This window comes from Pseudomonas sp. FW305-20 (assembly GCF_058788075.1).
Genome location: NZ_JBYTAJ010000003.1, coordinates 227,287 through 274,191 on the forward strand (window position 1 = coordinate 227,287; position 46,905 = coordinate 274,191).

A 46,905-nucleotide genomic window follows, 5' to 3' on the forward strand; every position below is an offset into this window, starting at 1 on the left:
CCGCTCGTGCAGGCGGATGTAGCGCGGCGAGTCGGAATGTTCAATCAACTGCATGACGCCGCTCCTCAGGAATGCGCTTCAGATAATTTGTTGCTGGTTTCAGGACCGCTGACGGGCGGTTCTTTCAACACCACACGTTTGATTGGACCAACGATCACCAGGTAACTGAACACCGCGACCAGGGCGTTGCAACCGACAAACACCAGCGCCCATTTGAACGAACCGGTGGAGCTGATGATGTAGCCGATGACGATCGGGGTGGTGATCGACGCGATGTTGCCGAAGGTGTTGAACAAGCCACCGCTGAGACCGGCGATCTGTTTTGGCGAGGTGTCGGAGACCACGGCCCAACCCAGCGCGCCCACGCCTTTGCCGAAGAACGCCAGGGCCATGAAGCCGACGACCATCCATTCCACGTCAACGTAGTTACAGGCCACGATGCTGCTGGAGACCAGCAAGCCAGCAATGATCGGCGCCTTGCGGGCAAACGTCAGCGAGTGACCTTTGCGCAGCAGGTAATCGGAAATCACCCCGCCAAGCACACCACCGATGAAGCCGCAGATCGCCGGCAACGAGGCAATGAAACCAGCCTTGAGGATGGTCATGCCGCGTTCCTGCACCAGGTACACCGGGAACCAGGTCAGGAAGAAGTAGGTGATGCCGTTGATGCAGTACTGGCCCAGATAGACGCCGAGCATCATGCGGTTGGTCAGCAACTGGCGGATATAGTCCCACTTCGGACCGTCGCCTTTTTTGCCTTTGCCTTTGTCCTGGTCCATGTCAACCATGCCGCCGTTGTCGGCGATGTGCTTGAATTCGGCGTCGTTGATCATCGGGTGCTGACGCGGGCTGTAGATCACCTTCAGCCAGATCCCCGAGAAGATGATGCCGATCACGCCCATGACGATGAACACGTGCTGCCAGCCGAAGCTGTAGACGATCCAGCCCATCAGCGGCGCAAACAACACGGTGGCGAAGTATTGCGCCGAGTTGAAAATCGCCGACGCCGTACCGCGTTCAGCGGTTGGAAACCAGGCCGCCACGATGCGTGCGTTACCGGGGAAGGATGGCGCTTCGGCCAGGCCCACCAGGAAGCGCAGCATGAACAGCGCAACCACCGCGGTGGACATGCCGAACTCACCGACATAACCCTGCAGCACAGTGAACAGCGACCAGGTGAAGATGCTGAGCGCGTAGATTTTTTTCGAGCCGAAACGGTCCAGCAGCCAGCCACCGGGAATTTGCCCGGCCACGTAGGCCCAACCGAATGCGGAGAAGATGTAACCGAGAGTGACCGCGTCGATGCCGAGGTCTTTTTGCAGGCTGGAGCCTGCGATGGCGATGGTAGCCCGGTCGGCGTAGTTGATCGTGGTCACCAGAAACAGCATGAGCAGGATCAAATAGCGGACGTGAGTCGGCTTGGTCGATTGCATTGTAGATGTACTCCCACTGATTATTTTTATGCGCGGGTGAAACTGTTGATCCCTGTAGCAGCTGTGGAGTGAAACGAGGCTGCGATCTTTGCTTTTAAAGATCAAAAGCTCGCAGCCTCGTTTCACTCGACAGCTGCTACAGGGAGTTGCGGTGTTCGGTTGAGCCGGACACCGCGGTGTATCAGGAACCGATATAAGAGGTCTTCACCACGGTGTAGAACTCTTGCGCATAGCGACCTTGCTCACGTGATCCATAGGATGAACCTTTACGCCCACCGAATGGAACGTGGTAATCCACGCCCGCGGTCGGCAGGTTGACCATCACCATCCCGGCCTGGGAGTGGCGCTTGAAGTGGTTGGCGTACTTCAACGACGTGGTGGCGATGCCCGCCGACAGACCGAACTCGGTGTCGTTGGCCATGGCCAGCGCGGCCTCGTAATCCGCTACGCGAACCACGTTGGCCACCGGGCCGAAGATCTCTTCGCGGCTGATACGCATCGCCGCTGTGCTGTCGGCAAACAGGGTTGGCGCAAGGTAGTAGCCTTCGGTGTCGCAGGTCACCAGACCACCGCCGCTGACCAGACGCGCACCCTCGGACTGGCCGATGTCGATGTACTTCATGTCTTGTTCAAGCTGCGCTTGCGAGACCACCGGACCAATGTCGGTGCCGGACTTCAACGCGTGACCGACCTTGATCGACTTCATACGCTCGGCCACAGCTTCAACGAACTTGTCGTGAATCCCGGCGGTGACGATGAAGCGGCTCGAAGCAGTGCAACGCTGGCCGGTGGAGTAGAACGCGCTCTGGACCGACAGCTCGACCGCTTGCTTGAGATCGGCGTCGTCGAGAATGATCTGCGGGTTCTTGCCGCCCATTTCCAACTGAACCTTGGCCTGGCGCGACACGCAGCTGACCGCGATCTGACGACCGACGCCCACGGAACCGGTGAAGCTGATGCCGTCGACTTTCGGGCTCTGCACCAGCGCATCGCCCACCACACGACCGCTGCCCATCACCAGGTTGAACACGCCGGCCGGGAAGCCTGCGCGGGAGATGATTTCGGCCAGCGCCCAAGCGCAACCCGGCACCAGATCCGCCGGTTTCAGCACGACGCAGTTGCCGTAGGCCAGGGCCGGGGCGATTTTCCACGCAGGGATCGCGATCGGGAAGTTCCATGGCGTGATCAGACCGACCACGCCCAGCGCTTCGCGAGTCACTTCAACGTTCACGCCCGGACGCACCGATGGCAGATAGTCGCCGGACAGGCGCAGGCATTCGCCGGCGAAGAACTTGAAGATGTTGCCGGCGCGAGTCACTTCGCCGATGGCTTCGGGCAGGGTTTTGCCCTCTTCCCGAGCCAGCAAGGTGCCGAGCTCTTCGCGGCGGGCGAGGATTTCGCTGCCGACTTTATCCAGGGAATCGTGACGTGCCTGAATCCCGGAAGTCGACCACGCCGGGAACGCGGCGCGAGCGGCGTCGATGGCAGCGTGAACCTGAGCCAGATCAGCCTTGGCGTATTCGCCGATGGTGTCGGTCAATTCGGACGGGTTGATGTTGTTGCAGTATTCGCTACCCGCAACCCATTCACCGTTGATGTAGTTATCAAAACGCTTTGAATCAGCCACAGAGAATCTCCTCACGCAAAAGGCCGCTGATCACTCAGCGGCCTTGTTTAATCGGATGTGTTACTGCGCACCTTGCTTGTCGATCAGCGCAGCCAGAGCTTCGTACTCGTCTGGCAGCAGATCGGTCAGCGGCGCACGCACAGGACCTGCGTCATAGCCGGCAATTTTTGCCCCGGCCTTGACGATGCTCACCGCGTAGCCAGCTTTGCGGTTACGGATGTCCAGGTAAGGCAGGAAGAAGTCGTCGATGATCTTGCCGACGGTGGCGTGATCTTCGCGGGCGATGGCGTGGTAGAAATCCATCGCGGTTTTCGGGATGAAGTTGAACACCGCCGAGGAGTAAACCGGTACGCCCAATGCCTTGTAGGCGGCGGCGTAGACTTCGGCGGTCGGCAAACCGCCCAGGTAGCTGAAGCGATCACCGAGGCGACGACGGATCGACACCATCAACTCGATATCGCCCAGGCCATCCTTGTAGCCGATCAGGTTCGGGCAGCGCTCGGCCAGACGTTCCAGCAACGGAGCGGTCAGGCGGCAGACGTTGCGGTTGTAAACCACCACACCGATTTTCACCGACTTGCACACGGCTTCAACGTGAGCGGCAACGCCGTCCTGGCTGGCTTCGGTCAGGTAGTGCGGCAGCAGCAACAGGCCTTTGGCGCCCAGACGCTCGGCTTCCTGTGCGTATTCGATGGCTTGACGAGTCGAACCGCCAACGCCGGCCAGAATCGGCACGCTGGTTTCGCAGGTGTCGACGGCAGTCTTGATGATTTCCGAATACTCGCTGGCCGCCAGAGAGAAGAACTCACCGGTGCCGCCCGCGGCGAACAATGCCGAGGCGCCGTATGGGGCCAGCCATTCGAGACGTTTGATGTAGCCCGCGCGATGGAAGTCGCCCTGAGCATTGAAATCGGTAACCGGGAAAGACAGCAGACCGGAAGAGAGGATGGACTTCAGTTCTTGTGGATTCATTATTCGAACACCCTGGATAGCGACGTATGTGTGAGAAAACCGTTCAGCCTTCGCCGAAGTTGTAGGTCATCGTACAACTTAAATAATTACCGTCAACTGCATTTCATCGCCAACCACAAAATTTGAGTCGGAAAGGTATTTTCTTGACGTGGGAAATTTCTCACCTATGATCCAGATGACTGTATATGCATACAGTCATTTTTTGATCGTACCGACGACATATCAAGGAGATAGAAATGTCAGGTCTACACGCACAACAGAAAGAAAAACCGAAACAGGTCATTGCCGAACTGGATGATCTTTTTACCGAGCATGGCATCTCTCTCATCGGGGATAACCAGCACCTGGTCTTGCAGATTGCTGATCATCAAAACTCTGCGCCTGCCCTTCCCGCACCTCTGCCCACAGCCTCCGGCAATGCCCTGAAAGGCAGGCCACAGCTGAGGTTCGAGGGTGGCGAACACACCGCCATCGGCGACAGTACGCTGCTGCGTTTCATCAAGGACGCACCGGCGATTCCCGCTTCGCAGGTGGAGCTGCATCTACCCAATGGGCTGGCGCTGACCTATGGCCAGGTCATTGCGCTGGGGGGTGATTTCTATGGCATTCCCAATCAACCGATCAGCGAAGGCGCGACGGCCGCCGACCGAATCCAGCGATTTACCAACGCCTTTGAGTCGCTGGCAGTGCTGCCTGCTTCTAACGCCGAGGCCAAACTGATCCTCGGCATGATGCAAAAGGAAATCGCCGCGATCAAGCAAGCGATCAAGGACGGAAAACAACCCCACGAGGCCTATGACGCCCTCGGTGATACGTTGTCGGAAGAGTGGAACAAGATCACCGGCGGCGGCAGTTTTGTCTCGGCGCTGTTCCCGTTGGGGCGTTATCTGAAACTGGCCGCCAACAATGCCGATCACTTCGCCGAATGGGCGTTGCTGGCCTACATCGCCGGGCACACCGCAGCGGTGCAACAAGCGGTGCGGGCCCACGCCAGCGGCGATGAAAAGCAGCTGGAACTGGCCTATGCGATGAACGCTTTTGCCGATCACTACCTGACCGACCTGTTTTCCGCCGGCCACCTGCGCGTGCCGCGCAAACAATTGGCGGCGGTGGTCACACCGAGCGATCTGGGTTCGTTGATCACGCGATTCATGCACGACGAAGACAGCAAATTCGGCCTCAACGTGCGCAATGGCAACGGCGATCAATGGCACGCGTATGGGGACAAGCGCTACTTCGACGCGATCGACAGCGTCAATCGCGTCCAGGTGAATCAGGCAGTTCAGGTGTCTGCGGATGAAGTGTTCGCGGCGTATATCAGTGGAATCGCTCCGTCGGCCGCCAATTTCGGCGTCTTGAAAAAGCTGCCTGATCTGCAAGCCGTCCTGAACCTGGCGTCCAACTTTTCGCCGCTGTTCAGGGTCGAGGGCAACAAGGTGCTGCGACGCAAGGACGTCAACAACCTGAACGACACCGCCACCGTGGATGACTGGTGGGGCTGGAGCACTTACTTGCTGCTCAAGGATTACCAACCCACTGGCAACGTTGCCTGATAAGGAGATCGATGATGACTATCAAATTGAAACTGGAACTGGCTTCGGGGCAATCGCTGAAGGGGGCGCCGTTGGAGTTGTTGGCAATGGGAGTGCCGATTGCTCGGGCGGTGGTGGATGAGCATGGCCATGTGGCGTTCGATGCCAAGGCTGGGGTTTCTGAGTGGGCCGTGAGGGTGGATCGCTCAATTCTCAGGACCGACTGATTCCCCGTACCTGATTGTTCCCACGCTCTGCGTGGGAACGATCTATAACTTCCTACCCGCGCTGAGCTTCTGCCTCTTCATGCGCATGACGCAGCCGCTCGCGACTATTCGTCAGGTGCAACCGCATCGCCGCCCGCGCCGCATCCGAATCCTGACGGGCGATCGCGTCGTAAATCTCTTCATGCTCACGGCTCAGACGATTCATGTAGTGCTGCTGGTCGTCATGGGCCAGGCGCGCCGAGTTCAGGCGTGTTCGCGGAATGATGCTGGTGCCCAGGTGGGTCATGATGTCGGTGAAGTAGCGGTTGCCAGTCGCCAGGGCGATTTGCAGGTGGAACTGGAAGTCGGACGCCACGGCATCGCTGGCATGGGAAACACTTTCATTCAAAGCGTCCAGCGCAGCACGCATCAAGGCCAACTGCTCGGGGCTGCGGCGTTGTGCGGCGAGGCCAGCGGATTCCACTTCAAGGCTGATGCGCAGTTCCAGAATCGCCAGTACATCCCGTAGCGTGACCACGGTCGCCGGGTCGATACGGAAACCGCTCGGGCTTGGGGTGTCGAGCACGAAAGTGCCGATGCCGTGGCGGGTTTCAACCTGGCCGGCCGCCTGCAAACGGGAAATCGCCTCGCGCACCACGGTGCGGCTGACGCCATGGGCATCCATGATCGCCGACTCGGTGGGCAACTTGTCGCCACGCTTGAGGTGACCGTCGCGGATCTGCTCGGACAGCACCGTCACCAGCTCCTGAGCGAGGCTGCGGCGCTTGCGAGGGAGGCGGGGGGCGTCGATCGGGTTTTCCATGGTGAACGTCTTTCTCGAAGTTGCGGCTGAAACCGCATCATAGCTCAACGCGGTTGTACGATCACCGTCGGCAAACACTATCCCTGTGGGAGTGGGCTTTCTGTGGCGAGGGGGCTTGCCCCCGTTCCAGTGCGCAGCACTGGCAAAATCTTGTAAGCATGCGAGATTTTGGGGCTGCTTCGCGACCCAACGGGGGCAAGCCCCCTCGCCACAAAGGCTCCATCCAAAAGGAAGGCGGTGGTTTATGCGGTCACGGTCTGGTCCACCAGATGGCCATTCTCGATACGCACATGACGTGGATGGAACCGCTTCAGGCTGCTGCGGTGCCCGACGCTGACGATGCTCAATCCCGGAATCTCATCGATCAAGGTCTGATACAGCGACGCTTCGTCCTCCTCGTCCATCGCCGAGGTCGCTTCGTCCATGTACAGCCATTGCGGCGCGTAAAGCAGCGCACGAGCGAAGGCCAGACGTTGCTGCTCACCCGGCGACAACATGCGCTGCCAGTGATTGGCTTCGTCCAGACGGGCAACGAGGTGCGGCAAACGGCAGGCCTCCAGCACATGAACGTAGCGTTCCTGCGGATACGTATCGCCAGCCTGTGGATAACTCAACGCCTCGCGCAGCGTGCCAATCGGCAGATACGGTTTTTGCGGCAGGAACAGATAACGCCCCGTCGGCAGACGAATGCTGCCATGGCCAGCCGGCCACAGATGCCCCATCGCCCGCAGCAAGGTCGACTTGCCGCTGCCGGAACGGCCACTGAGCATGACCCGCTCGCCCTCCTCCACGGTCATCTCGGCGTTGGTCAGCAGGTGACGACCATCCGCCAGATCGAGGCCGAGGTTGTGCACCTTCAAAGCCGAGCCCGAATTCTGCACATCAATCGTCGGTGCACGATTTTCGTTGTCAGTCATGGCCTGGCGGAAACTCAGCAGACGATCACAGGTAGCCCGCCATTCGGCGAGGTCCTGGTACGCCGTAATGAACCAGCTGAAGTTGTCCTGGACGTTAGCGAACGCCGAGTTGATTTGCATCAGCTCACCCAGCTCGATCTTGCCAGCGAAGTATCGCGGCGAGGCGACCATGAACGGGAAGATGACGGCGATCTGCTCATAACCGGATGTAAAGAAGGTCAGGCGCTTGGACACCTTCATGATGTCCCAGTAGTTGTGCCAGACCATTCCAAAACGGCTGCTCAAGCGACGATTTTCATTCGGCTCGCCGTTGTACAGCGCAATGCTTTCGGCATTCTCGCGAACCCGCACCATGGAGAAACGCAGGTCGGCTTCGAAGCGTTGCTGGTTGTTGTTGAGGCCGATCAGGCGACGGCCAATCAAATGCGTCAGCCAACTGGCGACGGCGGCGTAGACCAGCGCGCACCAGAACATGTAACCGGGAATCGTGAAACCAAATACTTCGATACTGCCGGACACGCCCCACAAAATGATCGAGAACGAGACGAGGCTGACAATGTTGCGGATCAAACCAAGGCCCAGGAGCAAGGTGTTGGTGGTGAATTTATTGAGGTCTTCGGAAATGCGCTGGTCCGGGTTATCGGTGTAACCACCCTGCTCCAGCTGGTAGTAATTCTTGTTGTCGAGCCAGCGGGTGAAGTGCTTCTCGGTGAGCCAGGCCCGCCAGCGGATGGTCAGCATCTGGGTCAGGTAGAGCCGATACACCGCGCCGAGAATCGCCACCGCCGCAATGCCGCAGAAATACAGGATCAACTGCCAGAACGCGGCCTCATCCTTCCTTTGCAGGGCATTGTAAAAATCCTTGTACCAACTGTTGACCCACACCGAAATCGCCACGCTGAACAACGACAGCGCGATCACCGCGATCAGCAACGTCCAGGCCTTGCCCTTCTCTTCGCTGCGCCAGTAAGGCGTAGTCATTGCCCAGACTTTGCGAAAAAACTGCCCGCGCACAGCATCATTGACCGCGGAATATTCAGCGTTCTGATTCATGGATAAGGCTCGATAAAGAAAAGAACACACACGAACCGATCATAGAGGATCGGTTCGGTTTGTCGCGAGGTGCGGCCCGCATTCGTTCAGCGCAGGTTCAGCGACGAACGGGACGCTTCTGCAGTTTGCGCTGCAGCGTGCGGCGGTGCATGCCCAGGGCCCGGGCAGTGGCGGAGATGTTGCCTTCGTGTTCGGTCAGCACGCGCTGGATGTGTTCCCACTGCAGGCGATCCACCGACATCGGGTTTTCCGGTACCAGCGTGTCGAGGTCGGCGTGCTCGGAGAGCAACGCGGCCAGCACGTCATCGGCGTCCGCCGGTTTGCACAGGTAATTGCAGGCGCCGCGCTTGATCGCCTCGACGGCGGTGGCGATGCTCGAGTAACCGGTGAGGATCACCACGCGCATTTCCGGGTCCAGCTCAAGCAGCTTGGGCAACAGCACCAGGCCAGAATCGCCGTCCATTTTCAGGTCCAGCGCGGCGTAGTCCGGCAGGTCGGCCTGAGCGATGGTCAGGCCTTCTTCGGCGGAACCGGCGGTGCTGACGCGAAAGCCGCGGCGGGCCATGGCACGGGCCATCACCCGGGTAAAAGTTGCGTCGTCGTCTACCAGCAGCAAATGCGGCAGTTCTTCGCCTTCGCCTTCGACTTGGATCTCGTCACTCATGTTCGTCTCCTCGGGCGACACGGGGCAGGCGCAGCTCGGTGAGCGTGCCGCCTTCCTCATGACTGTAGAGTTTCACTGAGCCGCCGGCGCGTGTCACGCTGGCCTTGCTCAAAAACAGGCCCAGGCCGAAACCTTTGCCCTTGGTGGTAAAAAACGGCTTGCCGATCTGCTCGGCGATAGCCAGCGGCACACCGGCACCGTGGTCGCGGATGCTGATGGTCAGGTCTTCGGCATTCCAGTCCAGCGTCACTTGCAGCCCTTCGGGGCAAGCGTCGGCGGCATTGTTGAGCAAATTCAGCAGCGCCTGGGTCAGGTCCGGCGGCGGCGCCATGCGCGGCACGGGGCCTTGGCCCAGGCGCTGGAAGCGATAACTGGCTTCCGGGCGCATCAGGTGCCAGCGGTTCAGGGCTTCGTCGAGCCAATCGGTGACGTCCTGCATCTCCACGGCCAATCGACGATTGGCTTCGGCGGCGCGCACCAATTGCTGCAAGGTTTCCTTGCAGAGTTTGACCTGATCCTGGAGCACGCTCAGGTCCTCCTGCAACATCGGGTCGTGATGGTCCTGGCGCATTTCCTTGAGCAATACACTCATGGTCGCCAACGGCGTGCCCAATTCATGGGCGGCACCCGCAGCCTGGGTCGCGACGGCCAGCAATTGCTGATCGCGCAGGCCTTCCTCGCGACGAATGGCGCGCAATTCTTCCTGACGGCGCAGCTCTTCGGCCATGCGTGCGGCGAAGAAAGTGATGACCGCCGCCGCCAGGGCAAAGCTCAGCCACATCCCGTAAACCTGCAGGTTTTCCCGAGCGATCGGGAAGGTTTGCAGCGGATAGAAGCGCGCCAGCAGCAGGGTGTACATCGTCAACGCGATGCCGGACAGAATCACCGAATAACGCCACGGCAACGTCACCGCGGCAATGGTCAGCGGCACCAGGTAATAAGAGACGAAGGGGTTGGTCGAGCCGCCGGAGAAGTACAGCAAGGCACTGTGGATAAACAGGTCGCAGGCCAGTTGCACGGCGTATTCGAGTTCGGTAACCGGCCATGAGGTGCGCAGGCGAATGGCCGTGAATGCACACAGCAGCATCGAACAGCCGAGGGTCGCAGCCAGTTGGAACCAGGGCAGCGGCAGCAAGTCGAGCCAGTAGGCCAGGCCCACGGAACCGGCCTGAGCGGCCAATACCAATGTGCGGATGAACGTCAGCCGCCAAAGGTTCTGGCGAGTTGCGGAAGTGATTTGAACGGGGGCGAGCATGAGCTCTCCTGATGAGCGCTCCAGGCGGATCGCACGGAGTATAACCAAGCACGGGGGCTGGCAGGCAAAAGTGCGGCAAACGGCCACATGGCAGAAAGAGTTGTGGCGTCTATAAGACCGCTATCGCGAGCAGGCTCGCCCACATTGAAATGCGTCCCCTTGTGGGAGCGAGCCTGCTCGCGATTGACTGTGAAGCAGTCCCCTGCGATCGATCTGTATAGAAGTTGTAACTGTGCGAACCGGATCATAAAAGCTAGAGTCTGATGGTTTCACGCAGGCCCGGACATTACCCCTGCGCATCGCCCAAGGAGCTTTCATGCACACATTCCGCCGCAGCGCCGCCCTTCTTGCCCTTAGCGCTGGCACTCTCGCCAGCCTGCCGGCCCTCGCCGCCGACGAGCTGCACTACAACCAGATCGCCCTGCGCGCCGAAGTCAGCCAGGAAGTGGCCCGCGACCTGATGATCGTGACGCTCTACACCGAAGAACAAAACACCGACCCGGCCAAACTCGCCGCCGACGTCAGCACCACCATGAACAAAGCACTGGCCCAGGCCAAGCAGGTCAAAGACATCACCCTGCGCCAGGGCAGCCGCAACAGCTACCCGATCTACGATACCAAGGGCCAGAAAATCACCGGTTGGCGCGAACGCGCCGAACTGCGCCTGGAAAGCTCCGACTTCGCTGCGCTGTCGAAACTGACCGGCGAATTGCTCACCGACCTGAAAATGGGTGGCATGGACTTCGCCATCGCCACCCCAACCCGCAAAGCCAGCGAAGATGCGCTGCTTAAAGAAGCCGTGACAGCCTTCAAGGCCCGCGCTCAATTGGCGACCGACGCGTTGGGCGGCAGCGGTTACAAAATCGTCAACCTGAACCTGAACAGCAACGGTTATCCACAACCGTACATGCGTGGGCCGATGATGATGAAGGCGGCGAGCATGGATTCGGCACCAGTGACGCCTGAGGTTGAGGCGGGCACCAGCCAGGTCAGCATGACGGCGGATGGTTCGATTGAAGTGTTGATGCCTTGATCAGCTAAACCCCGCACACAAAAACGGCGATCACCGAAGTGATCGCCTTTTTTTATGCAGGACCAAAAAGCCAGGGCACCACCCACAGATGTCCACTGGCAAACAGTAACGGAACAATCTGCCCCCACAGACACAACACTCCTTTAAACAACAAACACTTGGCCACCAAACAAGAACTCAATCCCATTCGCGTCATTCGCACCCGTCGTAATGGGTATAAATAAGTAACACCGCGCTCCAATCGAGTGCGCAAGACAGCCACGGCGCCCCGCCCAGGTGCGCCATATGCACCGTAAAAAACCTGCGCAAACGGTCAAATGCGCGTGAATTTATACAAATGCGACATTAAGGTACGTTCGTGCCACTGTTTAAGGCCCGTGGCCGCTCTGGATCTTGCATTGGGTATGGCCCCTGCATAAGTATCCGCAGGCACGACTCACGAGGTCGTCCTCTAATTCCAAAAATGACAACAAATCATGAGGCCACCATGCTTAAACACGCGGTCATTCCGTTTTTAGTCGGCGCAAGCTTATTAGCCAGCGCACCTTTCGCCCAAGCGGCGACTAACCTGGTGTTTTGCTCCGAAGGGAGCCCGGCCGGTTTTGATCCTGGTCAGTACACCACCGGAACCGACTTCGACGCCTCTGCAGAAACCATGTTCAACCGTCTGACTCAGTTCGAGCGCGGCGGCACCGCCGTTATTCCTGGTCTGGCGACCAAATGGGACATCTCCGATGATGGCCTGACTTACACCTTCCACCTGCGTGAAGGCGTCAAGTTCCACACCACCCCGTATTTCAAGCCGACTCGTGAGTTCAACGCCGACGACGTGCTGTTCACCTTTAATCGCATGATTAACAAGGATGATCCGTTCCGTAAGGCGTACCCAACCGAATTCCCGTACTTCACCGACATGGGGATGGACACCAACATCGCCAAGATCGATAAAGTCGACGACAAAACTGTCAAGTTCACCCTGAAGGAAGTCGACGCCGCGTTCATCCAGAACATGGCCATGAGTTTCGCGTCCGTCCAGTCCGCCGAATATGCCGCCCAACTGCTGAAAGAAGGCAAAGCCGCGGACATCAACCAGAAACCGGTCGGCACGGGTCCGTTCGTGTTCAAGAGCTACCAGAAAGACTCCAACATCCGCTACACCGGGAACAAGGACTACTGGCTGCCTGACGACGTCAAGATTGACAACCTGATCTTCGCCATCACTACCGACCCGTCGGTACGCATCCAGAAGCTGAAAAAGAACGAGTGCCAGATCACTCTGTTCCCACGTCCGGCCGACCTGAAGGCTCTTCAGGAAGACAAGACTCTGAAAGTGCCTAACCAGGCTGGTTTCAACCTGGGTTACATCGCCTACAACGTGATGCCAGTGCTCAAGGGCCGCACCGACGCCAACCCGCTGGCCGAGCTGAAGGTTCGTCAGGCGCTGGACATGGCAGTGAACAAGCAGCAGATCATCGACTCGGTTTACCAGGGTGCAGGTCAACTGGCGGTCAACGCCATGCCACCGACCCAGTGGTCCTACGACACCACCATCAAGGACGCCAAGTACGATCCTGAGAAAGCCAAGGAGCTGCTCAAGGAAGCGGGCGTCAAGGAAGGTACCCAGATCACTCTGTGGGCCATGCCGGTTCAGCGTCCATACAACCCGAACGCTAAATTGATGGCTGAAATGCTGCAATCCGACTGGGCGAAGATCGGCCTCAAGGTCAACATCGTCAGCTACGAATGGGGCGAGTACATCAAGCGTTCCAAGGGCGGTGAGAACCAGGCGATGCTGATCGGCTGGAGCGGTGACAATGGTGATCCGGACAACTGGCTGAACGTGCTGTTCGGCTGCGATTCGCTGCAAGGCAACAACTTCTCCAAGTGGTGCGACAAGAAGTTCGACGGCATCGTTAAAGAAGCCAAGCGCACGACCGATCAGTCCAAGCGCACCGAACTGTACAAACAGGCGCAACACGTCCTCAAAGATGCTGTTCCAATGACACCTATCGCTCACTCGACGGTGTTCCAACCCATGCGCGACAACGTGCAGGACTTCAAGATCAGCCCGTTTGGCTTGAACTCCTTCTACGGCGTCAGCATCAGCAAATAAGGATTTGCAACGGCGACGTTTTTGACGTCGCCGTTGTTTTATCTGCCGAGAAAGTAGGAAACAACCTACATCCAATTCCGCTGAGTATTACAGCAGCGGAGTCGGACGCGTCGCCATTTCCTACGAGTCTTTAGGACTCTACGCATTTACTGCCAGACCCGCGGCTCATACCGTCGGGCTCTGACCAGTTCATGCGTGGCCTCTCGGTTATTGCTGGATGTCATGGCTTGAGATCAGTGATACCTCCACCTCCCTGGACGAGGCGGCGGACCATTGAAAACACTTAGCGAAAGAGAAAAGGGAGCGTCATGCGCCATACCTTGGTTTTATCCGCATTGCTGGGCACCGGCCTGCTGGCCGTCACTTCCATCAGCCAGGCCGCCAATAACAGCCTGGTGTTCTGCTCCGAAGGCAGCCCCGCTGGCTTCGACACTGCGCAGTACACGACCGCGACCGATAACGACGCCGCCGAACCGTTGTACAACCGACTGGCAGAGTTCGAAAAAGGCGCCACCAACGTCGTACCTGGCCTGGCCACCCGCTGGGATATTTCCGAGGACGGCCTCAAGTACACTTTTCACCTGCGCGAAGGGGTGAAGTTTCATACAACCAAATACTTCACGCCGACCCGTGATTTCAACGCCGACGACGTGCTGTTCACGTTCAATCGCATGCTCGATCCGCAGCAACCTTTCCGTAAGGCTTATCCGACCGAGTTCCCGTATTTCAACGGAATGAGCCTGAACAAGAACATCGCCAAGGTCGAGAAGACCGGGCCGCTGACCGTGGTCATGACGCTCAACAGCGTGGACGCCGCGTTCATCCAGAACATCGCCATGAGCTTCGCCGCCATCCTGTCCGCCGAATACGCCGACAAACTGCTGGCCGACGGCAAGCCGAGCGACATCAACCAGAAGCCGATCGGCACCGGGCCGTTCGTGTTCAAGAGCTACCAGAAAGATTCCAACATCCGTTACACCGGCAACAAGCAGTACTGGGACCCGAGTCGGGTCAAACTCGAGAACCTGATTTTCGCCATCAACACCGACGCCTCGGTGCGGGTGCAGAAGCTCAAGGCCAACGAGTGCCAGATCACCCTGCACCCGCGCCCTGCCGACGTGACCGCGCTGAAGAACGACCCGGCACTCAAGCTCATCGAGAAGCCCGGCTTCAACCTCGGTTACATCGCCTACAACGTGCGCCACAAGCCTTTCGACCAGCTCGAAGTGCGCCAGGCGCTGGACATGGCGGTGAACAAGCAAGGGATTCTCAACGCCGTCTATCAAGGTGCCGGTCAACTGGCGGTCAACGCCATGCCACCGACCCAATGGTCCTACGACGAGACCATTAAAGACGCCGCCTACAACCCGGAAAAAGCCAAGGAACTGCTCAAGGCTGCCGGCGTGAAGGAAGGCACGGAAATCACTTTATGGGCGATGCCCGTTCAGCGCCCTTACAACCCGAACGCCAAATTGATGGCCGAAATGCTCCAGGCTGACTGGGCGAAGATCGGACTCAAAGTGAAGATCGTCAGCTACGAATGGGGCGAGTACATCAAGCGCACCAAGAATGGCGAGCACGACGTCAGCCTGATCGGCTGGACCGGTGACAACGGGGACCCGGACAACTGGCTCGGCACGCTTTACAGCTGCGACGCCATTGGCGGCAACAACTACTCCATGTGGTGTGATCCGGCTTACGACAAGCTGATCAAGCAGGCCAAGGTCGTCACCGACCGCGACCAGCGCACCGTGCTCTACAAACAAGCGCAGCAGTACCTCAAGCAGCAGGTGCCGATTACGCCAGTCGCCCACTCGACGGTCAACCAGCCGTTGAGCGCCAAAATCGAAGGATTCAAGGTGAGTCCGTTCGGTCGTAACGTGTTCTCGGGCGTCAGCATAGAAAAGTAACCGATTAGCCAGAAACGCTGGGGGCGGATTCCGCCCTCACGCAAGCGCATTGCCGTAATTCGTCAATTCGGCCTACAGCAAACGTTTGCGATGCCTTGAATGAGTTCCAAACCAAATAGCCGCATCACCAAAAAAAGATCGGCATCAAAAAAAGAAAAGGAGCTTCACCCATGAAACTGAGCAGCACCGCGTTACTGGCCTTGGCCATCAGCAGCGTAACCGCCACGGCGTACGCAGAAACCCAAAGCCAGGCGTTCACCCCGGTTACCGTGAAAGAGAAAAGTGCCCAGAGTGAAGCCACTGGCTTCGTTGAAGGGCAATCGATCACCGGGAGCACGCGTAACTGGTATGCGAACGAGCAACTGAAGCGTGGTAGCAAGTTCAGCTACAACAAAAACGGTGCATTGGTCGACACCGACCGCCGCATCAACTGGGTCCAGGGCACAATCGTCAAGTACAACTCGGGCTTTACACAAGGCACTGTCGGTTTCAACACCGAAGTCGCGGCTTACAATGCCATCGCCCTGGATCGTGATCGCGAAGACTTGGCCTCGCGTTTCGGTGGTGTACCGGGTGACCGTGCAAAGCCTGGCTATAACCGTACTCTGACTAAAGAAGGTGGCGACGCCGTTGGCCAGTGGAGCAAACTGGGCCTGGCCAACGTCAAGGCCCGTTTCTCCAACACCACCCTGACCGCCGGTCGTCAGAACTTCAGCAGCCCGCAAGTGGACGTCATCGGTAACCGTCCACTGCCTTCGAGCTTCCAGGGTGTGTCCCTGCACAGCGAAGAGCTGGAAAACCTGACTTTTGACTTGGCCACCTTCGACCGCAACTCTCCACGAACTGAACAAAGCCAGCGTAAATTTCGCTCCGAATACGCTGACGAAATCATTGAAATCGATCACGTGAACACCGCTGGTATCACTTACCAGCCATTCGCCAGTCTGACCACCAGCCTGTGGGGCACCCAGGCCGAAGACATGTGGAACCAGTACTACTTCGGCGCCAGCCATGTACTGGGCGACAGCTCGGTTCTGAGCCTGACCACTGGCCTGAACTACTACAAGACCGTCGACGAAGGCAAAGCCGTACTGGGCGAGATCGACAACGACACCTACTCCCTGTCGCTCGGCCTGACTCACCAGGCCCACAGCCTGACCTTCTCCTACCAGGAAGTGAACGGTAACGAGTACTTCGACTACCTGCACGAAACCAACGGCATCTACCTGGCCAACTCCCTGCTGTCGGACTTCAACGGCCCGAACGAGAAGTCCTTCCAGATCGCCTACGGCCTGAACATGGCTGAATACGGCGTACCAGGCTTGAAATTCAACATTTACCAGGCTCGCGGCTGGGGCATCGACGGCACTCACAACAAAGGCGGCGCTTACGCCAGCGTGCAGACGATGGATGGCGAACACCATTACGAGTACGGCATCGGTAGTTCGTACGCCATTCAAAGCGGCCCACTCAAGGCCACTACTGTGCGCGCGACCTACACCGCTCACCGCGCCAGCGAAAACCAGTCTGATGGCAGCATCAACGAGTTCCGTCTCGTGACCACCATCCCGTTCAACATTCTGTAAATGCACCTGCCAAACGGCTGATTCAGTGACGAATCGGCCGTTCGGCTTTGTCCTTTTAACCGATTGCAGAGGGTTCTTTGATGAAAATGCTTCCCCTACGTGCGGCCATTGCAGCCGCGTTGCTAAGTGTCGCCGTCGGCGTCTCGGCCAAACCCCTGGTGGTCTGCACCGAAGCCAGTCCGGAAGGCTTCGACATGGTCCAGTACACAACTGCAGTCACCGCCGATGCGGTGGCCGAAACCATCTTCAATCGTCTGGCGGACTTCAAGCCCGGCACCACAGAAGTGATTCCGGCACTGGCCGATTCCTGGGACATCAGTGAAGACGGCCTGACCTACACGTTCCACCTGCGCAAAGGCGTCAAGTTCCACACCACCGACTACTTCAAGCCGACCCGTGACATGAATGCCGACGACGTGGTCTGGAGCTTCCAGCGTCAGCTGGACCCGAATCACCCGTGGCACAAACTGTCGAGCGTGGGCTTCCCGTACTTTGAAAGCATGGGCTTCAAGGAACTGCTCAAAAGTGTCGAGAAGATCGACGACAACACGGTCACCTTCACCCTGACCCGCCGCGAAGCGCCGTTCCTGGCCGACATCGCCATGGCCTTCTCCTCGATCTACTCCGCCGAATACGCCGACCAGTTGCTCAAGGCCAACAAGACCGGCGACCTGAACAACAAGCCTGTCGGCACCGGCCCGTTCGTTTTCCAGCGTTACGCCAAGGACGCTCAAGTCCGCTTCAAGGCCAACGCGGACTACTTCCGTGGCAAGCCACCGGCTGATTCGCTGATCCTGGCCATCGCCACCGACAACAACGTGCGCCTGCAAAAACTGAAAGCCAACGAATGCCAGATTGCGCTGTACCCCAAGCCAGATGACATTCCGAGCATCAAGAAAGACGCCAAACTGAGTGTCGATGAACTGAACGCGATGACCGTCTCGTACATCGCCATGAACACCTCGCACAAATACATGAGCGATGTGCGCGTACGCAAAGCTATCGACATCGCCTTCGACAAGGCCGCCTACGTCAACGCGCTGTTCGGCAAAGGCAATGCGACCGTGGCGGTCAATCCGTACCCGGACACCCTGCTGGGCTACAACCACGACCTGAAGAACCCACCGCGTGATCTGGACAAGGCCCGCGCCTTGCTCAAGGAAGCCGGCGTGCCGGATGGCACTACGTTTACCCTGTTCACCCGTAACGGCGGCGGTCCAACCAACCCGAACCCGATGCTCGGCGCGCAGATGATGCAGGCCGACCTGGCCAAGGTCGGGATCAAGATTGATATTCGCGTCATGGAGTGGGGCGAAATGCTCAAGCGCGCCAAAAATGGCGAACATGACATGGTGTCTGCCGGATGGGCGGGTGATAACGGCGACCCGGATAACTTCCTGACGCCTATGCTCAGTTGCGAGGCCGCCAAAAACGGCGAAAACTACGCACGCTGGTGTAACGAGAAGTTCCAGGCGCTGATCGATGAAGCCAGGGCTAAAGTAAACCCGGCCGAACGCGCAGCGCTCTATGAGCAAGCCCAGGTGATTTTCAATCAGGACCAGCCATGGATCAGCATGGCGCACACCCGTATGTTCACCGCAATGCGTAACAACGTAGAGGGCTATCACATTAGCCCGCTCACCACTAATAACTTCGCCACCACCCAGGTGAAGTAGATAAGAAAACTCCCGGCGCCCCTGATCCCAGGGGCGCCAGGCACGCCTAACCGGCTGATGAGGTACACCACACGATGTTTAGTTTTATTGCCCGCCGACTGGGGTTATTGATCCCCACGTTCTTCGGCATCACCTTGCTGACTTTCGCGTTGATTCGCATGATTCCAGGCGACCCCGTGGAAGTGATGATGGGCGAACGTCGGGTCGACCCCGAAATGCATGCCCAGGCAATGGAACGCCTTGGTCTGAACAAACCGCTGTATGCCCAATACCTGGACTACATCGGCAAGTTGGCCCACGGCGACCTTGGCGAATCCCTGCGTACTCGCGAAAGCGTCTGGACCGAGTTCAGCTCTCTATTCCCCGCGACCCTGGAACTGTCCATGGCCGCGCTGTTGTTCGCCGGCATCCTGGGCCTTCTGGCCGGGGTGATTGCGGCACTCAAGCGAGGATCCCTGTTCGACCATGGGGTGATGGGCATCTCCCTGGCGGGATACTCGATGCCGATCTTCTGGTGGGGCCTGATCCTGATCATGTTCTTCTCGGTGTCCCTGGGCTGGACCCCGGTTTCCGGGCGGATCGACCTGCTCTACGACATCGAGCCGCGCACCGGTTTCATGCTGATCGATACGCTGCTGGCCGATGACGTCGGGGCGTTCTTCGATGCCCTGCATCACCTGATCCTCCCGGCCATCGTGCTCGGCACCATCCCGCTGGCAGTGATCGCGCGGATGACCCGTTCTTCGATGCTCGAAGTGCTGCGTGAAGACTACATCCGTACCGCCCGCGCCAAAGGCCTGTCGCCATCGCGCGTGGTATTCGTTCACGGTTTGCGTAACGCGCTGATTCCGGTGCTGACCGTGGTCGGCCTGCAAGTCGGCACATTGCTGGCCGGTGCGGTCCTGACCGAAACCATTTTCTCCTGGCCCGGCATCGGCAAATGGCTGATCGAAGCCATTGGCGCACGGGACTATCCCGTGGTGCAGAACGGCATCCTGTTAATCGCCTGCCTGGTGATTCTGGTCAACTTCGTGGTGGACATCCTCTACGGCTTTGCCAACCCACGCATCCGTCATCAGCGCTGAGATCAAGACCATGACCACTCTCACAACACCGGTAGCAGTCGATCAAAGCCTGCTGTATCCGTCGCCCTACAAAGAATTCTGGCACGCGTTCTCCAGGAACAAAGGCGCCGTCGCCGGCCTGATGTTCATGCTGCTGGTGATCTTCTGCGCGATCTTCGCGCCGTGGGTTGCACCGCATGACCCGAGCGAGCAATACCGCGACTTCCTGCTGACCCCGCCGTCCTGGCTGGAAGGCGGGCAAATCCAGTTCCTGCTCGGCACCGACGAACTGGGTCGCGACCTGCTGTCGCGGCTGATCAACGGTTCGCGCCTGTCCCTGCTGATCGGCTTGTCGTCGGTGGTGATGTCGCTGATTCCGGGCATCCTCTTGGGTCTGTTCGCCGGGTTCTTCCCGCGCTTGCTCGGCCCGACCATCATGCGTCTGATGGACATCATGCTGGCCCTGCCGTCCCTGCTGCTGGCCGTGGCGATTGTCGCCATCCTCGGCCCTGGCCTGATCAACACCATTATTGCCATCGCCGTGGTTTCGTTGCCGTCCTATGTTCGCTTGACCCGCGCCGCGGTGATGGGCGAATTGAACCGCGACTACGTAACCGCCGCGCGCCTGGCCGGTGCCGGTCTGCCACGCCTGATGTTCGTCACCGTGCTGCCCAACTGCATGGCGCCGCTGATCGTTCAGGCCACCTTGAGTTTCTCCTCAGCGATTCTCGATGCCGCGGCACTGGGTTTCCTCGGCCTTGGCGTTCAACCGCCAACCCCTGAGTGGGGCACCATGCTGGCTTCGGCTCGCGACTATATCGAACGCGCCTGGTGGGTCGTCAGTCTGCCTGGTTTGACCATTTTGCTCAGCGTGCTGGCAATCAACTTGATGGGCGACGGCCTGCGCGATGCGCTGGACCCGAAACTCAAGAACGCCGCCTGAGGAGATTCAAATGTCACTGTTAGAAATCAAGAATCTCAACGTTCGCTTCGGCGACGCCAACGCCGTTCCGGTGGTCGACGGCCTCGACATTACCGTGGACAAGGGCGAAGTGCTGGCCATCGTTGGCGAATCGGGTTCCGGCAAGTCCGTGACCATGATGGCGCTGATGGGCCTGATCGAACATCCGGGGATCGTCACCGCCGACGCCCTGAATTTCGACGGCAAGAACATGCTTAAGCTGAGCAACCGTCAGCGTCGGCAAATCGTCGGCAAAGACCTGGCAATGGTTTTCCAGGACCCGATGACCGCGCTGAATCCGAGCTACACCGTCGGTTTCCAGATCGAAGAAGTGCTGCGCCTGCACCTGAAAATGTCCCGCAAGGACGCCCGCAAGCGCGCCATCGAACTGCTGGAAAAAGTGGAGATCCCGGGCGCCGCCAGCCGTATGGACGCCTACCCGCATCAACTGTCCGGTGGTATGAGCCAACGTGTTGCCATCGCCATGGCGATTGCCGGCGAACCGAAACTGCTGATCGCCGACGAACCGACCACCGCGCTGGACGTAACGATTCAGGCGCAGATCATGGACCTGCTGCTGGCGTTGCAGAAAGAACAGAACATGGGCCTGGTGCTGATCACCCACGACCTCGCGGTCGTGGCCGAAACCGCTCAGCGCGTGTGCGTGATGTACGCCGGCCAAGCGGTCGAAGTGGGTCAGGTGCCTGAGCTGTTCGACATTCCGGCGCACCCGTACAGCGAAGCGCTGCTGAAGGCGATTCCGGAACACAGCCTGGGCGCCACCCGCCTGGCAACGTTGCCGGGCATCGTTCCCGGTCGTTACGACCGCCCGCAAGGTTGCCTGCTGTCGCCTCGTTGCCCGTACGTGCAAGACAACTGCCGCCAGCAACGTCCAACCCTTGACCCGAAAAGCAACAGCCTCGCCCGCTGCTTCTACCCGCTGAATCAGGAGGTGGCGTAATGGCCGTCGTACTTACCGCCCGCGACCTGACCCGTCACTACGAAGTGTCCCGCGGCCTGTTCAAAGGCCATGCAACCGTACGCGCCTTGAACGGTGTGTCGTTTGAGCTGGAAGCCGGCAAGACCCTCGCTGTCGTCGGCGAATCGGGCTGTGGCAAATCCACTCTCGCCCGCGCCCTGACGCTGATCGAAGAGCCATCCTCCGGCTCCTTGAAAATCGCCGGGCAGGAAGTCGCCGGCGCTGACAAGGCTCAACGCAAACAACTGCGCAAAGACGTGCAGATGGTGTTCCAGAGCCCGTACGCGTCGCTGAACCCACGGCAAAAGGTCGGTGACCAACTGGCCGAGCCATTGCTGATCAACACCAACCTGAGCGCCGCCGAACGTCGCGAGAAAGTGCAGGCGATGATGAAGCAGGTGGGCTTGCGACCTGAGCACTACCAGCGTTATCCGCACATGTTCTCCGGCGGTCAGCGCCAGCGGATCGCCCTGGCCCGCGCGATGATGCTGCAACCCAAAGTGCTGGTCGCGGATGAACCGACCTCGGCGCTGGACGTGTCCATTCAGGCACAGGTGCTGAACCTGTTCATGGACTTGCAGCAAGAGTTCAACACCGCCTACGTGTTCATCTCCCACAACCTGGCGGTGGTGCAGCACGTCGCCGATGACGTGATGGTGATGTACCTCGGTCGCCCGGTGGAAATGGGCCCGAAGAACGACATCTACGAGCGTCCTCTGCACCCGTACACCCAGGCGCTGCTGTCGGCCACCCCGACCATTCACCCGGACCCGAACAAGCCGAAAATCAAGATCGTCGGCGAGTTGCCTAATCCGTTGAACCCGCCGTCCGGCTGCGCTTTCCACAAGCGCTGCCCGTACGCGACCGAGCGTTGCAGCACTGAAGAGCCGGCCCTGCGCCTGCTCGATGGCCGCCAGGTGGCTTGCCACTACGCCGAGCAGTTCCTCGACGGCGCGGCATAAAAAACTGTACGAGCGAGCCGGCTCCCACCGGGATAGGTGAGCTGTTCACAAACCCCTTCTTCCTCGGCTGCGCGTCAGTCGGGTAGCAGGGGTTTTCTTTTGTCTGTCACTCAAGCCCCTTCAGCCTCATCGCTGTCCGGCTCGTCAGTGGTCGAATCGTCATCGTCCGCGCTGCCGCCCTGCCCCTGATCCCCCGGCTCGGATTCGGACTTGGCGAGCATCAACTCACCCTGCCCGACCTGCCCACTCGAAGCCTGGGCGTCGTGTTTCTCGCACTCGGCCCAGACCGCCGAACTGCCGAGGGCCAGCATTACCAATACTTTCAACATCAATACAACGCGTAGCAATCTGTTCATAGCCGAATCCATCCATTTACAGGTGAAACCGCGGTGCCTCTCTGGCGCTGAGTCAAATCTAGTTCCGATTGATTCCGTGGACGCTAACTAATGGACGGAATACCCGTTGCCGGGGAGATTGGTTGTGAATAACGCCTATAACCAGATCAGCTAAGTGCAGCAGGCTCGCCGCGTAATGCTGGACGAACCTTTGGCGCCCCTGACAAGCGGGTCGCTTGATAAATCAGCGGTATGGACAGGACCGCCAGAGCCGCACTGGCCAGCCAGACGCTATGCCCACCGAAGTGACCATAGAGCTGCCCTCCAAGCGCAGGCGAAAGCAGTGCACTCGCACTCCAGCACATGAAGAAAAGACCAAAGTAATGCCCGCTTTTCCCTCCTTGCGCATGCTGCATGACCAGCACGTTCAGGGGCGGCATGAAAAGAGCTTCGCCCAGCGTCCAGATCACCGTCGACAGGCAGACATAAAGCACCCCGGAACCCAAGGGCAACATCCCGAGCCCGCAGGCCAATAACAGGCTCCCCGCCACCAGTTGCCGACGTACGCCCCATTGCTCACTCCAATGTGATAACGGTATTTGTAGCAGCACCACCAACATCGCATTGAGTGCAAATTGCCACCCAATGACCTCGGTGCTCAACCGGTAATACTCGAGTAAATAATTGCCCAACATGCTGTAGACCGGGTCAAAGGCCAGGCCAAGCACGACAGCAGCCGCCAACAACCACAGGAACGGTCTGTTTCGATACGGTACGCATGAACCTGAAGCAATTTCAGGCACCTCATCTGGTATTAAGACCGGTCGATGAAACGTCGTCCGGACAAACCACAAAAACGCCACCAGCGTCAGGGCCGCACTGACAAAAAACACCCAGCGAAAGTCAGTCTGCGCCAGGATCCCACCCACCACTCCGGCGACAGCCATCCCCAGGTTTCTGGCAACGCGACTCAATGACTGCGCACGAACACGCTGCGCAACCTGGCAATACTCCATGATCAACCGCTGATGAAGGGTCCGAATCGCCCCATCGAGTACACCGCTGAACAGCAGCAACCCAGCCAGCAAAGGCACGTCAGTAACCAGCCCCAGCAAGACCAACACCCATGCCGAGACAAAAAACAACGCCGCAGTGAGGCGCGCCGTGGAGAAATGATCACTCAGTAGTCCGCCGACCATTGACCCAATCAGCAAACCGGCACCGTACCCGGACAACAACCAGCCAACGGTTTCAATCGCGAGCCCCAGTTCCTGGCGCAGGTACAACGCCATGAACAGCTTGACCATGGTGCTCAAGCGATTGATGAACAACAGCGCCGCCAGCACCCAGGCCATTACGCAGAAATAGCCGTCCAGCCGCAGCAGGTGAGTAAGCCGACTGGTCATTCCATTGATCCCTTGTGCTCCTGCTCGTGGAAAGTGCTGCTTGTGAAGTGTGCCCTGTACGTTAGACGTCAGCGATTTTGTTGTCGCGGGTAAAAGTACCGAGAACAGAAAAACAGAGACAAGCTACGAAATCAGGAAAAAAGACCTACAGAAAAACCTTACTCGACAATCTGGCGCTGAATAAAATCCAGTTCCGATTGATTCGGTTCTCCAGATAGGACGCTAACGAAGGGACGGAATGCTCCTTGGTGGGGAGATGGGTTGTGAACAATGCCTATAACCAGATCAGCTAATTGAAGCAGGCTCGCCGCGCGCTGAGGGAAGAACCCTTCGAGGCCCCGATAAAACGAGTCGCCTGATAAATCAGCGGTAAGGCCAGCAACGCCAGAGCCGCGCTAGCGATCCAGACACTATGCCCGCCAAAATAACCATAGAGCTGGCCTCCAAGCGTCGGCGAAAGCAGCACGCTCGTGCTCCAGCACATGGCAAAAAGCCCAAAGTACTGCCCGCTCTTTCCCGCCTGTGCACGCTGCATGACCAGGACATTGAGGGTCGGCATGAAAAGAATTTCGCCAAGCGTCCAAATCACCGTCGACAGGCAGACAAACAACACTCCGGTCCCCAGAGGCAGCATTCCAAGTCCGCAAGCCAACAAAAGACTGCCAGCCAGCAGTTGCCGTCGAGCCCCCCATCGCTCCCCCCAGTGAGAAAACGGAATTTGCAGCGTCACAACGAGCATCGCATTGAGTGCGAATTGCCACCCGATGAACTCAGTACCCAACCGATAGTAATCAAGTAGATAGTTACCCAACATGCTGTAGACCGGTTCAAAGGCCAGGCCCAGCAGCACAGAAGCCGCCAACAACCAAAGGAAAGGCTTGTCCCGATACGGTGTGCATAATCCCGAAACTGTATCCGTGCCCTCCTCCATCAAAAAAGCTTCGCGATGAAATGTCGACCGTACAAACCAGACCAAGGCCAGCACCGTCATCGCCGCACTGACAAAAAACACCCAGCGAAAATCAGTCTGCGCCAGGACACCACCCGCCACCCCGGCTACCGCCATCCCCAGGTTGCTCGCGACGCGGCTCAACGACTGCGCGCGAGCGCGTTGCTTAACTTCGCAATGCTCCATAAGCAAACGTTGATGAAGCGTACGAATCGCCCCGTCGAGAGCACCACTGAGTAGCAACAATCCGCCAAGCAAAGTCACATCAGTCACCAGCCCCAACAAGACCAGTATCCATGCAGAAACAAAAAACAACGCGGCCGTGAGCCGCGTCGTGGAGAAATGATCACTGAGCAGTCCGCCGACCATTGACCCTATCAGCAAGCCGGCCCCGTAACCGGATAACAACCAGCCAACCGTCTCAATCGAAAACCCCAGTTCCTGACGCAGGTACAGCGCCATGAACAGTTTGACCATGGCACTCAAGCGATTGATAAAGATCAACGTGGCAAGGACCCAGGCCATTGAACAGAAGTATCCAACCAGCCGAGTCATGTGGGTGAACCGACTAATCATGCCATTGGTCCAGATTAAGACTCACATGGCTGTGAATGCCTTTTGAAACGAAAGAAATGTCCGAGCGAATCTTATGATTTGCATCGTAAAAATACTGCGCTTGGAGCCGACCCTCAGCATCCAGACCAATCAGGGGGTTGTTGATCAGGAATTGTCGGGTTGAAGCACAAAGCGTTGGCGTTCGAATCAATATCCGCCATTGGCCAAACGCGTTATCCGGAACAAAGGCCTGAGCCCCAAAGCGTTTTTTGTACTGGAATGTTCCCTTACTCAAAAATGGCTCACAGCCCTGAAAGTCGACAGAATCAATGAAGGGTTGATTGGATGCCCATTCCAGAATCGCGTGATAAACAAAGTTCTGCGCCCCATTTTCCCGGCAAACCGCGGCACCACCCTTTACCCCGATCAACCGTGCATTCAAGGTACGCACCGATTTATCAATCTGGGAAACACTGCCCGCTACCCAATCATCATTCAAATGAACCCGAAACAATACTCCTCGTTTGAACAAATCCAGATAAGCCACATCCTCCGGCACACTCCGAGCAAATGAACCGTAGCGAGCACTCATTGTCGGGATATGCATGGAGCGGTAGAAGGCGAAAAAATCTTCATCTTCAAGCGATACGTCGAAATCAAACCCTTGCCTGACAGCCTGAATACGACGTTTGCTTTCTCGATGGGAGATCTGACTCAGAACATGCTCCCAACCAGCAGAAACGTCGACTTTCTGGTGAATCCGGCTTACGCCCACAATATCGCCCTGCTGCTGGCATAGATGAGCAACCTCTTCGGGAGCCATCAACACGCACATAGTGGTTCGGTTCCTCTTTATGAATATCTCAAGTTGATTCCACTCCAGAGTCCCTTCCCGCTCTACAGAGGAAGACTCGAAAAAACATTGATCCACGAAAGGAGCGATGTAGAGCAGCCCTTCTGCTACTCCGACATAAACAAGACTTGCAGGTCTTCCAGCTCTGGAATGTCCCCTGTAAACACGGAAGTGGCAGAGCGCTTCGCCAGGCATGGAAGGTCTCGCACTCATGACTTAGAGCACCTGCTGAGGATCTCCATCATCTCTTCAGCGCTGCTGATGAATGACAATCCCTCGGCTGGAATCGCTTCGTAGTCCTCCCGACAGTAGGAGCCCGAAGCATGAATGGTGCAACCGTCCATACCCTCTAGTAACTGTCGATCAATCGCATTCATGCAACCTGTCATCGCCATAACCAATGACCACTCTTTCAGGTCCCGTGGATCGGCTGGCAAACTGACTGGCGTATCGGCGAGCAACTGAACGCATTCGCTGTAACGCTGCATGCACTCATAAAGCGAAACGATTATTCCTGTGCCGCCATTGGCCCTGACGTGCCCAGTCATTTCTTCTGCAGTAGGCGGCAAGTGAGTATAAAAAGTGGGCTCTAGAACCTCATCGGGACTCCAGGTCGCAGCAGGAAAATGCGCAGACACTGTCTGCACCCACAACCCGTTTGGAGCTTGGGTATAGCTGGGTGCAGAAGCACCCTCGAAGTTTCCGTCAAGTAAGTGCAGCACCATATCGCTGGTAGCTAGATGTTGAACCAGTAAAAACGAAGGCATGGAAATTGGGGTCCTTTGACGTTTCAATACCTCCACACCTGAGCAATATCCCAAAAGACCGTATGCGCTAGAGACCGCATGCACATGTACGGTCCTGCGATCGGTGTCCCAGGCGTCGCCATATTCACAGTCAAAAAACGCCCGGATCTGGTCAGAAAACCGGTAATTCTCAAGCCGCAGGGAATGCCACAACTTCGAATCACCTAATGGACGGCGATTGAAAAGAGCCTTGAATTGCTGTCCGACAACCTTCACCGCTTCCGGCGACTCGGTATCAAGCACAAATACAGGGTTGAGTGCACGCAACCGAGGGTCGTCATAAAGTTCGGTTCTACGCAATTTCCCGGTCGTCTGGGCAGGCGTCAGCGTGACAATCCGCAATTGCTCGGGATGTGCCAACTTGGTCTTCAATGCACGCAGAACTGCATCACGCAGTGCAATCGCCTTGTTACCGGAGGATGGCGAAAACAACAGGATGCTTTCACCGGTTTCCTGAATATGCCGGATGGCACGTGCAACGATTAGTGTCGAGGCAAAGGTCTTTGTTGTTTGAGTATTTGCGTTCTGCCTCAGGTCGAGCAGACGCAACGGCACATCCCGGTAGCGGCCCATTTCAAAAAACTGCGCTGTGGCGACCGACAGGAAGGCCTGCATACGAGGATCCAGCTCAGGCAACCTCATTGAGGGTTCGAAAGCATCGTCGCTGCTGCTGACTTCGAAGCCGGGAGCACTGGCGACGATCAGATCGTAGTAGCGCTCGATAACCGGAATGGGCTCCTGAGGTCTCCGGGTTACCAGTGCACCTGTACCGCTTTTCATCACATCCATTTGTCCAGCGCTCCTGTTCGTGGATATTCGCTACTTGCGAATGTCTTTCGAACGCTAGACGTCAAGGATGCCCTTGTCTCTGGTCAAAACCTTGAAAACTGAAAAGCAGACCCAAGCTACAAACCTCAGCGAAAACGCTTACAGAAACATCCCACGTGCGTCGTCTCGGGCCGGACCAGAGATAAAAACGGGCCCTCCGTGAGTTTCGGGTGACATCTCTTCGCTGAGTGATGTTTACGCACCGCAAGGAGTTTCACGCCCAGCCAACATCCGTCATCAGTGCCAGATTAATCTGGGGTTCGAGCTCGAAATCGGGGCAATAAAAAACCCCGCAGCTTTCGCAACGGGGTTTTGGATATCACCATCAGCGCTTAGTGATGCTCACGCGTCGCACGGAATTTCACGTCCGGCCAGCGCTCTTCCATCAACGCCAGGTTGACCCGCGTCGGGGCCAGGTAGGTCAGGTGACCGCCGCCGTCGATGGCAAGGTTTTCCACAGCCTTGACGCTGAACTCTTCGAGCTTCTTCTTATCGTCGCAATCGATCCAGCGCGCGGAATACACAGTGATCGGCTCGTAAGAGCACTCGACCTTGTATTCCTCTTTCAAGCGGCTGGCGACCACATCGAACTGCAGCACACCGACGGCGCCGAGGATGATGTCGTTGCTGCGCGTCGGGAAGAACACCTGAGTGGCGCCCTCTTCTGCCAATTGCTGCAGGCCCTGACGCAGTTGCTTGGATTTCAGCGGATCACGCAGACGTACGCGACGGAACAGTTCCGGGGCGAAGTGCGGGATACCGGTGAAGCCCAGGACTTCGCCTTCAGTGAAGGTGTCGCCGATCTGGATGGTGCCGTGGTTGTGCAAACCGATGATGTCGCCGGCGAACGCTTCTTCCAGTTGCTCACGCTCGGAGGAGAAGAAGGTCAGCGCGTCGCCGATCCGCACGTCTTTGCCGGTGCGCACGTGGCGCATCTTCATGCCTTTTTCGTACTTGCCGGAGCAGATCCGCATGAAGGCGATACGGTCGCGGTGTTTCGGGTCCATGTTCGCCTGGATCTTGAACACGAAGCCGGCGAATTTCTCTTCGACTGGCTCAACAGTTCGCTCGTTGGCGACACGGGCCAGCGGTTTCGGCGCCCAGTTGACCACGGCGTCGAGCACGTGATCGACACCGAAGTTGCCCAATGCAGTCCCGAAGAACACCGGGGTCAGTTGGCCGTCGAGGAATTCCTGTTGATTGAATTCGTGGCAGGCGCCCTGCACCAGTTCCAGCTGATCGACGAAGCGATCGTACTCGTCGCCCAAGTGCGCGCGAGCCTCATCGGAGTCGAGCTTTTCGATGATTTTCACATCGGTGCGTTCGTGGCCGTGGCCGGCGGTGTACACGATGATGTAGTCGTCGGCGAGGTGATAGACGCCCTTGAAGTCGCGGTAGCAACCGATCGGCCAGGTGATCGGCGCAGCCTTGATCTTCAGGACCGCTTCGATTTCGTCGAGCAGTTCGATCGGGTCGCGGATGTCACGGTCGAGTTTGTTGATGAAGCTGACGATCGGCGTGTCACGCAGACGGCAGACGTCCATCAGCGCGATGGTGCGTGGCTCTACACCCTTACCGCCATCGAGGACCATCAATGCCGAGTCAACCGCTGTCAGGGTGCGGTAGGTATCTTCGGAGAAGTCTTCGTGGCCCGGGGTGTCGAGCAGGTTGATCATGTGGTCGCGATACGGGAACTGCATGACCGACGTGGTAATGGAAATACCCCGTTGTTTTTCCATTTCCATCCAGTCGGAGGTGGCATGGCGGTCGGATTTTCGAGATTTCACCGTGCCCGCAATCGCAATCGCCTTGCCCATCAGCAAGAGCTTCTCGGTGATGGTGGTTTTACCGGCATCGGGGTGGGAAATAATGGCGAAAGTGCGGCGTTTCGCGACTTCGGCGGCCTGTTTGGTCATGGGAAATCGCCTGGCAGGTGATTCAAAAAAGGGCGGCGAGTATAGCGCAAACCGACCTCTACGGACCACCGTTCGCCCTGTCGTCAATGGCGAGCGATGGGCCGGAAGGGAGATCATGGGTGGCTAATTGCTGCTAAATATGGAACCTTTTAAAAGGTGCAGACGTCCACTCCCCTGTTACGGCACTCGTACCAGGGGCTGAAAAATCAGCAAGTTGGCCTGACGAGGCTGCGCTTATGGCTCGATCTCATGCGGTTTTATCAGCATGAAGAGCTGCTTCTCGCGAACGTTGTTTTCCCGGCAGCCAGGAATGGCATTGCCACACGGGACTGCGTCCGCCGACTGAAAAAAAGGAGTCCGCCTGTGGCTATTCGCTATGGCAAGGGGCTGATAGGAGGTGCGGTTGTCGTCGCCCTCCTGGCCCTGCTGGTCCACTGGATTGGCATCAACACGATCGAACAGTACCGCGACGATTTGTTGTTTTACCTGCAAGCCCATTTGATTCTCGTCCTCGCGTCCATGCTGGCCGCCCTTGTTGTGGGCATACCCGCTGGCATCTTCCTCAGCCGCCCGACCATGGTGGGCCGCGCTGAACGCTTCATGCAGATCTTCAACATCGGCAACACCGTGCCGCCTCTCGCCGTACTGGCCATCGCCCTGGGCATTCTCGGCATCGGCAGCGGCCCTGCGATTTTCGCCCTGTTCCTCGCCTCGCTGTTGCCGATTGTGCGCAACACCTATGAAGGCTTGAAAAACGTTCAGGGTTCGCTCAAGGAAGCAGCCGTCGGTATCGGCATGACACCGACTCAGGTGCTATGGCGGGTCGAACTGCCGAACGCCGTGCCGATCATCATCGGTGGCGTGCGTGTGGCGCTGGCGATCAACGTCGGTACCGCACCGCTGGCGTTCCTGATTGGCGCCAACAGTCTGGGCAGCCTGATTTTCCCTGGCATCGCCCTGAATAATCAGCCGCAACTGCTGCTCGGCGCGGCCTGCACCGCCCTGCTGGCCTTGCTGCTCGACGGCCTGGTGACACTCGCCAGCCGCCTCTGGCTCGAACGCGGCTTGCGCCCGTCTTAAGCCTCGGCAAAGGAATCCACATGAAAAAAACAAGCTTAATACTAGGCTGCGTCCTGCTGTTCGCAGGGTTTGCCCAAGCCGCTGAAAAACCGGTGATCCGCATCGGCGCCCGGGTGTTCACCGAACAAACCCTGCTGGCGGAAATCACCTCCCAGTACCTGCGCACCAAGGGTTACGACACCCAGGTGACCGGCGGTCTGGGCAGCAACCTGGCCCGCAGCGCCCACGAAAGTGGTCAGCTGGATCTGATGTGGGAATACACCGGCGTGTCGCTGGTGGCTTACAACCATGTCACCGACAAGCTCGACAGCGCTCAGTCCTACGCCCGGGTGAAAGAACTCGACGCGAAAAAAGGCCTGGTCTGGCTCACCCCGTCGAAGTTCAGCAACACCTACGCCCTGGCCCTGCCAGAAAACACCGCGAAGGCGTATCCGCAGATCAACACCATCAGCGAGCTGAACACAGTGCTGCAGGCTGAGGCGAAGACCAACCACCTCGTCGCCCTGGACACCGAGTTCGCCAACCGTTCCGACGGTCTGGACGGCATGGTCGACCTCTACAGCATGAACCTGACCCGCAAAAACATCCGGCAGATGGACGCCGGGCTGGTCTACACCGCCCTGCGCAACGGTCAGGTGTTTGCCGGTCTGGTCTACACCACGGACGGTCGCTTGAACGCCTTCAAGCTGAAACTGCTGGAAGACGACAAGCATTACTTCCCGGACTACACCGCTGCGCCGGTGGTACGCCAGGTCTACCTCGACGCCCATCCGAAACTCGCCGAAGAGCTCAAGCCGCTGGCCGAACTGTTCGACGACGCCACCATGCGTCAGCTCAACGCGCGGGTCGATGTCGATCACGAAAGCCCTTCATCCGTTGCTGCAGATTTCCTGCGCCAACATCCGCTCAACTAAGGAGGAAAAGACATGGAATTTCTGAACGCCTTTTCCCATCTCGACTGGCCGTTGGTCCTGCAATTGACCGGGCAGCACATCACCCTCGTCGGCATCGCCGTGACCCTCGCGATTCTGGTCGGCGTGCCGCTCGGCATCCTGATGACGCGCTTCCCGACCCTCGCCGGCCCCTTGCAGGCCAGCGCCACGGTGCTGCTGACGGTTCCGTCGATTGCCCTGTTCGGCCTGTTGCTGCCGTTCTACTCCAAATTCGGTCAGGGCCTGGGCCCGATGCCGGCGATCACCGCAGTATTTTTGTACTCGCTGCTGCCGATCATGCGTAACACCTACCTCGCCCTGACCGGCGTCGACCCCGGCATTCGCGAAGCCGCCCGCGGCATCGGCATGACCTTCGGCCAGCGCCTGCGCATGGTCGAACTGCCGATTGCGGTGCCGGTGATCCTCGCCGGTGTGCGCACCGCCGTGGTCATGAACATCGGTGTGATGACCATCGCCGCGACCATCGGAGCCGGCGGCCTCGGTGTACTTATCCTCGCATCAATCAGCCGCAGTGACATGTCGATGCTGATCGTCGGCGCCGTGCTGGTCAGTCTCCTGGCCATCTTCGCCGACCTGCTTCTGCAATGGCTGCAACGCACGCTGACTCCAAAAGGACTGCTCAAATGATCGAACTTCAAAACCTCAGCAAGACCTTCCAAAGCAACGGCAAAGATGTGAAAGCCGTGGACTCGGTAAGCCTGATCGTCAATGAAGGCGAAATCTGTGTGTTCCTCGGGCCATCGGGCTGCGGCAAAAGCACCACGCTGAAGATGATCAACCGCCTGATCAAGCCGACCTCCGGCAAGATCCTGATCAATGGCGAAGACACCACTGACCTCGACGCGGTGACCCTGCGTCGCAACATCGGTTATGTGATCCAGCAGATCGGTCTGTTTCCGAACATGACCATCGAGGAAAACATCACCATCGTTCCGCGCCTGCTGGGCTGGGACAAACAGAAATGCCACGACCGCGCCCGCGAGTTGATGAGCATGATCAAGCTGGAACCCAAGCAGTACCTGAATCGCTACCCGCGTGAATTGTCCGGTGGCCAGCAGCAGCGGATCGGCGTGATTCGTGCCTTGGCAGCGGATGCGCCGCTGTTGTTGATGGACGAACCGTTCGGCGCGGTCGACCCGATCAACCGCGAGATGATCCAGAACGAATTCTTCGAAATGCAGCGTGCGCTGAACAAGACCGTGATCATGGTCAGCCACGACATCGATGAAGCGATCAAGCTGGGCGACAAGATCGCAATCTTCCGCGCCGGCAAACTGCTGCAAATCGATCACCCGGATACGCTGCTGGCGCATCCTGCTGATGACTTTGTCAGTAACTTCGTCGGCCAGGACAGCACCCTCAAGCGCCTGTTGCTGGTGAAAGCCGAAGACGCCGCGGACAACGCGCCGTCGGTGAGCCCGGAAACGCCGGTGGCTGAAGCCCTGGAGCTGATGGACGAACTTGACCGTCGTTACGTGGTAGTCACCGATAGTGGGAACAAGGCGCTGGGTTATGTACGACGTCGCGACCTGCACCGTCAGACCGGTACTTGCGCGCAGTACTTGCGCGAATTCAACGCCACCGCCGCGTTCGACGAACATTTGCGCATCCTGCTGTCGCGCATGTACGAGTTCAACCGCTCGTGGTTGCCGGTGATGGATGCCGAGCGGGTGTTCCTCGGGGAAGTGACTCAGGAATCGATTGCCGAGTACTTGAGCTCCGGTAAATCCCGTGGCGGCAAGACCAGCATTGTTTCGCCGGCCGAGGCGGCTGTCGCCTGATCTGACCCTGTGGCGAGGGGGCTTGCCCCCGTTGGGCCGCGAAGCGGCCCTGAAACCAGAGAACGTAATTGTTCTGATATACCGAGTACTTTGGTTCAACGACTGCTGCGCAGCCGAACGGGGGCAAGCCCCCTCGCCACAAAGGCAATGTAAATCCCTCCAAAATTCCTCATTCAGGGAACATCACACTGTCATGCAGGTCGGTTACATCAGTAGCTGTGCGGGACCGCACGACGGAAGCGTGCAAAAACGCGACATTTTTTGTTGATCTCAAGCCCCTCACGCCCTAAAGTTCGCGCCGAACGTCCATGCTGGAAACGATCCATCCGGCTCAAGTACTGACGACGAGACAGCAAGGCCAAGGGAAAGCACCGCTTCCCATGGCCTTTTTGCTTTCGGCGACATGCCTTGGGAAGTAGGCGAACCAAAGTGGGGATACGGAGGACGTTCATTTGCGCCCATTTATTTTTTTGTTTGCCCTGTAGGAGTCCCAAGCATGTCGATCAACGTCGAAGACTATTTCGCGCGCGATACCTTCAACAAAATGAAGGCCTTTGCCGACAAACAAGAAACCCCATTCGTGGTGATCGACACCGCGATGATCAGCCAGGCCTATGACGACCTGCGTGCCGGTTTCGAATTCGCCAAGGTCTATTACGCGGTGAAGGCCAACCCGGCCGTCGAAATCATCGACCTGCTCAAAGAAAAAGGCTCGAACTTCGACATCGCTTCGATCTACGAGCTCGACAAAGTGATGAACCAGGGCGTCGGCCCGGATCGCATCAGCTACGGCAACACCATCAAGAAATCCAAAGACATCCGCTACTTCTACGAGAAGGGCGTGCGTCTGTATGCCACCGACTCCGAAGCCGACCTGCGCAACATCGCCAAGGCTGCACCGGGTTCGAAAGTCTACGTGCGCATCCTCACCGAAGGCTCGACCACCGCTGACTGGCCTCTGTCGCGCAAATTCGGCTGCCAGACCGACATGGCCATGGACCTGCTGATCCTCGCTCGTGACCTGGGCCTGGTGCCTTACGGCATCTCGTTCCACGTCGGCTCGCAACAGCGCGACATCAGCGTCTGGGACGCCGCGATCGCCAAGGTCAAAGTGATCTTCGAGCGTTTGAAAGAAGAAGACGGTATCGTCCTCAAGCTGATCAACATGGGTGGTGGCTTCCCGGCCAACTACATCACCCGCACCAACAGCCTGGAAACCTACGCTGAAGAAATCATCCGCTTCCTCAAGGAAGACTTCGGTGACGACCTGCCGGAAATCATTCTGGAACCGGGCCGTTCGTTGATTGCCAACGCCGGCATCCTGGTCAGTGAAGTGGTGCTGGTCGCCCGTAAATCCCGTACCGCCGTTGAGCGATGGGTGTACACGGATGTGGGCAAATTCTCCGGCCTGATCGAAACCATGGACGAAGCCATCAAGTTCCCGATCTGGACCGAAAAGAAAGGCGAGATGGAAGAAGTAGTCATCGCCGGCCCGACCTGCGACAGCGCCGACATCATGTACGAGAACTATAAGTACGGCTTGCCGCTGAACCTGGCGATTGGTGATCGTTTGTACTGGTTGTCGACGGGTGCGTACACCACCAGTTATAGCGCAGTTGAATTCAATGGCTTCCCGCCGCTGAAGTCGTTTTACGTGTAAGCGCCTGACGAAAAAAAAGAATGCCCATGCTTCAACAGCATGGGCATTTTTTATGGGTTGAGTTTACCGGAAATCAGTATTAAATCTTCAGACATGTCTCTGACTTCAGAGAGACCTACTTCGGCAATACTGAATAACCCGTGACAGCGATCCACTGAGGAGCGAGGATGATTCGCTTGTAACTGACGTCGTGCGTGCTCAATCAACTGTACAAGTCGATAGCAAAAGTCGTTCAGATTGTCCACAGCGCTGGCAGTATTCCTTCTCATGCTCCGCAAGTTACTCAGATGAGTCCGAGCATATTCCACACGCTGCTCATGGGAGTAACTTCCCCCAGGATTGTATTGCATACCTGGCAAGCCGATTCGCCCCAAAGTGTAGTACGCTTCTATTTTGGAAACAGGCCCATCACAACTACACAAATCAATACTCAAGGATTCAATAAATCGGACAAAAATGCTGTGCAATGTTCCGCCGACTGTATTCACAGCCTGTTTGAATTGGGCTATTCCAGCCGCACATTGAGAAAGCCGTCGGTCCAACTCTCGCAGCAAACTAATCACATCGACTGCCGGAACGTTACTCCACGAAAGAGACTTGAAAATACTGAAGCGTGCGGGATCAATACCGCTAACCAACGCCCGTCCATTTATCAGTTTGGTCGTGTCTCGAAACTCGTCGATAAATCCCTGTGCATCCGCCAAAGCCTTGGCACACGATTGACCCAAAGAAGGAACGGCCACCTTTAAAGATTGCCATGCCAAATCGTTAGTCCTAGCCGCTTGCGCAAGCATGACGGCATTTGGCGGTGTAATCATACGGTGCCCTTGCCGCTGGAATGACTCGGAAAAACGCTGAATCTCCGTCAGTGTTACCGGCAGACTGCTTAAGAAATTGATATAGCTCTTCAATGCTATGAAGTTTTTCTCGTCTAACAAATAACCGTGCATTTGCAAGCACCTTAGTAATTTCAATGATACCGACGGAGTTGTCCACCGGCATCATTAATTCACACAAATAGAATCTAGATCTGTTCGGGTAAAAATTATTTGAGGGGAATAGATAACGGCTTGAGAAACTCAATAAACTTATCGGCTTCTGCAAAAAACGTATCAACTGGCACTACTGTAGACCCATGCCCAATGCTAGAACCAAACAGTGCAAAAGCATCGACAGCCGGCTCGTAGTGAGTCCTGTAAACGACGCAGTGCCCATCGATGTTATGGATCGCACCAATAAGCTTGATTTTACCCTCACACTGTGTGACCAGTTTTACTTGCTCTGCAATGGAAGCCCGCAAGACATCGATTTTCTCGCGTAACAACTTACTTTGCGCCAGCAGAAACAAAAAGGAAACATCCTTCACAATACCCTCAATTGTTTTCTTCAGTTGATCGATTGCCATCATGACGAGCTCAATTTCTGGCATGGTCATGTTGATAGACTTAAGTTTATCGATTGTCAAATTAACATCATTGCCAATAAGCTCAATGCCTTTACTTTCGATCAGCTTGACAGCTTTATCTACGCCGTTTTGAATCTCCTGCAACTCGCTCATCTGCAACATGAAGTCAGATTCCCGAGCCTTGGCATATTCGATATCTGCTTCGAGCTTTATGCTAAACCCAGTTGTTTGCGTCTTGTCAAAGAAAACATTGATATTATTTAGAGAACGCTGAATATCATACTGTGCGCTTTTTACCTGATCTGCAGTATCTGTCAGTAGTTTCATACGGTTAGCATTGATAGATTCAATGGCATCTTCATTCCCGCGAGCGGTTTCCCTCGCAAGCATTTTATCGAGCAAGACCATTTCATCAAAAGTGTCGTTGAGCCGGCGCAAGGCTGAATCAGAAGAACCTTGCAACTCCCGAGAAGCATTGAACACGTCGTCCACTCGCCGAGCGAATTGGTCAACGAGATCAGGGAGATAGTCAAATTGCTCGGACAACGTAACCGCAAGAGCGCTGCCCGCTCGCATCAGCTTTCTGGCGGATGACATCGCGCCAAGATCCAACGACGGATAGATTGAAAAAACCATGCTCCGCGTTGCCATACGCGAGCTTACGGCTTCGCCTTGATACTCCCTGTCTGCTTCCGAAAAGACTCGGGCCAATTCACCGGCACGCTCTTCAATTTTTACCCACGATGCAACGACTAGCTGAAACTTAACCATGAATTCATACAACTTCAGCGCATCAGTGATGGCTCCTACATTAGAAGCAGATTTTTTGACATAGTCAGCAATTACATTCCAGTTGTAACGTAAGTTATTCGTCGCCACCTCAGCATCGAGAGCTGCCACTTTGCAGTTCTGCAAATCATGCTCGACTCGCTTCAACGATCCAAGGGTTACGTTTTTGCTATTCAGGGTCTGAATATCCTGCTCCTGAAGTTTATTCAGTCGATTTCTTTCCGCTCGGATATTTTCGGCCTCTACGCCCAGATAGATTGCCATCCCGAGACCAAAAATATTCATCGCCGCAGCAGACCCGAGCGACTTCTCCACTAACGCCTTGTACTCGAGATTCATTCGCTCGATATCGGCTGCACGGTCAGTGATTCGCTTGTTAAGCGCATCAATCTCCCCAGGGTATTTATTGTTATTTATAAACTCTAGACGACGGCCGATTGCCGGGATCACTTTGTTTTCGAGAGTATTGCCGAAGGTATCAAGTTTCGTTTTTATCTCGCTGGTTCTCTCCAGATATTGACCAATATCATCAGTAATGGTGTGAAGTACAGACTGAAGATTAAGCACAGTATCAGGGTCCAACTTAATACCAGGAAACACCCCTTCCCATTCATATTCGACTTGCTTTAGATCTTCATACGTCTTGATCTTATACTTCTTTATCAGATCGGTGGCTTCGTCGCTGTCATAGAAGCGCTCCATCTGACGACCCCAGATACGCATCACAGCACCAAACATTTCAAGATCGGTAGAAGTCATCATAATTTTCTCACGTAGATCGCTCCATGTTTCTGCGTGATCACGAATCATCTGAAAAGTGCTTAAAAAATCATTAGGCCTTAGACCTGTACCACCATCTTCTCCAACCCCATAGCGTAGGTAATCAGTAACAGTGGGGAGCGTAGTTGGAAAACTAAACGCGATTGATACGTATTTTTTTATACTGATGATTTCGTTTTTTGTCAGCACAAGACCGGTACTGCGCACTACGCTATCCGAGCCTGCAATCGAAGACACTAGCAACAGCCTCGGAACTTCAGCCGCAAATTCTGCCAACTGTTCATAACTCGCACCCACCAGTGCCTCTTCCCACAACTTTCCATTATTCATAATTCATTCCATTGAGTAGTATTTCGCACCCAGCTTCATTGCCGAGACGGGATCATTAATGCCTAACTTCGCCAGGCAGAACCTAGACTAGATGCACCGCTGCCAAACTGTCAAAAAAAATACAAATCCATGTATTAAAAAACAATAACAACATACCCTTACAACACTTCATAAAAATGCAAGAAGCCTTGTCGCTTTCGCTTCAAGAGCAATCGATCAACAATAAAAGATCAAAACTACCGGTCATTACTCAGACCCGCTACTTCATGCTGTTAGTTTTTCAGCTTGCTGTAGATAAGCATCCCCAAGGGAGGACATTCCTGCTTCATACAAGATTTTCGCCGCCGTGTGCAGGAAGTTGCAGTGCCCCGAATACATGGCTTCATGCAACCAAGCCAATCCGCTATCCAACTGCCCTCGTTCTGTCAGGCAAGTGCCGTAACTGAACTGCCCACGAAAATCACCGCCCAGCGCCGAACGTCGATACCAATCAAACGCCGCCACAGGATCAGCAGGACAATAATGGCCTTGCTCCAGATAACGTCCCAGCAGGTTCATCGATTTCGCATGGCCCAATTCAGCTGCTTGCCGATACAAACTCAGCGCTTGCAACTGATCCTCGATAACCCCCCGCCCGGTCGCCAGCAGATTGGCGTAGTTGTACATCGCCCAATCCAGCCCTGCTTCGGCAGCCTGGCGATAATGCCCCGCAGCAATCGAAGCATCGGCCACGCAACCCCAACCATGCTCATGACAACGCCCGAGCATGTTGCGCGCCATCAAGTGCCCGCCCTGGGCGGCGATCTCGAACCAGCGCAAGGCCAGCGGCTGATCCTGCTCGATGCCCTGCCCATCCAGAAGAATCTGCCCGAGCAAGGCCTGGGCATCGAGTACACCTTCGCGGGCGGCGATCAGAATCGCCTGTGCCGCGCGCGCCGGGCTTTCCTCGAGCATGGCTTTAAGACGGTCACCGTCGAGGACTTCCTCGCGGCGCAGTTGATAACTCATACCTCGACCCAGCGACGCAACAGGTTGTGATACGTGCCGGTGAGGCGAATCAGCGAAGGGTGGTCGGGCATGTCTTGGGTCAGTTGCTGGATCGCCCCATCCATCTCGAACAGCAAGGCACGCTGGCTGTCTTCGCGGATCAGGCTTTGGGTCCAGAAGAACGAAGCGTAGCGAGTGCCGCGTGTCACGGCGTTGACTTTGTGCAGGCTGGTGCCGGGGTACAGAACCATGTCGCCGGCCGGCAACTTCACCCGTTGGGTGCCGTAGGTGTCCTGGATTTCCAGTTCGCCGCCGTCGTAGTCGTCCGGTTCGCTGAAGAACAGGGTGGCCGACAAATCGGTGCGCACCCGCTCGATGCTGCCCTTGGGCTGGCGCACGGCATTGTCGATGTGAAAGTCGAAACTGCCGCCCGCCGTGTAACAGTTCAGCAACGGAGGAAAGACCTTGTGCGGTAACGCGGCGGACATGAACAGCGGATTTTTCCACAGCCGTTCCAGCATCGCCGCGCCGATTTCCTTGGCCAGCGGATGACCTTCCGGCAATTGCAGATTGTGCTTGGCCTTGGCCGACTGGTAGCCGGCGGTGATTTTGCCGTCGGCCCAATCCGCCTGCTCCAGAGCCTCGCGGATGCGCTGCACTTCTTCTTTCGCGAACACGCCGGGAATGTGCAGCAGCATGGGATGACACCTGAAGGCAAAGGGGTGCCAATGGTATTGATTCTTATTGCCTGTGTAAAACACCGCGACGAACGAGACAGCAAAAACCGTAAGGGTAAATTGTAAAGAATGTAAATTTGTCGCGAATAGTAACGTTTCGCAATTGATACAAATAACTGTTTACCCTATATTCCGCGGCCTCAAATCCTTGGGGAGGGGAATTCTCATGTCACGCCAACAATCACAATTACCGGTCAGTTCACCGCGTTTGCTCGCGTCTGCAATTGGCGTGGCGATCACTGCCAGCTCTGCGGGCCACATGGCTTTCGCGGCTGAAATGACTGACGAAAAAGCACCGGGCAACGTGATTTCCCTGGGCGCTACCGCTATCAACGGTGAAGCCCAGGACGAGACCTCCTACAAGACCGATACCTCGGCCAACAAGAAATACACCGCGCCGCTGCGTGAAACGCCGAAAACCGTCACAGTGATTCCGCAGCAAGTGATTCGCGACACGGGCGCCACCAGTCTGGTCGATGCGCTGCGTACCACACCGGGTATCACGTTCGGTGCCGGTGAAGGCGGCAACCCGGCCGGCGATCGCCCGATCATTCGCGGCTTCAACGCAGAAAGCGATGTGTTCATCGACGGCATGCGCGACCCGGCCTCCCAGAGCCGCGAGATCTTCAACGTAGAATCGATCGAAGTCAGCAAAGGCCCGGGATCAGCCTTCACCGGCGCCGGTTCCACCGGTGGCAGCCTGAACCTGGTGAGCAAGACCGCCAAGCTCGGTAATGCCTACAACGGCGGCTTCACCTGGGGCTCGGACCAGACCAAGCGCACCACCCTCGACCTGAACCAGCAGTTGACCGACACCTCGGCCTTTCGTCTGAACCTGATGAAACACGAAGCCAACGTCGCCGGCCGTGATGCCGTGGACGTCAGCCGTTGGGGCGTGGCACCGTCCTTCGCGTTCGGCCTGGGTACCGACACCCGCCTGACCGTCGGTTACTACCACGTCGAAACCGACGACATGCCCGACTACGGCCTGCCGTTGTCCTTGAGCCCCAACCGCAGCAAGTACAACGTCGATAAACCTGTGCATGTCGATCGCGACAACTTCTACGGCCTCACCGGGCGCGACTATCGCCAGACCAGCAATGACAGCGGCACCATCGAGATCGAACACGATCTGAACGATAACCTGACCGTGTCGAACAGCTTCCGCATGTCCCGTTCCACGCTCGATTACATCGTCACCAACCCGGACGACAGCAAGGGCAACGCGGCACTCGGCAGCGTGTATCGCGGCGCGAAAAGTCGTAACTCGACGTCCAGCGGCTGGATCAACCAGACCGACCTGAGTGCAAAATTCAACACCGGCGCCATCGAGCACAGTCTGGTGACCGGCCTTGAGTTTTCCTATCAGGACACCCACAACCGCCCGTACATCCTGACCTCGACCGCCAGCGGCACCCGCTGCAACCGTGCCCTGTTCAACTCCGGCGACTGCACCAGCCTGCAGAACCCGACGCCAGGGGATCACTGGAACGGCTCGATCACCGACAGCGCCGCGTTCACCGACACCGACACCAAAACCGCTGCGGCCTACGTGTTCGACACGCTGAAGTTCAACGAACAATGGTCCCTGAACCTGGGCCTGCGTTACGACAACTATCAGGTCAAATCCAGCGGCCACGCCAACGCCAGCAGCACCGTGCCAGCGAACGATTTCTCCCGTGAGAACACCAGCGACCTGGTCAACTACCAGATCGGCGTGGTCTACAACCCGTTGCCTAACGGCAGCATCTACGCGGCCTACTCCACCTCCAGCAACCCGTCCGGTGAAACCAGCGGCAACGGTGGCCTGGAACTGGCAGCGAACAACAGTGATCTGGACCCGGAAAAGAACCGCAACTACGAGATCGGTACCAAGTGGGACTTTTTTGGTGACGACCTGTCGCTGACCGCTGCACTGTTCCGCACCGAGAAAACCAATGCGCGGATGAACGATCCGGATGGCGCCACCACGCAAGTGCTGGACGGCGAGCAGCGGGTCAATGGTGTGGAGCTGAGCTACAGCGGTAAACTGACCCGTAACTGGAGAGTCTTCGGCGGCTACACCTACATGGAAAGCGAAGTGGTCAAAACCACCCTCGCCGCCGATGAAGGCAACCACATGCCAAGCACTCCACGGAACAACTTCACGTTCTGGTCGACCTACGACCTGGTGCCGGACAAGTTGACCGTCGGCGCCGGTGCCACGTTCGTCGACTCGCAGTTCGGCAACATCGCCAACTCGGTGGAGATCCCGTCCTACTGGCGCTACGACGCAATGGCCAGCTATGCGCTGACCAAGAACGTCGACCTGCAACTCAACGTGCAGAACCTGACCGACAAACGTTACTTCGACCAAGTGTTCCAGACGCACTACGCCCACGTGGCGGCGGGTCGCACTGCCCTGCTGAGCGCCAACTTCCACTTCTGATCCTGTGGGAGCGAGCCTGCTCGCGATGACGCCGGCACATTCAACATTGATGTTGGCTGACGCACCGTCATCGCGAGCAAGCTGTGCTCCTACATGCGTGCGGATGGAAGCTGAAATCAGGGAAGGCCCCGTTCATCCAGGTGAACGGGGCTTTTGTGCGCAAGAAAGAATCTTTCTCGACAACCCACGGCATAATGCGCGCCGTGATCATATTTTCGAACGAACAAGGCGAGTGACGTGTTGAAGAAAACCCTGTTCCAGTTGCACTGGTTTTTCGGCATCAGCGCCGGACTGGTCCTGGCCCTGATGGGCATCACCGGGGCGACGGTATCGTTTCAGGATGAAATCCTGCGCGCGCTGAACCCTTCTGTGTTGCAGGTCGAAAAGCAGGTCGCTGGCGTCCTGCCGCCCGCCGAACTGGTGGAAAAAATCGAAGGAGCCTCGGGCAAGAAAGTCTCGATGCTCTGGGTCGAGACCGACAGCGGCAACGCCGCGCGCGTGATCTTTACCCCGCCACCGGGCGAACGACGTGGGCAGATGCGCTACTTCGACCCGTACACCGCCGAGTTCATGGGCGATGCCACTGGCCAGGATTTCTTCGGCCTGATGCTGCAACTGCACCGCTTCCTCGCCATGGGCGATACCGGTCGGCAAATCACCGGCGCATGCACGCTGATTCTCGTGTTCTTCTGCCTGTCCGGTCTGTACCTGCGCTGGCCGCGTCAGTGGAAAAGCTGGCGTGCCTGGCTGACCCTCGACTGGAAGAAAAAAGGCCGCAGCTTCAACTGGGATCTGCACTCGGTGGCCGGTACCTGGTGCCTGGTGTTTTACCTCCTGGCCGCGCTCACCGGTTTGTCCTGGTCCTATGAGTGGTACAACAAGGGCCTGACCCGACTGCTTTCCGACTCGCCGCAGAACGAGCGTGCCCGCAGCGGTCGCGGTCCTGCGCCAAGCGGCCCGGCGCCCACCGCCGATTACGCCGCGATGTGGAGCAGCATCTACAGCGCTGCCGGCCCGGCACTAAGCGCCTACAACATCCGCATGCCGCCCGTGGCCGGAAAACCCGCCACCGTGTTCTACCTGTTGAACACCTCGCCCCACGATCGCGCGCTGAACCAGATCACGCTGGACCCGGCGACCGGTATCGTCGCGCGGCATGATCGCTACAGTGACAAGAGCCTCAAGGCGCAACTGCTGACCAGCATTTACGCGCTGCACGTCGGCAGTTATTTCGGAATCATCGGGCGGATCATCCTGACGATCAGCTCGCTGACGATGCCGCTGTTTTTCATCACGGGCTGGTTGTTGTACCTCGATCGCCGGCGCAAGAAAAAACAGATCAAGGATGCCCGCAACGGTCTCGCGCAACCGGGTAGCGACACGCCGGCATGGCTGATCGGCTTCGCCAGCCAGAGCGGCTTTGCCGAGCAACTGGCGTGGCAGACCGCCGGGCAATTGCAGGCTGCGGGCCTGCCGGTGAAGGTTCAGCCGCTGGCGGACGTCAGCGAGCAAGACTTGCGTGATTCCAGCAATGCGTTGTTCGTCGTCAGCACCTTCGGCGACGGTGAAGCGCCGGACAGCGCCCGGGGGTTCGAGCGCAAAGTGCTGCGGCGGACATTGAGCCTGGAAAGCCTGAACTACGCCGTCCTCGGTCTCGGTGATCGGCAGTATCAGCACTTCTGCGGTTTCGCCCGACGCTTGCACACCTGGCTGGGCGAGCACGGCGGCAAGACCCTGTTCGCGCCGGTGGAGGTCGACAGCGGCGACCCTTACGCCTTGCGTCACTGGCAGCAGCAACTGGGCTTGCTGACCGGGCAGGCGCCCGTGGACACCTGGCAAGCGCCAAGCTATGACAACTGGACCCTGACCCGCCGTGAATTGCTCAACCCTGACAGCAGCGGTTCGGGCGTTTACCTGCTGGGTCTCACCGCCCCCAGCACCAGCAGCTGGCTGGCCGGTGACCTGGTGGAAGTGTTGCCGCGCAATTGTCCGTGGGCGATCGAACATTTCCTCGATGGCCTGGGCATTGACGGTCGGGCGATGGTTGCGCTCGATGGCCTGTCGCAATCGCTGGAACAAGCCCTCGCCAGTCGACAACTGCCGGAAAACAGGGCTCACCTGGTCGGCCTGCATGCCCAGGCGCTGGTGGATGCGCTGGTGCCCCTGGCCATGCGCGAATATTCCATCGCCTCGATCGCCGCCGATGGCATCCTCGAACTGATCGTGCGCCAGGAACTGCACCCCGACGGCAGCGTGGGCGTCGGCTCCGGCTGGCTGACCGAACACGCCCCGGTGGGCGGCACCATCAGTTTGCGTGTGCGGCGCAACAGCGGTTTCCACCTGCCGGTCGAACCGGTGCCGATGATCCTGCTGGGCAATGGCACCGGCCTGGCCGGGCTGCGCAGTTTGCTCAAGGCGCGGATCGCCGATGGCCAGCAACGTCATTGGCTGTTGTTCGGCGAACGCAATCGCGAGCATGACTATCTGTGTCGCGATGAGCTTGAGGAGTGGTTGATTTCGGGGGATCTGGAGCGGCTGGACCTGGCGTTCTCGCGGGATCAGGCCGAGAAGATCTACGTGCAGGATCGACTGCGCGAGTCGGCGGGCGAGCTGAAAAAATGGCTGGCCGAGGGTGCGGTCATCTACATCTGCGGCAGCCTGCAAGGGATGGCTTCAGGCGTGGATCACGTACTCAACGAAATACTCGGAATTGCAGAGGTCGACCGGTTGATTGAGCAAGGTCGGTATCGCCGCGACGTCTACTGAAAGAGCCCCTCACCCTAGCCCTCTCCCAGAGGGAGAGGGGACTGACCGAGGTGTCTCACGTAATACATCGACCTGAAAAATCGAGTCGAACTCAGGTTTGGATACGCTGAAGATCGGCTCCCTTTCCCCCTCTCCCCCGTGGGGAGAGGGCTGGGGTGAGGGGTGGTTCTACAGGCAAACGACAAAACCTCGGCTACAGTAAAACCTCCATCCCCCTTCACACGGACGTGAAGCATGCCTATCCGCCCCTCCTCCAACCAACGCCAATTCGCCCGCCATCTGCGCGCCAACCAAACCGACTGCGAACTCCTCCTCTGGCAAAGACTCCGCGCCCGGCAAATCGCCAATCTGAAATTTCGTCGGCAGTTTCCATGCCCGCCGTACTTCCTGGATTTTTATTGCGTGGAACTGAAGTTGGCCATCGAACTGGATGGTGGTCAGCATTACGAGACGGCGGCAAAAATACATGACCAGCGTCGAACGCTTTACCTTAAGCAGCAAGGTATTGAGGTTGTGCGGTTTAGCAATCTAGAGGTAATTGAGCGGATGAGTGAAGTGCTTAAGCAGATCCTGAAGATTGCGGCGAATCGAACATCGCCCCCTCACCCTAGCCCTCTCCCAGAGGGAGAGGGGACTGACCGTAGGTTTCTTGAGAAATTCTGCGACCTGAAACAGCTTCGTTGAATCCATAATCAACTCGAACATTCAGGTCGATGTATAGCGCAAGACACCGCGGTCGGCCCCCTCTCCCCCGTGGGGAGAGGGCTGGGGTGAGGGGTGGTTCTACAGGCAAAC

At 57.4% G+C, this 46,905-nt stretch carries 37 protein-coding genes (1 of these 37 only partly in view); 19 read left to right on the top strand and 18 right to left on the bottom strand.

All coding sequences use genetic code 11. From position 1 onward, the window contains the following. The 4 genes from garD to kdgD all read right to left on the bottom strand — a co-directional run. On the bottom strand, positions 1 to 54 hold the 5' portion of the coding sequence (garD, locus tag AC3WP4_RS04495; RefSeq protein ID WP_102616288.1) for a galactarate dehydratase. The gene continues 1,500 nt to the left of window position 1, outside the view; 54 of the gene's 1,554 nt are visible here — the first part of the coding sequence; the start codon lies at positions 52 to 54; its stop codon lies off the left edge, out of view. 11 nt (positions 55 to 65) lie between these two features. Beyond that, positions 66 to 1,433, bottom strand: coding sequence for an MFS transporter (locus AC3WP4_RS04500; RefSeq protein WP_074873759.1), 1,368 nt, complete (start codon positions 1,431 to 1,433; stop codon positions 66 to 68). A 181-nt stretch (positions 1,434 to 1,614) separates the two neighbouring features. Further along, positions 1,615 to 3,060 (bottom strand): aldehyde dehydrogenase family protein, encoded by a 1,446-nt coding sequence (locus AC3WP4_RS04505; RefSeq protein WP_074873757.1) that lies wholly within the window; start codon positions 3,058 to 3,060, stop codon positions 1,615 to 1,617. Between the two features lie 60 nt (positions 3,061 to 3,120). Beyond that, on the bottom strand, positions 3,121 to 4,032 hold the full coding sequence (gene kdgD / locus AC3WP4_RS04510; protein ID WP_074873756.1) for a 5-dehydro-4-deoxyglucarate dehydratase: 912 nt from the start codon (positions 4,030 to 4,032) through the stop codon (positions 3,121 to 3,123). A 236-nt stretch (positions 4,033 to 4,268) separates the two neighbouring features. Between kdgD and AC3WP4_RS04515 the strand changes: the two genes are divergently transcribed. Together AC3WP4_RS04515 and AC3WP4_RS04520 are read left to right on the top strand one after the other, a co-directional pair. After that, complete coding sequence (locus AC3WP4_RS04515) at positions 4,269 to 5,585, top strand: phospholipase (RefSeq protein WP_102616287.1); 1,317 nt, start codon at positions 4,269 to 4,271, stop codon at positions 5,583 to 5,585. A gap of 14 nt (positions 5,586 to 5,599) precedes the next feature. After that, entirely contained in the window at positions 5,600 to 5,791 is a 192-nt protein-coding gene (locus AC3WP4_RS04520) for a hypothetical protein (RefSeq protein WP_074873753.1), read from the top strand. Positions 5,792 to 5,843: 52 nt separating this feature from the next. On the opposite strand, the gene AC3WP4_RS04525 is transcribed toward AC3WP4_RS04520, so the two are convergent. The 4 genes from AC3WP4_RS04525 to AC3WP4_RS04540 form a co-directional block, all read right to left on the bottom strand. Beyond that, positions 5,844 to 6,593 (bottom strand): FadR/GntR family transcriptional regulator, encoded by a 750-nt coding sequence (locus AC3WP4_RS04525; RefSeq protein ID WP_046045828.1) that lies wholly within the window; start codon positions 6,591 to 6,593, stop codon positions 5,844 to 5,846. A 242-nt stretch (positions 6,594 to 6,835) separates the two neighbouring features. Beyond that, a complete protein-coding gene (locus tag AC3WP4_RS04530) occupies positions 6,836 to 8,563 on the bottom strand; it encodes an ABC transporter ATP-binding protein/permease (RefSeq protein WP_074873751.1) in 1,728 nt (575 codons plus the stop codon). Positions 8,564 to 8,660: 97 nt separating this feature from the next. Continuing rightward, positions 8,661 to 9,227 carry a response regulator transcription factor gene (locus tag AC3WP4_RS04535; protein ID WP_008148925.1) on the bottom strand — a complete coding sequence of 189 codons (567 nt, stop codon included), beginning with the start codon at positions 9,225 to 9,227 and terminating at the stop codon, positions 8,661 to 8,663. Beyond that, positions 9,220 to 10,482: an ATP-binding protein gene (locus tag AC3WP4_RS04540; protein WP_074873750.1), complete on the bottom strand. Its 1,263-nt coding sequence runs from the start codon at positions 10,480 to 10,482 to the stop codon at positions 9,220 to 9,222. The genes AC3WP4_RS04535 and AC3WP4_RS04540 overlap by 8 nt, the downstream gene beginning before the upstream one ends. Positions 10,483 to 10,798: 316 nt before the next feature. Between AC3WP4_RS04540 and AC3WP4_RS04545 the strand changes: the two genes are divergently transcribed. From AC3WP4_RS04545 to AC3WP4_RS04585, 9 genes are all read left to right on the top strand, one after another. Further along, positions 10,799 to 11,515, top strand: a complete 717-nt coding sequence (locus tag AC3WP4_RS04545; RefSeq protein WP_074873748.1) for an SIMPL domain-containing protein — start codon at positions 10,799 to 10,801, stop codon at positions 11,513 to 11,515. A gap of 487 nt (positions 11,516 to 12,002) precedes the next feature. Next, positions 12,003 to 13,628, top strand: coding sequence for an ABC transporter substrate-binding protein (locus AC3WP4_RS04550; protein ID WP_074873746.1), 1,626 nt, complete (start codon positions 12,003 to 12,005; stop codon positions 13,626 to 13,628). A gap of 308 nt (positions 13,629 to 13,936) precedes the next feature. Then, positions 13,937 to 15,538 (top strand): ABC transporter substrate-binding protein, encoded by a 1,602-nt coding sequence (locus tag AC3WP4_RS04555; protein ID WP_074873745.1) that lies wholly within the window; start codon positions 13,937 to 13,939, stop codon positions 15,536 to 15,538. A 170-nt stretch (positions 15,539 to 15,708) separates the two neighbouring features. Further along, on the top strand, positions 15,709 to 17,124 hold the full coding sequence (locus AC3WP4_RS04560) for an OprD family porin (protein WP_074873744.1): 1,416 nt from the start codon (positions 15,709 to 15,711) through the stop codon (positions 17,122 to 17,124). Positions 17,125 to 17,204: 80 nt separating this feature from the next. Next, positions 17,205 to 18,800 (top strand): ABC transporter substrate-binding protein, encoded by a 1,596-nt coding sequence (locus AC3WP4_RS04565; RefSeq protein ID WP_074873743.1) that lies wholly within the window; start codon positions 17,205 to 17,207, stop codon positions 18,798 to 18,800. Between the two features lie 74 nt (positions 18,801 to 18,874). After that, positions 18,875 to 19,885 carry an ABC transporter permease subunit gene (locus AC3WP4_RS04570; RefSeq protein WP_007900379.1) on the top strand — a complete coding sequence of 337 codons (1,011 nt, stop codon included), beginning with the start codon at positions 18,875 to 18,877 and terminating at the stop codon, positions 19,883 to 19,885. 10 nt (positions 19,886 to 19,895) lie between these two features. Further along, positions 19,896 to 20,807 carry an ABC transporter permease subunit gene (locus AC3WP4_RS04575; RefSeq protein WP_074873742.1) on the top strand — a complete coding sequence of 304 codons (912 nt, stop codon included), beginning with the start codon at positions 19,896 to 19,898 and terminating at the stop codon, positions 20,805 to 20,807. Between the two features lie 10 nt (positions 20,808 to 20,817). Continuing rightward, a complete protein-coding gene (locus AC3WP4_RS04580) occupies positions 20,818 to 21,786 on the top strand; it encodes an ABC transporter ATP-binding protein (protein WP_074873741.1) in 969 nt (322 codons plus the stop codon). Next, positions 21,786 to 22,766, top strand: coding sequence for a peptide ABC transporter ATP-binding protein (locus AC3WP4_RS04585; protein ID WP_074873737.1), 981 nt, complete (start codon positions 21,786 to 21,788; stop codon positions 22,764 to 22,766). The genes AC3WP4_RS04580 and AC3WP4_RS04585 overlap by 1 nt, the downstream gene beginning before the upstream one ends. Before the next feature lie 110 nt (positions 22,767 to 22,876). On the opposite strand, the gene AC3WP4_RS04590 is transcribed toward AC3WP4_RS04585, so the two are convergent. From AC3WP4_RS04590 to AC3WP4_RS04615, 6 genes are all read right to left on the bottom strand, one after another. Next, positions 22,877 to 23,122 (bottom strand): hypothetical protein, encoded by a 246-nt coding sequence (locus AC3WP4_RS04590; RefSeq protein WP_074873734.1) that lies wholly within the window; start codon positions 23,120 to 23,122, stop codon positions 22,877 to 22,879. A gap of 146 nt (positions 23,123 to 23,268) precedes the next feature. Then, complete coding sequence (locus AC3WP4_RS04595; RefSeq protein WP_102616285.1) at positions 23,269 to 24,507, bottom strand: MFS transporter; 1,239 nt, start codon at positions 24,505 to 24,507, stop codon at positions 23,269 to 23,271. A gap of 289 nt (positions 24,508 to 24,796) precedes the next feature. Further along, positions 24,797 to 26,032 (bottom strand): MFS transporter, encoded by a 1,236-nt coding sequence (locus AC3WP4_RS04600; protein WP_074873729.1) that lies wholly within the window; start codon positions 26,030 to 26,032, stop codon positions 24,797 to 24,799. After that, entirely contained in the window at positions 26,025 to 27,077 is a 1,053-nt protein-coding gene (locus tag AC3WP4_RS04605) for a hypothetical protein (protein ID WP_256581173.1), read from the bottom strand. Before AC3WP4_RS04605 ends, AC3WP4_RS04600 begins: the two co-directional genes overlap by 8 nt. Further along, the gene (locus AC3WP4_RS04610) at positions 27,074 to 28,459 is read right to left on the bottom strand and encodes a DUF6002 family protein (RefSeq protein WP_102616284.1); all 1,386 of its coding nucleotides are present in this window, start codon (positions 28,457 to 28,459) and stop codon (positions 27,074 to 27,076) included. Before AC3WP4_RS04610 ends, AC3WP4_RS04605 begins: the two co-directional genes overlap by 4 nt. Positions 28,460 to 28,830: 371 nt before the next feature. Continuing rightward, positions 28,831 to 30,414: a peptide chain release factor 3 gene (locus AC3WP4_RS04615; protein ID WP_074873726.1), complete on the bottom strand. Its 1,584-nt coding sequence runs from the start codon at positions 30,412 to 30,414 to the stop codon at positions 28,831 to 28,833. Between the two features lie 363 nt (positions 30,415 to 30,777). Between AC3WP4_RS04615 and AC3WP4_RS04620 the strand changes: the two genes are divergently transcribed. From AC3WP4_RS04620 to AC3WP4_RS04640, 5 genes are all read left to right on the top strand, one after another. Next, a complete protein-coding gene (locus AC3WP4_RS04620; RefSeq protein ID WP_074873724.1) occupies positions 30,778 to 31,494 on the top strand; it encodes an ABC transporter permease in 717 nt (238 codons plus the stop codon). A 20-nt stretch (positions 31,495 to 31,514) separates the two neighbouring features. Continuing rightward, positions 31,515 to 32,408, top strand: coding sequence for a glycine betaine ABC transporter substrate-binding protein (locus AC3WP4_RS04625; protein ID WP_102616283.1), 894 nt, complete (start codon positions 31,515 to 31,517; stop codon positions 32,406 to 32,408). 12 nt (positions 32,409 to 32,420) lie between these two features. After that, positions 32,421 to 33,074, top strand: coding sequence for an ABC transporter permease (locus AC3WP4_RS04630; protein ID WP_008148960.1), 654 nt, complete (start codon positions 32,421 to 32,423; stop codon positions 33,072 to 33,074). Continuing rightward, positions 33,071 to 34,228, top strand: coding sequence for an osmoprotectant ABC transporter ATP-binding protein OsmV (locus AC3WP4_RS04635; protein WP_074873718.1), 1,158 nt, complete (start codon positions 33,071 to 33,073; stop codon positions 34,226 to 34,228). The genes AC3WP4_RS04630 and AC3WP4_RS04635 overlap by 4 nt, the downstream gene beginning before the upstream one ends. Before the next feature lie 496 nt (positions 34,229 to 34,724). Next, complete coding sequence (locus AC3WP4_RS04640) at positions 34,725 to 35,888, top strand: type III PLP-dependent enzyme (RefSeq protein ID WP_076028674.1); 1,164 nt, start codon at positions 34,725 to 34,727, stop codon at positions 35,886 to 35,888. Between the two features lie 50 nt (positions 35,889 to 35,938). On the opposite strand, the gene AC3WP4_RS04645 is transcribed toward AC3WP4_RS04640, so the two are convergent. The 4 genes from AC3WP4_RS04645 to AC3WP4_RS04660 form a co-directional block, all read right to left on the bottom strand. Beyond that, positions 35,939 to 36,838 carry a hypothetical protein gene (locus tag AC3WP4_RS04645; RefSeq protein ID WP_102616282.1) on the bottom strand — a complete coding sequence of 300 codons (900 nt, stop codon included), beginning with the start codon at positions 36,836 to 36,838 and terminating at the stop codon, positions 35,939 to 35,941. A gap of 95 nt (positions 36,839 to 36,933) precedes the next feature. Then, positions 36,934 to 39,192 carry an alpha-xenorhabdolysin family binary toxin subunit A gene (locus AC3WP4_RS04650; protein ID WP_102616281.1) on the bottom strand — a complete coding sequence of 753 codons (2,259 nt, stop codon included), beginning with the start codon at positions 39,190 to 39,192 and terminating at the stop codon, positions 36,934 to 36,936. A 264-nt stretch (positions 39,193 to 39,456) separates the two neighbouring features. Next, entirely contained in the window at positions 39,457 to 40,200 is a 744-nt protein-coding gene (locus AC3WP4_RS04655) for a tetratricopeptide repeat protein (RefSeq protein WP_102616280.1), read from the bottom strand. Beyond that, the gene (locus tag AC3WP4_RS04660; RefSeq protein WP_074873711.1) at positions 40,197 to 40,877 is read right to left on the bottom strand and encodes a Fe2+-dependent dioxygenase; all 681 of its coding nucleotides are present in this window, start codon (positions 40,875 to 40,877) and stop codon (positions 40,197 to 40,199) included. Before AC3WP4_RS04660 ends, AC3WP4_RS04655 begins: the two co-directional genes overlap by 4 nt. A gap of 205 nt (positions 40,878 to 41,082) precedes the next feature. On the opposite strand from AC3WP4_RS04660, the gene AC3WP4_RS04665 reads away from it, so the two are divergent. From AC3WP4_RS04665 to AC3WP4_RS04675, 3 genes are all read left to right on the top strand, one after another. Beyond that, on the top strand, positions 41,083 to 43,344 hold the full coding sequence (locus tag AC3WP4_RS04665; RefSeq protein WP_102616279.1) for a TonB-dependent receptor: 2,262 nt from the start codon (positions 41,083 to 41,085) through the stop codon (positions 43,342 to 43,344). Positions 43,345 to 43,581: 237 nt separating this feature from the next. Beyond that, a complete protein-coding gene (locus AC3WP4_RS04670; protein WP_102616278.1) occupies positions 43,582 to 46,110 on the top strand; it encodes a PepSY domain-containing protein in 2,529 nt (842 codons plus the stop codon). A gap of 234 nt (positions 46,111 to 46,344) precedes the next feature. Beyond that, positions 46,345 to 46,794 (top strand): endonuclease domain-containing protein, encoded by a 450-nt coding sequence (locus AC3WP4_RS04675; RefSeq protein ID WP_102616277.1) that lies wholly within the window; start codon positions 46,345 to 46,347, stop codon positions 46,792 to 46,794. Positions 46,795 to 46,905 lie beyond the last annotated feature (111 nt).

Coding starts and splice junctions, on each gene's coding strand:
- AC3WP4_RS04500 (WP_074873759.1), bottom strand. CDS start 1,433: ATGCAATCGACCAAGCCGACTCACGTCCGCTATTTGATCCTGCTCATG.
- kdgD (WP_074873756.1), bottom strand. CDS start 4,032: ATGAATCCACAAGAACTGAAGTCCATCCTCTCTTCCGGTCTGCTGTCT.
- AC3WP4_RS04515 (WP_102616287.1), top strand. CDS start 4,269: ATGTCAGGTCTACACGCACAACAGAAAGAAAAACCGAAACAGGTCATT.
- AC3WP4_RS04520 (WP_074873753.1), top strand. CDS start 5,600: ATGACTATCAAATTGAAACTGGAACTGGCTTCGGGGCAATCGCTGAAG.
- AC3WP4_RS04525 (WP_046045828.1), bottom strand. CDS start 6,593: ATGGAAAACCCGATCGACGCCCCCCGCCTCCCTCGCAAGCGCCGCAGC.
- AC3WP4_RS04530 (WP_074873751.1), bottom strand. CDS start 8,563: ATGAATCAGAACGCTGAATATTCCGCGGTCAATGATGCTGTGCGCGGG.
- AC3WP4_RS04535 (WP_008148925.1), bottom strand. CDS start 9,227: ATGAGTGACGAGATCCAAGTCGAAGGCGAAGGCGAAGAACTGCCGCAT.
- AC3WP4_RS04540 (WP_074873750.1), bottom strand. CDS start 10,482: ATGCTCGCCCCCGTTCAAATCACTTCCGCAACTCGCCAGAACCTTTGG.
- AC3WP4_RS04545 (WP_074873748.1), top strand. CDS start 10,799: ATGCACACATTCCGCCGCAGCGCCGCCCTTCTTGCCCTTAGCGCTGGC.
- AC3WP4_RS04550 (WP_074873746.1), top strand. CDS start 12,003: ATGCTTAAACACGCGGTCATTCCGTTTTTAGTCGGCGCAAGCTTATTA.
- AC3WP4_RS04555 (WP_074873745.1), top strand. CDS start 13,937: ATGCGCCATACCTTGGTTTTATCCGCATTGCTGGGCACCGGCCTGCTG.
- AC3WP4_RS04560 (WP_074873744.1), top strand. CDS start 15,709: ATGAAACTGAGCAGCACCGCGTTACTGGCCTTGGCCATCAGCAGCGTA.
- AC3WP4_RS04565 (WP_074873743.1), top strand. CDS start 17,205: ATGAAAATGCTTCCCCTACGTGCGGCCATTGCAGCCGCGTTGCTAAGT.
- AC3WP4_RS04570 (WP_007900379.1), top strand. CDS start 18,875: ATGTTTAGTTTTATTGCCCGCCGACTGGGGTTATTGATCCCCACGTTC.
- AC3WP4_RS04575 (WP_074873742.1), top strand. CDS start 19,896: ATGACCACTCTCACAACACCGGTAGCAGTCGATCAAAGCCTGCTGTAT.
- AC3WP4_RS04580 (WP_074873741.1), top strand. CDS start 20,818: ATGTCACTGTTAGAAATCAAGAATCTCAACGTTCGCTTCGGCGACGCC.
- AC3WP4_RS04585 (WP_074873737.1), top strand. CDS start 21,786: ATGGCCGTCGTACTTACCGCCCGCGACCTGACCCGTCACTACGAAGTG.
- AC3WP4_RS04590 (WP_074873734.1), bottom strand. CDS start 23,122: ATGAACAGATTGCTACGCGTTGTATTGATGTTGAAAGTATTGGTAATG.
- AC3WP4_RS04595 (WP_102616285.1), bottom strand. CDS start 24,507: ATGACCAGTCGGCTTACTCACCTGCTGCGGCTGGACGGCTATTTCTGC.
- AC3WP4_RS04600 (WP_074873729.1), bottom strand. CDS start 26,032: ATGATTAGTCGGTTCACCCACATGACTCGGCTGGTTGGATACTTCTGT.
- AC3WP4_RS04605 (WP_256581173.1), bottom strand. CDS start 27,077: ATGAGTGCGAGACCTTCCATGCCTGGCGAAGCGCTCTGCCACTTCCGT.
- AC3WP4_RS04610 (WP_102616284.1), bottom strand. CDS start 28,459: ATGGATGTGATGAAAAGCGGTACAGGTGCACTGGTAACCCGGAGACCT.
- AC3WP4_RS04615 (WP_074873726.1), bottom strand. CDS start 30,414: ATGACCAAACAGGCCGCCGAAGTCGCGAAACGCCGCACTTTCGCCATT.
- AC3WP4_RS04625 (WP_102616283.1), top strand. CDS start 31,515: ATGAAAAAAACAAGCTTAATACTAGGCTGCGTCCTGCTGTTCGCAGGG.
- AC3WP4_RS04630 (WP_008148960.1), top strand. CDS start 32,421: ATGGAATTTCTGAACGCCTTTTCCCATCTCGACTGGCCGTTGGTCCTG.
- AC3WP4_RS04635 (WP_074873718.1), top strand. CDS start 33,071: ATGATCGAACTTCAAAACCTCAGCAAGACCTTCCAAAGCAACGGCAAA.
- AC3WP4_RS04640 (WP_076028674.1), top strand. CDS start 34,725: ATGTCGATCAACGTCGAAGACTATTTCGCGCGCGATACCTTCAACAAA.
- AC3WP4_RS04645 (WP_102616282.1), bottom strand. CDS start 36,838: ATGCACGGTTATTTGTTAGACGAGAAAAACTTCATAGCATTGAAGAGC.
- AC3WP4_RS04650 (WP_102616281.1), bottom strand. CDS start 39,192: ATGAATAATGGAAAGTTGTGGGAAGAGGCACTGGTGGGTGCGAGTTAT.
- AC3WP4_RS04655 (WP_102616280.1), bottom strand. CDS start 40,200: ATGAGTTATCAACTGCGCCGCGAGGAAGTCCTCGACGGTGACCGTCTT.
- AC3WP4_RS04660 (WP_074873711.1), bottom strand. CDS start 40,877: ATGCTGCTGCACATTCCCGGCGTGTTCGCGAAAGAAGAAGTGCAGCGC.
- AC3WP4_RS04665 (WP_102616279.1), top strand. CDS start 41,083: ATGTCACGCCAACAATCACAATTACCGGTCAGTTCACCGCGTTTGCTC.
- AC3WP4_RS04675 (WP_102616277.1), top strand. CDS start 46,345: ATGCCTATCCGCCCCTCCTCCAACCAACGCCAATTCGCCCGCCATCTG.